This is a genomic window from Curtobacterium sp. VKM Ac-1395, assembly GCF_015350975.1.
In the GTDB taxonomy this organism is placed as follows: Bacteria; Actinomycetota; Actinomycetes; order Actinomycetales; family Microbacteriaceae; genus Curtobacterium.
This window is the reverse complement of sequence record NZ_JADKRX010000004.1, coordinates 110,643-166,851: the sequence shown is the minus strand read 5'-3', so window position 1 is coordinate 166,851 and position 56,209 is coordinate 110,643. Positions and strand designations below refer to the sequence as shown.

General features: G+C 71.6%; 53 protein-coding genes (2 of these 53 only partly in view). 31 read left to right on the top strand and 22 right to left on the bottom strand.

The window, feature by feature from the left end:
• Nucleotides 1–908 carry the 5' portion of a 30S ribosomal protein S6--L-glutamate ligase gene (gene rimK / locus ITJ68_RS12465; RefSeq protein ID WP_194661584.1) on the bottom strand. 283 nt of this gene lie to the left of the window's left edge, so the window shows 908 of its 1,191 coding nt (coding positions 1–908); the start codon lies at nt 906–908; its stop codon lies off the left edge, out of view.
• A gap of 124 nt (nt 909–1,032) precedes the next feature.
• Here rimK and ITJ68_RS12460 point away from each other — a divergent pair, with 124 nt between their 5' ends.
• Nucleotides 1,033–1,515 (top strand): ATP-dependent zinc protease, encoded by a 483-nt coding sequence (locus ITJ68_RS12460; protein WP_194661583.1) that lies wholly within the window; start codon nt 1,033–1,035, stop codon nt 1,513–1,515.
• 3 nt (nt 1,516–1,518) lie between these two features.
• Here the strand turns inward: ITJ68_RS12460 and ITJ68_RS12455 are convergent, their stop codons facing one another.
• From ITJ68_RS12455 to ITJ68_RS19365, 3 genes are all read right to left on the bottom strand, one after another.
• Entirely contained in the window at nt 1,519–2,586 is a 1,068-nt protein-coding gene (locus tag ITJ68_RS12455; RefSeq protein WP_194661582.1) for a fatty acid desaturase family protein, read from the bottom strand.
• A gap of 82 nt (nt 2,587–2,668) precedes the next feature.
• Nucleotides 2,669–3,382: an ANTAR domain-containing protein gene (locus ITJ68_RS12450; RefSeq protein ID WP_194661581.1), complete on the bottom strand. Its 714-nt coding sequence runs from the start codon at nt 3,380–3,382 to the stop codon at nt 2,669–2,671.
• A gap of 135 nt (nt 3,383–3,517) precedes the next feature.
• A complete protein-coding gene (locus tag ITJ68_RS19365) occupies nt 3,518–4,087 on the bottom strand; it encodes a TetR/AcrR family transcriptional regulator (RefSeq protein WP_194661580.1) in 570 nt (189 codons plus the stop codon).
• 109 nt (nt 4,088–4,196) lie between these two features.
• Here ITJ68_RS19365 and ITJ68_RS12440 point away from each other — a divergent pair, with 109 nt between their 5' ends.
• On the top strand, nt 4,197–5,672 hold the full coding sequence (locus tag ITJ68_RS12440; RefSeq protein ID WP_194661579.1) for an MFS transporter: 1,476 nt from the start codon (nt 4,197–4,199) through the stop codon (nt 5,670–5,672).
• Nucleotides 5,673–6,344: 672 nt separating this feature from the next.
• On the opposite strand, the gene ITJ68_RS12435 is transcribed toward ITJ68_RS12440, so the two are convergent.
• Together ITJ68_RS12435 and ITJ68_RS12430 are read right to left on the bottom strand one after the other, a co-directional pair.
• Entirely contained in the window at nt 6,345–6,695 is a 351-nt protein-coding gene (locus ITJ68_RS12435) for a hypothetical protein (protein WP_194661578.1), read from the bottom strand.
• Nucleotides 6,696–6,866: 171 nt separating this feature from the next.
• Entirely contained in the window at nt 6,867–7,586 is a 720-nt protein-coding gene (locus ITJ68_RS12430) for a hypothetical protein (RefSeq protein ID WP_323743312.1), read from the bottom strand.
• A 156-nt stretch (nt 7,587–7,742) separates the two neighbouring features.
• Here ITJ68_RS12430 and ITJ68_RS12425 point away from each other — a divergent pair, with 156 nt between their 5' ends.
• Together ITJ68_RS12425 and ITJ68_RS12420 are read left to right on the top strand one after the other, a co-directional pair.
• On the top strand, nt 7,743–9,032 hold the full coding sequence (locus ITJ68_RS12425; RefSeq protein ID WP_323743311.1) for a HupE/UreJ family protein: 1,290 nt from the start codon (nt 7,743–7,745) through the stop codon (nt 9,030–9,032).
• Between the two features lie 118 nt (nt 9,033–9,150).
• Entirely contained in the window at nt 9,151–11,283 is a 2,133-nt protein-coding gene (locus tag ITJ68_RS12420) for an Ig-like domain repeat protein (protein WP_194661577.1), read from the top strand.
• A 149-nt stretch (nt 11,284–11,432) separates the two neighbouring features.
• Here the strand turns inward: ITJ68_RS12420 and ITJ68_RS12415 are convergent, their stop codons facing one another.
• Genes ITJ68_RS12415 through ITJ68_RS12405 form a run of 3 tightly spaced genes read right to left on the bottom strand, consistent with a single transcriptional unit; the run spans nt 11,433 to nt 13,077 of the window.
• Nucleotides 11,433–12,011: a hypothetical protein gene (locus ITJ68_RS12415; RefSeq protein ID WP_194661576.1), complete on the bottom strand. Its 579-nt coding sequence runs from the start codon at nt 12,009–12,011 to the stop codon at nt 11,433–11,435.
• Nucleotides 12,008–12,730: a hypothetical protein gene (locus ITJ68_RS12410; protein ID WP_194661575.1), complete on the bottom strand. Its 723-nt coding sequence runs from the start codon at nt 12,728–12,730 to the stop codon at nt 12,008–12,010. The genes ITJ68_RS12415 and ITJ68_RS12410 overlap by 4 nt, the downstream gene beginning before the upstream one ends.
• Nucleotides 12,727–13,077, bottom strand: a complete 351-nt coding sequence (locus tag ITJ68_RS12405) for a PadR family transcriptional regulator (RefSeq protein WP_194661574.1) — start codon at nt 13,075–13,077, stop codon at nt 12,727–12,729. The genes ITJ68_RS12410 and ITJ68_RS12405 overlap by 4 nt, the downstream gene beginning before the upstream one ends.
• A gap of 190 nt (nt 13,078–13,267) precedes the next feature.
• Here ITJ68_RS12405 and ITJ68_RS12400 point away from each other — a divergent pair, with 190 nt between their 5' ends.
• The 7 genes from ITJ68_RS12400 to ITJ68_RS12370 all read left to right on the top strand — a co-directional run bounded on the left by ITJ68_RS12400 (nt 13,268) and on the right by ITJ68_RS12370 (nt 23,563).
• Nucleotides 13,268–14,887: an APC family permease gene (locus tag ITJ68_RS12400; RefSeq protein WP_228505463.1), complete on the top strand. Its 1,620-nt coding sequence runs from the start codon at nt 13,268–13,270 to the stop codon at nt 14,885–14,887.
• 116 nt (nt 14,888–15,003) lie between these two features.
• Entirely contained in the window at nt 15,004–15,840 is an 837-nt protein-coding gene (locus ITJ68_RS12395) for an urea amidolyase associated protein UAAP1 (protein WP_194661573.1), read from the top strand.
• 4 nt (nt 15,841–15,844) lie between these two features.
• Nucleotides 15,845–16,537, top strand: coding sequence for an urea amidolyase associated protein UAAP2 (locus ITJ68_RS12390; RefSeq protein ID WP_194661572.1), 693 nt, complete (start codon nt 15,845–15,847; stop codon nt 16,535–16,537).
• The gene (uca, locus tag ITJ68_RS12385; protein WP_194661571.1) at nt 16,534–20,256 is read left to right on the top strand and encodes an urea carboxylase; all 3,723 of its coding nucleotides are present in this window, start codon (nt 16,534–16,536) and stop codon (nt 20,254–20,256) included. Before ITJ68_RS12390 ends, uca begins: the two co-directional genes overlap by 4 nt.
• Nucleotides 20,253–22,004, top strand: coding sequence for an allophanate hydrolase (atzF, locus tag ITJ68_RS12380; RefSeq protein WP_194661570.1), 1,752 nt, complete (start codon nt 20,253–20,255; stop codon nt 22,002–22,004). Before uca ends, atzF begins: the two co-directional genes overlap by 4 nt.
• A 26-nt stretch (nt 22,005–22,030) precedes the next feature.
• A complete protein-coding gene (locus ITJ68_RS12375; RefSeq protein WP_194661569.1) occupies nt 22,031–22,717 on the top strand; it encodes a TetR/AcrR family transcriptional regulator in 687 nt (228 codons plus the stop codon).
• Nucleotides 22,718–23,260: 543 nt separating this feature from the next.
• Entirely contained in the window at nt 23,261–23,563 is a 303-nt protein-coding gene (locus tag ITJ68_RS12370; protein WP_194661568.1) for a putative quinol monooxygenase, read from the top strand.
• A 79-nt stretch (nt 23,564–23,642) separates the two neighbouring features.
• Here the strand turns inward: ITJ68_RS12370 and ITJ68_RS12365 are convergent, their stop codons facing one another.
• Genes ITJ68_RS12365 through ITJ68_RS12350 form a run of 4 tightly spaced genes read right to left on the bottom strand, consistent with a single transcriptional unit; the run spans nt 23,643 to nt 27,809 of the window.
• Nucleotides 23,643–24,467: a carbohydrate ABC transporter permease gene (locus ITJ68_RS12365; RefSeq protein WP_194661567.1), complete on the bottom strand. Its 825-nt coding sequence runs from the start codon at nt 24,465–24,467 to the stop codon at nt 23,643–23,645.
• Nucleotides 24,464–25,396, bottom strand: a complete 933-nt coding sequence (locus ITJ68_RS12360) for a sugar ABC transporter permease (RefSeq protein WP_323743310.1) — start codon at nt 25,394–25,396, stop codon at nt 24,464–24,466. The genes ITJ68_RS12365 and ITJ68_RS12360 overlap by 4 nt, the downstream gene beginning before the upstream one ends.
• Before the next feature lie 10 nt (nt 25,397–25,406).
• Nucleotides 25,407–26,765 carry an extracellular solute-binding protein gene (locus tag ITJ68_RS12355; protein WP_194661566.1) on the bottom strand — a complete coding sequence of 453 codons (1,359 nt, stop codon included), beginning with the start codon at nt 26,763–26,765 and terminating at the stop codon, nt 25,407–25,409.
• A gap of 36 nt (nt 26,766–26,801) precedes the next feature.
• A complete protein-coding gene (locus tag ITJ68_RS12350; RefSeq protein ID WP_194661565.1) occupies nt 26,802–27,809 on the bottom strand; it encodes a carbohydrate kinase family protein in 1,008 nt (335 codons plus the stop codon).
• Nucleotides 27,810–28,008: 199 nt separating this feature from the next.
• Here ITJ68_RS12350 and ITJ68_RS12345 point away from each other — a divergent pair, with 199 nt between their 5' ends.
• The 5 genes from ITJ68_RS12345 (at nt 28,009) to ITJ68_RS12325 (ending at nt 32,672) form a co-directional block, all read left to right on the top strand.
• Nucleotides 28,009–28,791 carry a DeoR/GlpR family DNA-binding transcription regulator gene (locus ITJ68_RS12345; protein WP_194661564.1) on the top strand — a complete coding sequence of 261 codons (783 nt, stop codon included), beginning with the start codon at nt 28,009–28,011 and terminating at the stop codon, nt 28,789–28,791.
• Nucleotides 28,788–30,146 (top strand): 6-phospho-beta-glucosidase, encoded by a 1,359-nt coding sequence (locus tag ITJ68_RS12340; protein ID WP_194661563.1) that lies wholly within the window; start codon nt 28,788–28,790, stop codon nt 30,144–30,146. Before ITJ68_RS12345 ends, ITJ68_RS12340 begins: the two co-directional genes overlap by 4 nt.
• Nucleotides 30,147–30,307: 161 nt before the next feature.
• Entirely contained in the window at nt 30,308–31,135 is an 828-nt protein-coding gene (locus tag ITJ68_RS12335) for a LamB/YcsF family protein (RefSeq protein WP_194661562.1), read from the top strand.
• Complete coding sequence (locus ITJ68_RS12330) at nt 31,132–31,794, top strand: 5-oxoprolinase subunit B family protein (protein WP_194661561.1); 663 nt, start codon at nt 31,132–31,134, stop codon at nt 31,792–31,794. The genes ITJ68_RS12335 and ITJ68_RS12330 overlap by 4 nt, the downstream gene beginning before the upstream one ends.
• A complete protein-coding gene (locus ITJ68_RS12325; RefSeq protein ID WP_323743309.1) occupies nt 31,791–32,672 on the top strand; it encodes a biotin-dependent carboxyltransferase family protein in 882 nt (293 codons plus the stop codon). The genes ITJ68_RS12330 and ITJ68_RS12325 overlap by 4 nt, the downstream gene beginning before the upstream one ends.
• Before the next feature lie 6 nt (nt 32,673–32,678).
• On the opposite strand, the gene ITJ68_RS12320 is transcribed toward ITJ68_RS12325, so the two are convergent.
• The 4 genes from ITJ68_RS12320 to ITJ68_RS12305 all read right to left on the bottom strand — a co-directional run bounded on the left by ITJ68_RS12320 (nt 32,679) and on the right by ITJ68_RS12305 (nt 36,408).
• Nucleotides 32,679–33,437, bottom strand: coding sequence for a glycoside hydrolase family 16 protein (locus tag ITJ68_RS12320; RefSeq protein ID WP_194661560.1), 759 nt, complete (start codon nt 33,435–33,437; stop codon nt 32,679–32,681).
• 148 nt (nt 33,438–33,585) lie between these two features.
• Complete coding sequence (locus ITJ68_RS12315) at nt 33,586–34,626, bottom strand: DUF2891 family protein (RefSeq protein ID WP_194661559.1); 1,041 nt, start codon at nt 34,624–34,626, stop codon at nt 33,586–33,588.
• Nucleotides 34,613–35,704, bottom strand: a complete 1,092-nt coding sequence (locus ITJ68_RS12310) for a DUF979 domain-containing protein (RefSeq protein WP_194661558.1) — start codon at nt 35,702–35,704, stop codon at nt 34,613–34,615. The genes ITJ68_RS12315 and ITJ68_RS12310 overlap by 14 nt, the downstream gene beginning before the upstream one ends.
• Nucleotides 35,701–36,408 carry a DUF969 domain-containing protein gene (locus tag ITJ68_RS12305; RefSeq protein WP_194661557.1) on the bottom strand — a complete coding sequence of 236 codons (708 nt, stop codon included), beginning with the start codon at nt 36,406–36,408 and terminating at the stop codon, nt 35,701–35,703. Before ITJ68_RS12305 ends, ITJ68_RS12310 begins: the two co-directional genes overlap by 4 nt.
• Before the next feature lie 118 nt (nt 36,409–36,526).
• Between ITJ68_RS12305 and ITJ68_RS12300 the strand changes: the two genes are divergently transcribed.
• From ITJ68_RS12300 to ITJ68_RS12285, 4 genes are all read left to right on the top strand, one after another.
• On the top strand, nt 36,527–37,171 hold the full coding sequence (locus ITJ68_RS12300; protein ID WP_194661556.1) for a GntR family transcriptional regulator: 645 nt from the start codon (nt 36,527–36,529) through the stop codon (nt 37,169–37,171).
• 214 nt (nt 37,172–37,385) lie between these two features.
• Nucleotides 37,386–37,592, top strand: a complete 207-nt coding sequence (locus tag ITJ68_RS12295) for a DUF4177 domain-containing protein (RefSeq protein WP_194661555.1) — start codon at nt 37,386–37,388, stop codon at nt 37,590–37,592.
• Nucleotides 37,593–37,744: 152 nt separating this feature from the next.
• The gene (locus ITJ68_RS12290; RefSeq protein ID WP_194661554.1) at nt 37,745–37,993 is read left to right on the top strand and encodes a hypothetical protein; all 249 of its coding nucleotides are present in this window, start codon (nt 37,745–37,747) and stop codon (nt 37,991–37,993) included.
• Complete coding sequence (locus ITJ68_RS12285; RefSeq protein WP_194661553.1) at nt 37,990–38,394, top strand: SdpI family protein; 405 nt, start codon at nt 37,990–37,992, stop codon at nt 38,392–38,394. Before ITJ68_RS12290 ends, ITJ68_RS12285 begins: the two co-directional genes overlap by 4 nt.
• On the opposite strand, the gene ITJ68_RS12280 is transcribed toward ITJ68_RS12285, so the two are convergent.
• Entirely contained in the window at nt 38,357–39,295 is a 939-nt protein-coding gene (locus tag ITJ68_RS12280; protein ID WP_194661552.1) for an NADP-dependent oxidoreductase, read from the bottom strand. The genes ITJ68_RS12285 and ITJ68_RS12280 overlap by 38 nt on opposite strands.
• 91 nt (nt 39,296–39,386) lie before the next feature.
• Here ITJ68_RS12280 and ITJ68_RS12275 point away from each other — a divergent pair, with 91 nt between their 5' ends.
• Both ITJ68_RS12275 and ITJ68_RS12270 read left to right on the top strand, forming a co-directional pair.
• A complete protein-coding gene (locus tag ITJ68_RS12275) occupies nt 39,387–39,887 on the top strand; it encodes a MarR family winged helix-turn-helix transcriptional regulator (RefSeq protein ID WP_194661551.1) in 501 nt (166 codons plus the stop codon).
• A 225-nt stretch (nt 39,888–40,112) separates the two neighbouring features.
• Nucleotides 40,113–41,549, top strand: coding sequence for an MFS transporter (locus ITJ68_RS12270; protein WP_194661550.1), 1,437 nt, complete (start codon nt 40,113–40,115; stop codon nt 41,547–41,549).
• A gap of 55 nt (nt 41,550–41,604) precedes the next feature.
• On the opposite strand, the gene ITJ68_RS12265 is transcribed toward ITJ68_RS12270, so the two are convergent.
• A complete protein-coding gene (locus tag ITJ68_RS12265; protein WP_194661549.1) occupies nt 41,605–42,180 on the bottom strand; it encodes a TetR family transcriptional regulator in 576 nt (191 codons plus the stop codon).
• Between the two features lie 166 nt (nt 42,181–42,346).
• Between ITJ68_RS12265 and ITJ68_RS12260 the strand changes: the two genes are divergently transcribed.
• Nucleotides 42,347–42,844 carry a pyridoxamine 5'-phosphate oxidase family protein gene (locus tag ITJ68_RS12260; protein WP_194661548.1) on the top strand — a complete coding sequence of 166 codons (498 nt, stop codon included), beginning with the start codon at nt 42,347–42,349 and terminating at the stop codon, nt 42,842–42,844.
• Nucleotides 42,845–42,871: 27 nt separating this feature from the next.
• Here the strand turns inward: ITJ68_RS12260 and ITJ68_RS12255 are convergent, their stop codons facing one another.
• The 3 genes from ITJ68_RS12255 to ITJ68_RS12245 all read right to left on the bottom strand — a co-directional run bounded on the left by ITJ68_RS12255 (nt 42,872) and on the right by ITJ68_RS12245 (nt 45,192).
• The gene (locus tag ITJ68_RS12255; protein ID WP_194661547.1) at nt 42,872–43,897 is read right to left on the bottom strand and encodes a zinc-binding dehydrogenase; all 1,026 of its coding nucleotides are present in this window, start codon (nt 43,895–43,897) and stop codon (nt 42,872–42,874) included.
• A 78-nt stretch (nt 43,898–43,975) separates the two neighbouring features.
• Nucleotides 43,976–44,539 carry a TetR/AcrR family transcriptional regulator gene (locus tag ITJ68_RS12250; protein WP_194661546.1) on the bottom strand — a complete coding sequence of 188 codons (564 nt, stop codon included), beginning with the start codon at nt 44,537–44,539 and terminating at the stop codon, nt 43,976–43,978.
• Nucleotides 44,540–44,631: 92 nt separating this feature from the next.
• The gene (locus ITJ68_RS12245; protein WP_194661545.1) at nt 44,632–45,192 is read right to left on the bottom strand and encodes an MOSC domain-containing protein; all 561 of its coding nucleotides are present in this window, start codon (nt 45,190–45,192) and stop codon (nt 44,632–44,634) included.
• A gap of 58 nt (nt 45,193–45,250) precedes the next feature.
• Between ITJ68_RS12245 and ITJ68_RS12240 the strand changes: the two genes are divergently transcribed.
• The 8 genes from ITJ68_RS12240 to ITJ68_RS12205 all read left to right on the top strand — a co-directional run.
• On the top strand, nt 45,251–46,828 hold the full coding sequence (locus ITJ68_RS12240) for a phospholipase D family protein (protein WP_323743308.1): 1,578 nt from the start codon (nt 45,251–45,253) through the stop codon (nt 46,826–46,828).
• Nucleotides 46,829–47,079: 251 nt separating this feature from the next.
• Complete coding sequence (locus ITJ68_RS12235) at nt 47,080–47,928, top strand: aminoglycoside phosphotransferase family protein (RefSeq protein WP_194661544.1); 849 nt, start codon at nt 47,080–47,082, stop codon at nt 47,926–47,928.
• Nucleotides 47,929–48,174: 246 nt separating this feature from the next.
• Nucleotides 48,175–49,035 (top strand): PhzF family phenazine biosynthesis protein, encoded by an 861-nt coding sequence (locus tag ITJ68_RS12230; protein ID WP_194661543.1) that lies wholly within the window; start codon nt 48,175–48,177, stop codon nt 49,033–49,035.
• A gap of 92 nt (nt 49,036–49,127) precedes the next feature.
• Nucleotides 49,128–50,483, top strand: coding sequence for an extracellular solute-binding protein (locus tag ITJ68_RS12225; protein ID WP_194661542.1), 1,356 nt, complete (start codon nt 49,128–49,130; stop codon nt 50,481–50,483).
• A gap of 110 nt (nt 50,484–50,593) precedes the next feature.
• Entirely contained in the window at nt 50,594–51,544 is a 951-nt protein-coding gene (locus ITJ68_RS12220; RefSeq protein ID WP_083393053.1) for a carbohydrate ABC transporter permease, read from the top strand.
• Nucleotides 51,545–51,546: 2 nt separating this feature from the next.
• Entirely contained in the window at nt 51,547–52,449 is a 903-nt protein-coding gene (locus ITJ68_RS12215) for a carbohydrate ABC transporter permease (RefSeq protein WP_416354649.1), read from the top strand.
• A 33-nt stretch (nt 52,450–52,482) separates the two neighbouring features.
• The gene (locus tag ITJ68_RS12210; protein WP_194661541.1) at nt 52,483–55,491 is read left to right on the top strand and encodes an alpha-mannosidase; all 3,009 of its coding nucleotides are present in this window, start codon (nt 52,483–52,485) and stop codon (nt 55,489–55,491) included.
• 275 nt (nt 55,492–55,766) lie between these two features.
• Nucleotides 55,767–56,209, top strand: partial view of a hypothetical protein gene (locus tag ITJ68_RS12205; protein ID WP_194661540.1) — the beginning only. The gene runs 523 nt beyond the window's last position; only the first 443 of its 966 coding nucleotides appear in the window; the start codon lies at nt 55,767–55,769; its stop codon lies beyond the right edge, outside the window.

Sequence of the window (56,209 nt, the reverse complement as noted above, 5' to 3'; positions counted from 1 at the left end):
ACCGACAGGCGCTGGCGGACGTCGATCTCGGGGAAGGCGACCTGGTTCGCGATGAAGTCGATGACCGCGCCGGCGATGTCGAGGCCGGTGGCGCGCTCGATGCCCTCGAGCCCCGGGGACGAGTTGACCTCCATCACCAGGGGGCCGTCGTTGCCCTCGAGCATGTCCACGCCGGCGACGCGGAGCCCCATGATCTGCGCGGAACGGACCGCCGCCTCTTCGTACTCCGGCGTGAGCGTGACCTGCTCCACCGTGCCGCCGCGGTGCACGTTCGACCGGAACTCGTCGCCGCTGGCGCTCCGGCGCATGGCGGCCACGACCCGGTCGCCGACGACGAGCGCGCGGATGTCCTTCCCGCGGCTCTCCGCGATGAAGCGCTGGATGAGCACGTTCTGCTTCGTGGAGTGCAGCGTCTCGACGATCGACTCGGCGACCTTCGCCTCTGGCGCCAGGATCACGCCGATGCCCTGGGTGCCCTCGAGCAGCTTGATGACGACGGGTGCTCCCCCGACCCGCTCGATGGCCCCGCGGACGTCGGCCCGACCGGCGACGAACGTCGTCGCCGGCATGCCGATGTCGTGCCGCGAGAGGATCTGGTTGGCCCGGAGCTTGTCGCGCGAGTTCGTGATGCCGTTCGCGGTGTTCGGCGTGTAGACGTCCATCTGCTCGAACTGCCGGACCACCGCGGTGCCGTAGTACGTGATCGAGTTGCCGATGCGCGGCAGGACGGCGTCGTAGTCGGACAGCAGCTTGCCGCGGTACTGCAGGTCGGGCGCGTCCCCGGTCAGGTCGATGGCGAAGCGCAGGGTGTTGAGCACCTTGACCTCGTGGCCGCGGTCCAGTGCTGCCGCGCGGAGTCGCTGCGTCGAGTACGCCTGCGGGGCGCGCGAGAGGATGGCGAGTTTCATCGGGAGGCTCCGCGGGTTCGGGGGTGGCGACGGCGACGCTCCATGCTGGCAGACGAACCGCCCCGCGGGCATGCCGCAGGCCGCGATCGACGCGCCGCGGGTGCTGCCCTGCCAGGATGGGCGCATGGCCGACGACCCGAAGCCCACACGGCGCACGCCGATCGTCTCGGGCTGGCGCGAGTGGGCCGCGCTGCCGGACCTGGACATCCCGTGGATCAAGGTGAAGCTCGACACGGGCGCACGGACATCGGCACTGCACGCGTTCGACCTCGAGGAGCTGCCGGGTGACCGGGTGCGGTTCTCCGTGCATCCCTGGCAGGACTCGGACGCCGACCAGGCGACCGTCGAGTGCGACGTCCACGACCGCCGCGTCGTCCGGAGCTCGTCGGGTCACGCACAGGAGCGCATCGTCGTCCTGACCGCGATCGAGCTCGCCGGCCGCACGGTGGAGGCCGAGGTCACCCTGAGCAACCGCGACCAGATGGGCTTCCGGATGCTCATCGGCCGCGAGGCGCTGCGGCAGGGCTTCGTCGTCGACCCGGCGCGGTCGTTCCAGGCAGGCCGGGCGCCGAAGGAGATCCGCCGCCGCAACCGCGGGCGCGCCTGAGGCTCAGCGCAGCCGCTCGACCATCGGGCACGCGAACGGGTCCGCCGCCGCCAGCCCGACCTCGTTGAGGTAGCGCACGACGATCGCGTACGACTGCACGAGCGTCGTCTCGGTGAACGGCACGCCCTGCGTCTTGCAGTAGTCGCGCACGATGACCCGCGCGGCCCGCAGGTTCGGTCGGGCCATGTTCGGGAACAGGTGGTGCTCGACCTGGTGGTTGAGGCCGCCCATGAAGTACTCGACCCAGCGCCCGCCGGTGATGTCGCGGGAGGTCAGGACCTGGCGTGAGAAGAAGTCCACGCGGCGACCGGGCTCGATGATCGGCATGCCCTTGTGGTTCGGCGCGAAGGCGATGCCCATGCAGAAACCGAACACGGCGAGCTGCACGCCGAGGAACGCGAACGCCATGCCGAGCGGCAGGAACCAGAAGACGACGCCGAGGTAGAGCGCGAAGCGGACCGCGAACACCGAGGCCTCGGACCAGCGGCCCTTGACCGGACCGCGGCTCGTGTAGGTGCGGATCGACTGCCAGTGCAGGTTGACGCCCTCGATGAGCAGCATCGGGAAGAAGGCCCAGCCCTGCACCCGGACGAGCACGCGCAGGAAGCCGGTGCGGCTGGCGGCGTCCTCGGGGCGGAAGGAGATCGCGTCGAAGGAGATGTCCGGGTCCTTGCCGACCGTGTTCGGGTTGGCGTGGTGCCGGGTGTGCTTGCCGGTCCACCAGGCGTAGCTGATCCCGGTCAGGAGCGTGCCGCCGTAGCGGGCAGCGCGGTCGTTCCACGTGTGCGAGGCGAACACCTGGCGGTGGGCCGCTTCGTGCGCCAGGAAGGCGAACTGCGTGAAGAGCAGGCCGAGCACGCCGGCGATGACGAGCTGCCACCACGAGTCGCCGAGCACGGCGAACGCGGCTCCGGCGAGCGCCAGCAGGGCGACGAGGACGACGATGAGTCCCCAGTACCAGCCGGTGCGGCGGCCGAGCAGGCCTTCGTCCTTGATCCGGGCGAGCAGCGCCGTGTAGCTGGACGTGCCGCTGGTGCCGGGACGTGGTCCGGTCGTGATGATCTCGCTCATTGAGGGTCCTCCGGTCGGGCAGTACCGCAGCCGGGGTCCGGGGCCACTGGTCCCGAGCGTAGTGGAGCGGGAGCCCCGTCTGTCAGGACAGCGTCAAGCGGCGTTCCGTGACCGCGCGGGCGACGTCGACGAGCGGTTCGCGGTTGGCTCGGGCGTGCTGCCGGAGCATCGCGAACGCCGCCTGCATGTCGACGTGGTGCGTGTGCGCGATGAAGCCCTTGGCCTGCTCGATCACGACGCGGCTGTCGAGGGCGCGCTGCAGCTGGGCCTGGGTGACGCTCGCCTGCTCGAGCGTCCGCTGCTGCAGGATGCTGATCGTCGCGACGTCGGTGAGGGCCTGGGCGGCGAGGGCGTCGTCAGGGCTGAGCGCCCCCTCGTCCTCGCGGAACAGGTTGAGCGAGCCGAGCACCGTGTCGCGCAGCCGCATCGGGATCGCGTGCACCGAGGAGAAGCCGGCTTCGGCGGACGCCGCCGCGAACACCGGCCAGCGCCGGCGCATCTCGGCCGGGTCCTCGGCGGACACGGGCTCGCCGGTCGTGAAGCACTCGATGCAGGGGCCGTCGCCGGCGTTGAGCTGGAGCAACCCGACGAAGCTCGACCGTTCGCTGGTCGACGCCAGCACCTCGAGTTCGTGGTCCTGGTTCAGCAGCAGGATCCCCGCCGCCGCCGCGTCGAAGATCTCGACGGCGCGGTCCACGAGGGTCTGCAGCAGGTCGACGACGTCGTAGTCGTCGACGAGGGTGTCCGTCAGGGCGACGAACGTGTCGACGAGGCGGTGCTCGCGGGTGGTTGTCACGAGGCGTGCTCCCTGCCGGTCGGCGTCGGACGGTCCATGCAGGACGGTACTCGGTCCCGGTGGGCCGGACGGACAGCGAGTGCGGTGCTGACCACCGGACGGGAGGCTCGTGTGGGCCCCGCCACGGGCCTCCCGTCAGGCAGTGGGTCCGGTCAGGAGCGCGCGGAGCGCGTCGTCCAGCGGGCCGGCGACGGCGTCCTCCGAGGCGGAGGCGAGGGGCTCGACCCGCGTGGCGGTCCGCAGCATCGTCATGCCGAGCACGACCGACAGCGCGATCTCGGCGCGGATGAGCAGGTCCTCGGTGACCTGGTCGCCGACCGACTGCGCCAGGCGTTCCGCGTAGCGGTGCAGGGTCTCGCGGCGGATCGTGTCGACGCCCTCGTCGCCCGAGGACCGCAGGAGCAGCATGAGCTGCATCGAGTCCTCGTCGGTGGGTGAGCGGAGGACGTGTCCGATGAGTCCGCGGAGGGCTCGGTCGAGGTGCCCGGTGGCGTCCTCCCCCGGGTCGAGGTCGCGCACCGCGCGGTCGAGGCAGGCGCGGAAGAGCCCCTCCTTCGACACGAAGTACCGGTTGATCAGCGCGACGTTGACCCCGGCGTCCGCGGCGATGTCGCGCACGGTCGTGGCGCGGTAGCCGTCGAACGCGAACCGGCGCCGGGCGGCCTGCACGAGGAGCAGCCGGGTGGCCGTGGCGTCCTTGCTCATGGTCGAAGCGTAGCGGTCCGCGACGGCATGTAAGCAGTTGTTGACATCAGCGCCGGACCGCGTACCCTCGTCGAGTCAGCAACTGTTTACATCGACCAGACGGAGCACGATGACCGAGACCATGGCGAGCCCCCGTACCGGCTCCCACCCGACCACGGACGGCCGTCGTCCGAACAGCACGGCGATCATCGTCTACCTGTCGCTCGGCGGCCTGTCGTTCGCGGTCCTGCAGTCCCTCGTCGCTCCGGCGCTGTCGACGATCGGCAGGGACCTCGGCGCGTCGACGAGCGCCACGAGCTGGGTGCTCACCGCCTACCTGCTGTCGGCGTCGGTGCTCACGCCGATCCTCGGTCGCCTCGGGGACATGGTCGGCAAGCGCAAGGTGCTCATCGTGGTGCTCACGATCCTGCTCGTCGGGGCCGTGCTCGCCGCCCTCGCGCCGAACCTCGGCACCCTCATCGTCGCCCGGGCACTGCAGGGCGCAGCCGGAGCCGTGATGCCGCTCTCGATCGGCATCGTCCGCGACGAGCTCCCCAAGGAGAAGGTCAGCGTCACGATCGGCCTGCTCTCCGCGATCTTCGGCATCGGCGCCGGCGTCGGCATCGTCGCCGCCGGGCCGATCGTCGAGCACCTGTCGTGGCACTGGCTGTTCTGGCTGCCCGCCGTGCTCGTCGTGATCGCGCTGCTCGGTGCCGTGTTCGGCATGCCCGAGTCCCCGGTGCGCAAGCCCGGCCGCCTCGACATGCTCGGCACGGGCGTGCTCGCGGTGTCCCTCGTCGCGATCCTGCTCGCCGTCAGCGAGGGCGAGACCTGGGGCTGGGGCGACGCCAAGACCGTCGGGCTGCTGGCTCTCGGTGCCGTGGCGCTCGTCGCGTTCGTGCTCGTCGAGCTCCGCGTCACCGAGCCGCTGATCGACGTCCGGCTCTTCGCCGTGCGCGGGGTGTGGACCGCGCACCTGGTCGCACTGGTGTTCGGCTTCGCGATGTTCGGCACGTTCGTGCTCGTCCCGACCCTGCTGCAGCTGCCGAGCGCGCTGGGCTACGGCTTCGGCAAGGACGTCACCCAGGCCGGGCTCTTCCTGCTGCCGACCGTCGTCATGATGGTCATCGCCGGACCGATCGCCGGCATCCTGGTGCGTCGCATCGGGCCGAAGCCGCCGATGCTGCTCGGTGGCATCTCGATCGTCGTCGCGTTCCTGCTGCCCGCGATCGCCCACGGTGAGCTCTGGCAGGTCGTCGTCTCCGGCGTCTTCACCGGCATCGGCATCGGCCTGGCCCTGGCCGCGTGCTCGAACGCCATCATCGAGAGCGTCCCCGCGAACCAGACCGGCGAGGCCATCAGCGCCAACACCGTCGTCCGGACGATCGGCTCGAGCGTCGGCACCGCCGTCATCGCCGCGCTGATCACCTCGCACAGCACGGCGCAGGGGCTCCCCACCGACGACGCGTTCACGATCGGCTTCTGGGCGTGCACCGGGGTCGCCGTGCTGGCGGTCCTCGCGGCCGTCGCCGCTCCGTCGATGCGTGCACGCCGTGCCGCGGCGGTCGCCGCCGGGGTCGACGACCTCGACGGCGTCACGCGGTAGGCGGCACGCGGGCGCGGTTGCGGGCGCGGTCGCGTCCTGGTGCGAGGTCGGCCACTCCGTGCGCGGTTGATGCGGCGCACGGGGTGATCAGCCTCGCACCAGCCGCAGGACCCCGCACGGTGCGGGGCGCGCGGGAGCGCGCACGAGCGCGTACGACAGCCGGCGACGAGTGGTCACGACACCCCGGCGGGGTTCCGCGAGCGGTCAGGAGCCGTCGGCTCCGCGTGCTCCGAACGACAGCCGGTGACCGCTAGGCGGACGTGAGCGGGGCGTCGTGACCGGTCGGCGACGCGAACCGGAGGCTCATGGCGGGGTCGACCCGCACCTCCCGGTCGGCGACGCGAACCGGAGGCTCGGGGCCGGGGCGACCCGTACCTCCCGTCCGGCGACGCGGACGGGAGGCGCGAGGCCGGGCGCGACCCATGTGTCCCGGTCGGCGACGCGGACAGCAGGCTCGTGGCGGGGGCGACCCATGCCTCCCGTCCGGGGCCGGCCGGACCGACGTTCAATCGGGCCGATGACGGATCCGGTCGGCGGATCTCGGGTCGAGCCGACCAGATCCGTCAGCGCGCGCATCGTGAACCCGTCTGCCGAGCGGAGCCGAGACGGGGCGGGGCGGGGCGGCCGGGACCGAGACCGCGACCGGGACCGGGTTGGTCAGATGAGGTCAGGTCAGGCGCTGCGGCGGTCCCGGCCGAAGACGATCGCGAGCGCCGTCGTCAGCGCGGCGACGAACCCGCCGGGGCCCTGCGGACGGGCCGGACGCGTCGGCGCCTGGAACGCGACGTCGTGCAGGTTGTTGCGCTTGGAGCCGTCCCAGTTCGCGAACAGGTAGGCACCGCCCAGCACGGAGAGGCTGCGGACGGGGGCACGACGCCACTCGCCCGCGCGGACGACGTAGCCGGAGTGCCCCGAGCTGATGTTGTGGATCACGGTGTCCACGTCGATGACGCCGGTCGTGGTGATGACGGCGGTGATGCCCGTTCGGTCACGGGCGACGTACTCGATGATGTGTTCTGTCATGTCGCTCGGGTCAGGAGGTTGCGTCTCGCACCCGGACACGTCGGTTCGGACCGTGCGAGGCTCGGCCGGAATCGTCGTTGCTTCCGTCGTCAGGATACGTCCGGCGCACCGCACCCGGTCCGCGAGTGTCCGCAGAACGGTGGTCGCTGTCCGCACAACGGTGGTCGGGGCTCACGCGACCCAGACGACGGTGCCGTTGTAGCCGTGCAGCACGGCGGCGACGCCCGCGCGGAGTGCCCGTCCGGCGCGCTCCTCGGTGAAGCTCGCGGGGTCGTGGTGGCTCGCGGTGCCGAGTCCCTCGCCGCGGTAGCCCGCGCCGGTCCAGTCGGCGGCGGTGACGTTCGAGGTGGGCTCGGCGATCTCGGCCCCGAGCACCAGGAACTGCTGGTGCAACGCGCTCGGGGACATCGCGGCGATCGGGTCGACCATGTCGTTGCCGACGCTGATGACCAGGTCGGCGTGCTTGCCAACCGCGGTGGCGACGGCGTCGAGCACGTTCTCACTCCCCCGGGGCTGGACCCGGGTCAGGGTGACGCCCTCGGTGTCGGCCCAGGCGTCGACGGCCCCGATCAGCGCCTGCGTCGGTGCGGACGCGGCGGTCTCGCCGTCGCCGTCCGCGTCCACGTCCCCCGCGGACAGCAGGACGACGCGGTAGCCCGACGGCGGGTGCACGCCCTTCCACGACCCGGGTGACGGACTGACGGTGGACTCCGGCGCCGGCGGGCGGCTCGCGTCCCAGAACCCGGCGTCGAGCGTGCCCGCGGTGTTGGTCGCGCGGGGCTCGGCCGTGCCCTCGGACGCGGACGAGCACCCGGCGAGGAGCAGTGCCCCGGCACCGAGCACCGCGACGGCCGCCAGCAGGGACGTCGTGCGGGAGACGAGGCTGGTCACGGAGGGCTCCAAGGGCGGGTCGGCGGGCGGATCGCGACCATGGAACCACGGCCCGGGTGCCGCGTCGTCCGTCATGGGCACCTGTCCGAACTCTGTCCAGCTGCTGGTCACCTGCTGTTTCCCTGCCGGTCGCCAGGGGTGGAGATCGTCTGGCCGGTGATCCCCGGAACCCCCCGCACGGCGTCCCGACGCCGCTCCCCCCGCACCACCGCAGTCCTGGCCCGTGTGGCCGCCACGGTCCTCGGCGCGCTCGTCCTCCTCGGCACCGTCCTGGTCGCGCTCGTGGGCGGTGCCGCACCCGCCTCGGCGCACGGATTCAGCTCGGTCGTCTACGCCCACGTGACCTCGGAGGACTCCGGGGTCGTACGGGCACGGCTGGGCCTGGAGTACGACCTGATGCTCGTCTCCGTCGGCACCAGCGAGCACGCCGACGCGTTCTACCGGCAGGGCCAGGCAGCGTGGGACGACGGGGACTTCCCCGCCATGACCCGGATCGCCGAGCAGCACCGGGACACGATGGCCGACTACGTCCTCGACCGGTTCTCCGTGACCTCCGGGGGCCGCGAGTGCCGGGGCACCCTCCAGCAGCCGATGCACGTCGACATGCAGGACGAGGTGCCGTACGCCGAGGTCGTCGCCGACTTCCGCTGCCCGACGACGTCGGCGCACACGGTCGCCGGGCACGTGGTCACCTCGACACTGTTCCCGGACTCCGAGACGTTCGTGAAGGACACCAAGACGATCGTCACCTACGCCGTGGACGCGCAGGAGGGCTCCGCGACGCTCGACGCCGACCGACCCTCGTTCTCGACCGAGCAGTCCGCCGGTGCCCGGTTCTGGGAGTTCTTCCAGCTCGGCGCCGAGCACCTGCTGACGGGGATCGACCACATCCTGTTCCTCGTCGCGCTCATCGCGGGGTCACGCCGCCTGCGCGAGGTCGTGTTCACCGCGTCGGCGTTCACCATCGCGCACTCGATCACGTTCATCCTGGCGGCGCTCGGGGTCGTGAGCCCACCGTCGATCGTGGTCGAGCCGCTCATCGCCCTGTCGATCGCAGCCGTCGCCGGCTGGTACCTCTGGCGGCTGTTCCGGCGGCGCTCCCACGCGGACGAGCTGATCGTGCCCGACGGTGGTCGGTTCGCCCTGGACCGTGCCGGGTGGACGCGCTTGGCGGTCGTGTTCGCGTTCGGACTCATCCACGGACTCGGGTTCGCCGGGGCGCTCGGGATCCACGAGGCGTTCTCCTGGCAGCTGCTCGTGTCGCTGCTCATCTTCAACGTCGGCATCGAGGCCGTGCAGCTCGCGATCATCGTGATCGTGTTCCCGCCGCTCTCACTGCTGCGTCGGAAGGCCCACCGGGCGTCGCTCTGGGTGACCGGGATCGTGACCGCCGGGGTGTTCGTGATGGGGATGATCTGGTTCGTGGAACGGCTCGCGGCGGGTTGATCGGCTGAACAGCTTCCAACCCGGAACGGATGGACACACAGCGTTCACCAAGGCGTTGCCAGGCGAATGCAGAGTCTTCCGTGCAGCACACATCCCTGTCCACGAGAACGGACCCTCCATGAGTCTCCTGTCTGGCGCCAGCACCCGGCGCAGATCCACCACCCTCCGCGTCGGCGGCGCAGTCCTCGGGGCGGCGCTCCTCGCGGGTGCCTCCTTCATGGGCACCAGCACCGCCACCGCGGCCACGAACACGCCGACCACGAACATCTCCACCGGCGGCCCGATCCACATCCTGCTCGGCGTCGGCGCGACCGAGAGCCAGCGCATCGCGTCCTGGTACTTCCCGACCAACGTCGCCCAGTCGGTCGAGATCCAGAAGACCGACTCGATGACCGGCGGCGTCTTCACCGACGCGAAGAAGACCATCGGTGCATCGGCGACCGCGAACACCGCGGCCGACACCAGCACGACCGACAGCAGCACGAAGACCATCGCGGGCATCACCAACGAGGCCGGCTACGTCAACGCGCACGCGGTCATCGACGGCCTCGAGCCGAACACGACGTACACGTACCACGTCGGTGCCGCGGACGGCTCCGCCTGGTCGACCCCGTACACGTTCACCACGAAGAGCTTCAGCGGCGACTTCGACTTCCTGTTCTTCGGTGACCCGCAGATCGGTTCGTCGGGCTTCGTCGACGACGACGGTGCCGGCTGGGCCGACACCCTGGAGTACGCGACGACCAAGGAGAAGGACGCCGAGCTCCTCGTCTCCGGCGGCGACCAGGTCGAGAACGCGAACAACGAGTACCAGTGGGGCGCGTTCGCCGACAGCAGCGACGTGCTGAAGCGCTACCCGTGGGCCTCCACCATCGGCAACCACGACGTCGGTGGCAAGTCGTACGAGCAGCACAACCAGCTGCCGAACTCGCTCAAGGTGCCGGACTTCTACCCGGGTGGCAACACCACCACGAACTCGGGCGGCGACTACTGGTACATGTACAAGGGCGTCCTGTTCATCGACATCAACTCGAACGCCTACTCGGGCGGCTCGGACGCAGCGCACGTGAACTACGTCCGCGACGTGATCACCCGCCACGGTGACGACGCGAAGTGGACCGCGCTGGTCTACCACCACTCGATCTACTCGCCGGCCGACCACGCGAACGACAAGGACAACCAGCAGCGCCGGTTCGACTTCACGCGTGCGTTCTCCGACATGGGCGTCGACATCGTCCTGCAGGGCCACGACCACTCCTACTCGCGCAGCTACGCGATCAAGAACGGCAAGAAGGCCAACCCGGACGAGCAGCCGGGCGCTGACGAGGTCTTCGCCGGCCCCGGTGGTGTCATCTACCTGACCGCGAACTCTGCGTCGGGCTCGAAGTACTACGACCTGACCACCCCGGACTCCACCCAGGGCAGCTACGGTCCGGACCCGCTCGACCCGACCGGCCAGCGTCACTTCGCCAACTCGGTCGAGAACCAGGAGCACGTCCGCACCTACGTCAAGGTCGGCGTCACGGACGACAACCTCGCCGTCACCACGGTCCGCGCCAGCGACTGCACCACCCTCAACTCGGCCGTGCAGCACGGCAAGGTCGACAGCTGCGGCGTGACCCTGAAGCCGACGGCCTCGGCCGACCCGGCGCCGATCGGCTCCACGGTCGACGCGTTCACGCTCGACGCCAGCACCCCGGCGACGACGACGACCCTGTCGGTCTCCGCCGCCAAGCAGCCCTACGGTGCGGTCAAGCCCGTGCAGGTCACCGCCACCATCGGCGACGGCATCGGCGCCACCTCGGGCCAGGTCGCCTTCACGGACGGCACGACGCCCCTCGGCACCGCGAAGGTGGTCGGCGGCAAGGCCGTCATCACCCTCCCGGCGAAGCTCACCGTCGGCACGCACGCCATCAGTGCGGCCTTCACGAGCGACTCCGACTGGACCGGAGCCGACTCCGCGACGACGACCGCCACCACGGTCACCGTCGTCCGGGCGACCTCGACCACCAAGGTCACCTACAGCAACGGCAAGGCGACCGTCACCGTGACGGCCCCCGGGCTGACGGTGAACGGCACCACGAAGGTCTACGAGGGCTCCAAGACCCTCAAGTCCTTCTCGGTCCACGGTGGGACGGCCACGGCCACGATCCCGCTCGGCAAGGGCACGCACGAGCTGCACGCGGCCTTCGCCCCGACCAAGTGGATCGCGGGCAGCACCAGCCCGACCATCACCACGAAGGTCAAGTGAGCTGACACGCTCACCGGAGGGCCCCGCGACCTCGGTCGCGGGGCCCTCCGCCGTGCGACCCCGGGACCGGACCAGGTGACGGACGGGAGGCTCGGTGCCCGCCCGCACCGTGCCTCCCGTCCGTCACCGCGCCACCCCGGCGACCAGCGCTACCCGTCGGACGGACGCAGGTCGTCGACGGCAGTCGTCGAGACGCGGTGCTCCGCACCGTCCCGCGTCGTGTACCGGACGGTCGCGTCCGTCGGCAGGTCGTCGACGTGGCGGACGGTCCAGACCGCCGCCCACTGGCCGTCCCGCAGCACGGCTGCGGTCCGCTGCCCGTCCGCGTCGACCGTCACCGCGGTCACGTCGGCGCCGGCCTGCCCGACGAGCATCCCGTAGGCGTGGTGGGTGTCCTCGGCCTCGCCGCCCGACACCGATCCCGACGTGAGCACCCGGTCCGCTGCGAGTCCGGCGTGCAGGCGGTCGCCGCCGACGGTCTGCAGCTCGCCCTCGTCGTGGACCTGCGTGACGACCCGTGGCCCGTCGACGGTGAGCTCGAGGTCGATCGGCCCGGCGGCCGCGGTGAGCAGCGCCGGCCCCGTGGGGAGTACGAGCGACGACGGTCTGGCTGGCATCTCGGCGGCGTCGACCGACCCGCTGAGGAAGCCCCCGACCACGCAGACGGCGGCGGTCAGGACGACCGCGCCCGTCCCGATCGCGGTGATGTAGACGATGCGGTTCTTCATGCGACGGAGGCTTCCTGACGAGGCGAGCTGAGGACGAGGAGGGTGCCGACGACGAGCGCCAGCAGTGCGGGGAGGTGGTCCACGAACGGCAGCCACGTGACCGTGATCCGACCGGCGAACTGGTGCGTCACGACGGACAGCAGCGTCGGCAGGACGATCGCTGCCCAGCGGGCACCAGGGCCGGCGGTGCAGAGCAGGAACGCGGCGAGACCCGCGGTCGGCAGGATCCAGTCCCCGGGGACGAGCGTCGGGCCGAGCCACACGGGTGCCGTGCCGACGACGACCGCTGCGAGGACGAGGAGCGCCGTGACCGGGGCCGTGACGGCCGCTCGACGCGTGCCACGGACGACCAGCACCGCCGCGACGGCGAGCGCCGGCAGGACGGACCCGAGCAGGGCGTCGACCGCGATGAACCCGTACCAGCCCCACTGACCGGACCCGAAGTGCCCGCCGAGGCGCATCTCGAACGCGACGGCGACGAGGACGGAGACGACCGCGGCAGCCACGACGATGACCGGGGCGACCGGTCCGTCGCCCGGGCGCCGGGCGGTGCGTCGCACGATCGTGGTGAGCAGCGCGCCGCGGGCGACCTGGCCGGGGCGGAGGCCGAGCTCGTGGGCGTCCCGCACGTCGGCGGCCCACTGCTCGCGGCGGGTGGTGCGCTGGTCTGCCGGTGACCAGGCCACGGCGAGCGCGAGGACGTGCTCGTGGAGGCTCATGCGGTCACCACCGTCCCGACGCGGGTGGCACGAGCGGGGCCGGTGGCACCGGTGGCACGGGACGGCCGCTCGGTGCGGACCCACGACCGGCGGAGGTCCTGGGCTGCCGCACGGCCGTCCGGGGTGAAGGCGTAGAGACGGCGTCGGGGGCCGCGGTGGTCGGGGTCGTCGTCCCACGAGGAATCGACCCACCCCCGTTCCTCGAGGCGTTCCAGGATCGGGTAGACGGTGCCGGTCGGGCGTCCCGTCTCCTTGACGACGAGCAGGCCCCACACGGGGCCGTCGTTCTCGAGCAGGGCCGTGAGGACGTCGACCGTCGGGGCCGTGATGCGTTGCAGGGGTTCCACATCACTGACTCTACGTATGTAGGACAGGCACGTCAAGTCGCCCGTGGAGGCCGCCGACGCGAGAAGTTCACACGCGGGCCGTCCGTGTCACGTGCCCGAAACAGCCGGGCAACGGCGACGACACAGCCCAGCACGACACTTGGTCGCACTACCTGTCACCCGACAGGTACTCCGCGAAAGGTCTGAAGCCATGCGCTCTCCAGAAGCTCCGCTCCACGCACCGCGCGCCACCACGTCGACCGGCTCCGCCGGCCCCGACACCCAGGACACCGCTCGGATCGGCTACGAACAGGAACTGCACCGCGGGGTCGGCTCGTTCTCCTCCTTCGCGGCCGGCTTCTCCTTCGTGTCCATCCTGACCACGGTGTTCCAGCTCTTCGGACTCGGCTTCGGGCTCGGTGGTGCCGCGTTCTTCTGGGCGTGGCCGCTCGTCTTCGGCGGCCAGCTGCTGGTCGCACTGAACTTCGCGCAGCTCGCCGCCCGGTGGCCGATCTCCGGGGCGATCTTCCAGTGGTCGAGCCGCCTGGCCGGGTCCCGGTTCGGCTGGTTCACCGGCTGGACGATGATCATCGGCCAGACCCTCACCGTCGCGGTCGCCGCCATCGCCGTGCAGGCCGTGCTGCCCGCGATCTGGAGCGGCTTCCAGATCGTCGGCGGGGCCGGAGCCGACCCCTCGCTGGCGTCCGCGACGGGTGCCGCGAACGCCGTGGTGCTCGGCCTCGTGATGCTCGTCGTGACCACCGTGGTCAACATCACGAGCGTCCGGCTGATGGCCCGCGTGACGAGCTTCGGCGTGCTCATCGAGATCATCGGCGTCGTCGTGCTCATCGGAGCGCTGTTCCTGCTCCCCCACCGCAGCGCGAGCGTCGTGTTCACCAGCGTCGGGTCCTCGAGCACCGAGCCGTACGTCTTCGCGTTCCTGGCGTCCTCGCTGATGGCCGCGTACGTGATGGTCGGCTTCGACTCCGCGGGCGAACTGGCCGAGGAGACCCACAACCCGCGCCGGACGACCCCGAAGACGATCGTCCGTGCGCTGACGGTGTCCGGGCTCGGCGGCGGGCTGCTCATCATCGGCGCACTCGTCGCAGCCCCGAGCCTGACCGACGGCAAGCTCGCCACGCAGGGGCTGGCGTGGGTGATCACGTCGACGCTCGGCGAGGTGGCCGGTCGACTCCTGCTCTGCACAGTCGCCGTCGCCGTGTTCGCGTGCACCCTGGCCGTGCAGACCGCCGGTGCCCGCATGGTCTTCTCGATGGCCCGCGAGGGAGCGCTGCCGTTCCACCGCACGCTCGCGAAGGTCTCCCCGCGTACCGGCACCCCGATCGCCGCATCGATCGTCGTCGGTGTCGGCGCCGGACTCGCCCTCGCGGTCAACATCGGGCAGTCCGCGATCTTCACCGCCCTGTCGAGCCTGTGCATCGCGATGCTCTACCTGGCCTACCTCGGGGTGACCGGGCCCTTGCTGGTGCAGCGCATCCGGCTGCGGCGCGGAGGCTTCCCGACCGGTGTCGACGAGGACGGCAAGCCGCTCTTCACGCTCGGCCGGTGGGGCATCCCGCTGAACGCCCTGGCCGTCGCGTTCCAGATCGGCATGGCGGTGAACCTCATCTGGCCCCGCCCGGAGATCTACGACCTCACCGGCAACTCCTGGTGGCTGCAGTACAGCGCGCTGCTGTTCATCGGCGGCGTCCTGCTCGTCGGTTGGGCCTGGTCGTCGTGGCGGCACCGGGCACACGGACCGCTCACGCTCGCGCACGTCCCGACCACGGCCGCCGTGCCGACCGCCGTGCCCGCCGCCGCCGAGGCCTGACCTGCCGCGGCGCCCCGGCGCCCCGGCGCCCCGGCGCCCCGGCGCCCCGGCGCCCCGGCGCCCCGGCGCCGCACCGGCACCACCCCGCCCCACCCGCTCCACCACGAAGGACCCCCATGCGTGACCTCCACCAGACCGACAGCGTGACCGCCTCGCGCTCCGACGCCCGCGCGCAGGCCGGGTCGCAGTCGGAGTACATGCCCTGGCTGCCGGCGTCGACGTCCCCGTTCGTCCCCGAGGGCGTCGACCCCGCCGACCTGGTCTGGGCCGAGACGGTGGCTCCCGGCGGGTACACGCACCGGGTCCTCGCCCGCGGCTCCCGCATCCGCCTCGACGACCCGACCGGGGACGCCTGCGCGAACACGGTCGTGTACAACGCGCTCGAGCCGTGGGAACGCCTCAACGTCGCGGACACGCAGAAGATCCCGTGGCAGGCGTACCTCGGCGCCGGGTCGCCGCTGCTGAGCGGGGACGGTCGGGCCCTCGCCACGATCGTGGAGGACACCTCCGGCCGACACGACGCGTTCTGCGGCACCTCGACCGACGCCTGGAACACCGCGAAGTACGGCGACGCCGCCCCCGAGGGGCCGTCCCCGAGCGGCCGGTCGCTGCTGGCGAAGGCCGCCGCCAAGCACGGGCTCACCAAGCGCGACCTGCCGCCGAGCATCTCCTTCTTCCAGGGCGTGCGGGTCGACCCCGAGGGCGCGCTGGAGCCGGTCGGGTCGGCAGGGCCCGGGCGCCACGTCACGCTCGTCGCAGAGCTCCCGCTGCTGGTCCTCATCGCGAACGTCGCGCACCCGCTCGACCCGCGGCCGGACTACGTCGTGGGGCCCCTGCGCGTGCACGCCTGGCGCGGGGAACCGACCACGGCGGCCGACGAGCGCTTCACCGCGACGCCGGAGCTGACCCGCGCCTACCTGAACTCCATCGACCACGCGGAAGCACGAGGCTGAGACGATGACCGACACCATCACCTCCACCGTCCCCGTCGGCGCCGTGCACGCGCCCGACGCCGTCCTCGACTGGAGCGAGTCGCTCGTGCCCGGCACGGTCGTCCGTGACGACCGGGTCGCGCCGCTCGCGCCGTGGTCCGCCGTCGTGCGGGCCGGCGAGGTGCTCACGATCGTCGACGTCGGCGGCAACCAGAGCGCCGACTGCCTGGTCTACGACGCGCACGACCCCGACGAGCGGTACAGCGTCCCCGACACCCTCGTCGCGCAGGGCAACGCCTACGTCCGCACCGGCACGGTCCTGATGTCGAACGAGGGCCGGCCGCTGATGACCGTCGTCGGCAACGAGATCGACCGCCAGGACACCATCGGCGGCGCCTGCTCGAAGGAGTCGAACACGCTCCGCTACGGGCACCACACGGCGTACCAGCACGGCTGCAGGGAGAACTTCCTCGCCGAGGCGGCCCGACACGGCCTCGGCGTCCGCGACCTGGTCTCGAACCTCAACTGGTTCATGAACGTCCCGGTCGAGGCGGACGGCGCCCTCGGCATCGTCGACGGCATGAGCGCCCCCGGCAAGCGCGTGGCGGTCCGGGCGGAGCGTGACGTGCTCGTGATCGTGTCGAACTGCCCGCAGATGAACAACCCCTGCAACGACTTCTCCTGCACGCCCCTCCGGATGATCGTGGTGCAGCCATGACCGCCCTCGACACCGGCGCGACGCCGGCACCGACGCCCGACGGGCGTCCCGCCCTCAGCACCGACACCGTCCTCGTCGCCAACCGCGGGGAGATCGCCCGCCGGGTGATCCGGTCCGCCAAGGCGCTCGGCATGCGCACGGTCGCCGTGTACTCCGACGCCGACCGCGCCGCCGGCCACGTCCGCGAGGCCGACGTCGCCGTCCGCCTCGGCCCGGCCCCCGCCCGCGAGTCGTACCTGCGCATCGACGCGGTCGTCCAGGCAGCACTCGACTCCGGCGCCGGCCTGGTCCACCCCGGCTACGGGTTCCTGTCCGAGAACACCGCGTTCGCGCAGGCCTGCGCCGCGGCCGGCATCCGCTTCGTCGGCCCGACCGCGGACCAGATCGTGGCGTTCGGCGCCAAGCACACCGCCCGCGAGCTCGCCGCCGCGGCCGGGGTCCCGATGCTCGCCGGCACCGGGCTGCTCGCCTCAGCCGAGGACGCCGTCACCGCCGCCGACCGCATCGGCCTGCCCGTCATGCTCAAGGCCACCGGGGGCGGCGGCGGGATCGGCATGCAGGCCTGCGCCACGCTCGACGAGGTGCGCGAGGCCTACGCGAGCGTCGAACGCACCGCAGCAGCCGCCTTCGGCGCCGCCGGCATCTTCCTCGAACGCCTGGTCCGACCGGCCCGCCACGTCGAGGTGCAGCTCTTCGGCGACGGCGAGGGCCGGGTCGCCGTCATCGGCGACCGCGACTGCTCGCTGCAGCGCAGGAACCAGAAGGTCATCGAGGAGGCTCCGGCCCCGGCACTGCCGGACCACGTCCGGGAGGCTCTCCACGAGTCCGCCCGTCGGCTCGCGGCGAGCATCGGGTACCGCAGCGCCGGCACGGTCGAGTTCGTCTACGACCCGGTGCGCGAGGAAGCGTCGTTCCTCGAGGTGAACACCCGCCTGCAGGTCGAGCACCCGGTCACCGAGGAGGTCTACGGCGTCGACCTGGTCGAGCTGATGCTCCGGCTGGCCCGCGACGGCGCTGCCGGCATCCCCGACGACGTGTTCGACCGCCGCTGGACCCCGACCGGGCACGCCGTCGAGGCCCGCGTCTACGCCGAGGACCCGGCCAAGGGCTCGCTGCCGTCGAGCGGCCTGGTCACGCAGGCCGTCTTCCCCGCCACCTCGACCGACGACGGCACCGCGACCGGCATCCGCGTCGACGGCTGGGTCGAGACCGGCTCCGAGGTGTCGGCGTTCTACGACCCGATGCTGGCGAAGGTGATCGCGACCGGGGAGACCCGCGACGACGCCCTCGACCGGCTCCGGGACGCCCTCGCCGAGACCCGCATCGACGGCATCGTCACGAACGCGGGGCTCCTCCGCACGCTCACCGACGACCTCGAGCTCCGCACGGCGACGCACTCGACGTCCACACTCGACACGACCGAGGACCCGGACCCGCGCATCGACGTCGTGGTGCCCGGGACGATGACGACCGTGCAGGACCTGCCCGGTCGGCTCGGCTACTGGCAGGTCGGGGTCCCGCCGAGCGGCCCGTTCGACGCCGCGTCCTTCGCCGAGGCGAACCGGGCGGTCGGCAACCCGGACGGCGCCCCCGCGCTCGAGGTCACCGCGACCGGCCCCACGCTCCGGTTCTCCGCCGCGGCGGTCGTCGCCGTCACCGGGGCACCCGTGCCGCTGACCCTCGACGGCGAGCCCGTCGCGCTGTGGGAGCCGGTCGAGGTCGCCGCCGGACAGACGCTCGCCCTCGGGACTGCTCCCGGCCCGGGACTCCGGAGCTACCTCGCCGTGCGCGGGGGCTTCGACGTGCCGACCTACCTCGGCTCCGCGGCCACGTTCACGCTGGGCGGCTTCGGTGGCCACGCGGGCCGGGCCCTGCTCGCCGGCGACGTGCTCCGTCCCGGCTCCCCCGACTCCGACGCCCCGCACCCGGCCTTCCCCGCCGGCACGCGGCTCGGACTCGTCGGCGGCCCGACCCCGGCCGAGCACCGCACGGCACTGACGGACGCGTGGGAGATCGCGGTCACCGAGGGCCCGCACGCGGCACCGGACTTCTTCACCCGGGCGGACCTCGACGTGTTCTACGCCACCGACTACGGGGTGCACCACAACTCCGCACGGACGGGCGTCCGGCTCATCGGCCCCCGGCCGGGCTGGGCGCGGACGGACGGCGGCGAGGCCGGCCTGCACCCCTCGAACATCCACGACACCCCGTACGCGGTCGGCGCGATCGACTTCACCGGCGACACCCCGATCATCCTCGGACCGGACGGGCCGTCCCTCGGCGGGTTCGTCTGCCCCGCGGTGGTGGCCAGCGGCGACCTGTGGAAGCTGGGCCAACTGCGCCCGGGCGACACCGTCCGCTTCGTCCCCGTCCGCGAGACCGACGCCGCCGCGCTCATCGCGAACCGAGCCTCCAGGACGGTCCCGCGCACCGGACGCGACGGGCGCACCGGCGGTGACGGCGACGACGGGGTGCTGGCGCGCCTGGACGCGACCCCGACCCGACCGAGCGTGGCGTACCGCCGCGACGGCGACGACAACGTCCTGGTCGAGTACGGCGACATGACGCTCGACATCGCGCTGCGGATGCGGGTCCACGCGCTCATGACGAAGCTGCAGGAGCACACGCCGAAGGGCGTCCTCGACATCACGCCGGGCATCCGCTCGCTGCAGGTGCACACCGACGCGTCCGTGCTTAAGGCGCGCGACGTGGCCGGGCTGCTCCGCGAGCTCGAGGACGAGATCCCGCCGACGGACCAGCTCGTCGTGCCGTCGCGCACCGTGAAGCTGCCGCTGTCGTGGGACGACCCCGCGACCCGGCTGGCGATCGAGCGGTACATGAACGGCGTGCGGAACGACGCCCCGTGGACGCCCTGGAACATCGAGTTCATCCGGCGCATCAACGGATTGGACTCCGTGGACGACGTCTTCCGCACGGTGTTCGACGCGAGCTACCTGGTGCTCGGTCTCGGCGACGTGTACCTCGGCGCCCCGGTCGCCACCCCGCTCGACCCCCGCCACCGACTCGTCACCACGAAGTACAACCCGGCGCGCACCTGGACGGCCGAGAACTCCGTCGGCATCGGTGGCGCGTACCTCTGCATCTACGGGATGGAGGGCCCCGGCGGCTACCAGTTCGTCGGCCGCACCGTGCAGATCTGGAACCGCTTCCGCCGCGGCGGGCTGTTCCAGGAGGACCCCTGGGCGCTCCGGTTCTTCGACCGGATCGAGTGGTACCCCGTCGGTGCCGAGGAGCTCCTCGAGCTGCGGGCCGAGACCGACGCCGGCCGCGGGGACTTCGAGACCGTCGACGGCGAGTTCTCGATCGCGTCGTACGACCGGTTCCTCGGGGACAACGCGGACTCGATCGCGGCGTTCCGGGCACAGCAGGCCCGGGCGTTCGGCGAGGAGAAGGACCGGTGGCGGGCCTCGGGCGAGTTCGACGTCCGCGACGAACCGACCGTGGTCGTGCCCGACGCGGTGACCGTGCCCGAGGGGTCGACGGCCGTCACCGCACCGTTCACCTCGACGGTGTGGCAGGTGGACGTCCGACCGGGCGACCGGGTGGACGCAGGACAGAAGCTGTTGGCCGTGGAGGCGATGAAGATGGAGTCGATGGTGCACGCACCCGTGGACGGACACGTCCTGGAGGTCTACGTCACACCGGGCGAGCAGGTCGCGCCGGGCCAGGTCCTCGCCGCGATCGGGGCACCGGCATGAGCGCCGGCAGCGGTGTCGGCGGTGTCGGCGGTGTCAGCGGTGTCAGCGCGAACGCTGCAGGCACCGTGAGCACCTTGAGCACCGCGGCTGACCGCGTCCACGACGCCTTCGACCGGATCGCGGCGGTCGACCGCCCCGAGGTGTGGATCACCCTGCGTGACCGCGCCGACGTGCTCGCCGAGGCCTCCCGCGTCGACCCGTCGCTCCCCCTCGCCGGGCTGCTGTTCGCCGTGAAGGACAACATCGACGTCGCCGGCCTGCCCACGACGGCCGGCGCCAGGTCGTACGCGTACGAGCCCACGGCCGACGCCACCGCGGTCGCCCGACTGCGGGCGGCCGGTGCGGTCGTCGTCGGCAAGACGAACCTCGACCAGTTCGCCACCGGCCTGGTCGGCACCCGCTCCCCCTTCGGCGCCGTCCGGAACGCCTGGGACCCGACCAGGATCTCCGGCGGATCGTCGAGCGGGTCCGCCACGGCCGTCGCGCTCGGGATCGTCGACTTCGCGCTCGGCACCGACACCGCCGGCTCCGGTCGGGTGCCGGCAGCGCTCGGCAACCTCGTCGGGGTCAAGCCGACGAAGGGGCTCGTGCCGAACACCGGCGTCGTGCCGGCCTGCCGGTCGCAGGACTGCGTCACGGTGTTCGCGGCGTCGCTCGGGCTCGCCAGGACCGCCGCCGAGCTGATGACCGGGCCGGACGGCATCGACCCGCTCGCCCGCGAGGACCGCGCCCACGCCGCACTCCCGACGCTCCCGCGCATCGCCGTCCCGCTGCCGTCCCAGCTCGAGGGGCTCGCGGACGGGTGGGCCAGCGCGTTCGCCGCCGCCGTCGACCGCTTCCGCGCACTCGGGCACGAGGTCGTCGAGGTCGACATCGCCCCGCTCCTCGACGCCGCGGCGCTGCTCTACGACGGGGCGTTCGTCGCCGAGCGGCACGCGGCCGTCGGCGCCCACATCGAGGCGCACCGGGACCTCGTCGGCGAGGACCTCGACCCGTCCGTCGCGTCGATCGTGCTCGGCGGGGCCCGACCCAGCGCGTCGGAGCTGTTCGCCGACATGGCCCGGCTCGACGCCCTCGGGGCAGCGGGTCGCGCGGTGCTCGAGGGCACGACCGCGCTCCTGACGCCGACCACCACCTGGCACCCGACCCTCGCCGAGGTCGCCGCGGACCCGATCGGTGCGAACAGCCGGATGGGGCGGTACACGAACTTCGCGAACCTGCTCGACATGGCCTCGCTCGCGGTGCCCGCGGGCTTAGTCGACGGGCTGCCGTTCGGCGTCATGCTGACCGGTCCCGCGTTCACGGACCGCCGGCTCGCGGCGCTCGCCTCCGCGTTCCTCGCCCCCACGGTCGACCTGTTGGTGGTGGGAGCGCACCTCCGCGACCAACCGCTGAACGGCCAGCTGGTCGCGTCGGGCGGATCGTTCGTCCGGGAGGCCCGCACCGCCTCCGACTACCGGCTGTACGCCCTCGACACGGTGCCGCCCAAGCCGGGGCTGGTCCGCGCGGGCCCGGTCGGGTCCGGCAGGGGGCCCGCCACCGGCTCGATCGTCGGTGAGGTCTGGCGCCTGCCCGCCGCCGGCTTCGCGACCTTCGTCGCTGCGCTGCCCTCACCGATGGCGATCGGCACCGTCACGCTCGAGGACGGCTCCGACGTCACGGGCTTCCTCGTCGAGCCCCTGGCGGTCGTCGGCGCCGAGGACATCACCCACCACGGCGGCTGGCGTGCCTACCGGGAGCAGGGCTGACCACGGTGGCCTGGGAGGATGGGGCCATGCCCTCCGACGACCGACCGTCCCGCGTCGGACGTCCCCGCGCCGTGCCGGACACGAGCCCGGAGCTGAGCCCCCGCGACCAGATCCTCGACGCTGCGGCGGCGCTGTTCGTCGAGAACGGGTTCAGCGCGACCTCGACCCGCGCGATCGCCGAGCGCGTCGGGGTCCGGCAGGCGTCGCTGTACTACCACTTCGCGGGCAAGGACGACATGCTCGTCGAGCTGCTGACGACGTCCGTCCGTCCCTCGCTCGACGTCGTCCGTGACCTCGAGCAGCGCGTGCCGGGGTCGACGAGCGCCGCGGGTGCCCTCGCCGCGCTGGTGCTCATCGACGTGGACACGCTCGTGCGCACGCCGCACAACATCGGGACGCTGTACCTGCTGCCCGAGGTGCAGGGCGAGCGGTACGACGGGTTCCGCGTCGAGCGCCAGGAGCTGCAGGACACCTACGGCCGACTCGGCTCCCGCGCCGCCACCCCAGACGTGGCACTCACCCCGACGCAGCTCGGCGCCGTGCTCATCCAGCTCGCCGAGACCGTCATCCAGCTCCGGCGTGCCGGTCGGGTCGAGGACGAGGACCGCGTCGCGATCGTCACGACCTGCCTGCGCGCCTGCGGTCTGGACGCCGCTGCCGTCGCCGCTGCCCGGCACGACGCGGAGTCCCTGCTCGCTGCCGCTGCCGTCTGACGGTTCCGCTCCCGCCGCCTGACGGATCCGGTTCGCGTCCCCCGAGTTCCCCCGACCAGATCCGTCACGGTCCCGACCGAACTCCCCCGTCCCCGTGTCCCCGCGTCCCCGTGTCTCGGTGTCCCCGCCGCACGCAGGTTCCGACACCGCACGAGTCGATCGACGCCCGCCGTGTCGGACCATGCGGACGCATCCCCGCCGCACGCAGGTTCCGACACCGCACGAGTCGATCGACGCCCGCCGCGTCGGACCATGCGCACGCATCCCCGCAGCGCGCACGGGACGACACCGTCGATGTCGTACGACACCGACGGTGTCGCGTCGCGCCCGCACACCGACACCGGCGACCTCGGGCACGACATCGTCGAGGTCGTGCGACAACGACTTCGTCGCTCAGGCCGTCTCCCGCCCGCGACACCGCGACACCGCGCCCCCGACACCGACCGGGACACCCCCCTGGGACGGAACACCGGCGGGACGGGCAGAGTTGGAGGGGAAGCGCGTCCTCCGACGTGCGTCCCAGAACGACAGAAACGGTGCAGCATGACGACGACGGTCCTCCTCGATCTTCAACTCCGGAGCGACGCCTCACCCGAGGAGGTCGAGACGACGGTCCGCGAGACGCTCGCGCAGACCCGCCAGCACCACGGCTGCGAGTCGCTCGAGGTCCTGGTCGACGACGCCGACCCCACGCACCTCGTGGTCGTCGAGCACTGGACCACCACCGCCGACCACGACGCCTACGCCGCCTGGCGTGGCACCCCCGAGGGCGCCTCCCCGCTCGGCCAGGTCCTCGCTGCCCCCGGCGTGAAGCGCATCTACAGCAGCACGATCGAGCTCTCCTAGCGGATCGCGCCCGACGCGACCCGACGACGGACGGGAGGGTCACCACCAGCTGGTGGGGAGCCTCCCGTCCGTTCCGGGGTCACCGGTCGGCGAAGCCGCCGAGCATGCCGGAGATGAACCGCTTCTGCAGGAAGAAGTAGAGGACGACGATCGGCAGGGCGACGATCACCCCGGCGGCGGAGAGCAACGAGTAGTCCGTCAGGTGCGCGCCCTTGAAGAACGCGAGGCCGAGGGGGGCCGTGCGGTGGTCCTCGCTCGTGATGAGCACCAGGGGCAGCAGGAACTCGTTCCACGTCCACATGGTGATGAGCAGGGACATCGTCATGATCGGGGCGATCGCCGCGGGGACCATGACCTGCCAGAGCAGGCGGACGTCACGGGCGCCGTCGAGGCGGGCGGCCTCGATGACCTCGCCGGGGAAGCTGCGGAACTGGCTGCGCATCCAGAAGATGCCGAAGGCCAGGGACTGCGCGGTCTGCGGCAGGACCAGACTGGAGTAGGTGTCCGTGAGGCCGACGGACCGCAGGTTGAAGTAGAGCGGGATGATGAAGGCCTCGGCCGGGAGCATCAGGCCGGCGAGCATCACGAAGAACAGGACGTTGCTGCCGAAGAAGTCGAGCCGGCCGAACGCGAAGCCGGCGAACACGGCGAGGATCGTGGTCAGGACGACCACCGACACGGTGACCAGGACGCTGGAGAACATGTAGGTGGCGAAGTGCCCCTGCGTCCACGCGGCACCGAAGTTCCCGAGGTCGATCTTCGTCGGCAGGCTGAACCCGCCCGAGTTCTGCGCCGACGGGGTGACCGAGGACAGCAGCACCCCGATGAGCGGGATGATCGCGAACAGGGCGAAGAGCGTCAGGATGACGTAGTTGACGGTCTTCTCGCGGACGGAGAGCCTCATGCGACGTCCTTCGGCTGCAGACGACCGATCAGGGCCGTGACGATCATGATGACGACGGTGAGCGAGACGGCGACCGCCGCTGCCGAGCCGACCTGCCCGGTCTGGAACGCCCGGTTGTAGGCCTCGAACGCCGGGACGGACGTCGAGTTGCCGGGTCCGCCGCTGGTGGTGACGTAGACCAGGTCGAAGGTCTTCAGCGCCGAGACGACCGTGAGCGTCAGGGCCGCCGCGATCTGCCCGCGGAGCGACGGCAGGGTGATCGAGAAGAACTCGCGCGCCGCACCGGCACCGTCGATGCGGGCGGCCTCGAACAGGCTCGGGTGGATGTTGCCCACTCCGGAGAGGAACAGCACCAGGCACAGGCCGACGTTCAGCCACGTGCCGACGAAGCCGATCGCGGGCAGGGCTGTGTCGTACCCGCCGAGCCAGACCTGGGCGAACTGCCCGAGGCCGACCAGGCGCAGGCCGTCGTTGAGCAACCCGTCGGCGGAGTAGATCGACACCCAGATCGTCGCGACGACGACCGAGGCGATGACCTGCGGCAGGAACAGCACCGTGCGGAAGAACGACATCCCGCGCAGGCCGTTCGCCCGGGAGATCAGCGCGGTGAGGAACAGCGCCACCACCACGGGGATCGCGGCGTAGAACACCATCAGCACGAGTGCGTGCCCGAACGACGCGCGGAGCTGCGGGTCGGTGACGACGCCGGCGTAGTTGGCGAAGCCCGCCCAGGTCGCCGGCGAGAGCCCGTCCCAGTCGTAGAACGAGTACTGGATGCTCTGCAGGAACGGCACCCCGAGGAACACCGCGAACACGACGAACGCCGGCAGGACGTAGAGGTACGGCACCAGGCTGCGGCGGCGCCGGCGGGGGGCCGGGCGGGCGCTGCTCGGCGCAGCACCCGCCCGGGTCCCGGTCAACTGGGTCACGAGGCGGTCCTCACTTCTTGACGAAGCCGGTGTAGTCGGTCTGCAGCGTCTTCGTGTACTGCTCCGGTGTGGCCTTGCCCGCGACGAGGTCCTGCATGGCCGCGGTGATGGTGTCGTAGAAGGTCGGGGTGGCGTAGTCGAGGTACGGCGTGAGGGCGTTGGCACTGGAGATCGTCTTGTAGTTGCTCGTGATGTCACCGGCGATCGTGCCCTCGGCGGGGGTGTCGGTGTCCGGCACCACGGTCGGCAGGTTGCCCTGGTCGACCAGGGTCGTGGCGGCCTTCGCGTTCGTGACGAAGTCGACGTACGCGGCTGCGGCGTCCGCGTTCTTCGTCTTCGACGTGATGGCCCAGGCGAGGCCCTCGCCGCCCATCGTCACCGGGGTCGAGGCCCCGGTCGGCGTCAGCGCCGTGAACCCGATGTCCTTCGCCTTGCTGGCGGCCTCGAGGGTGGCCTGGTACCAGGTGCCCGTGATGAGGAAGGCCGACTTGCCGGAGCCGAACGCGCTGACGGCGTCGTCACGCGAGACGCCGTTCGCGCCCTCGGTGACGTAGCCGTCCTTCACCCAGCCGCTGATCGTGCTGGCGGCCTCGACCTCGTCGTCGCCGGTCCAGCTGCCGGACTTGCCGGCGACCAGGTCGTTGACGGGCTCGCGCCCGGCGAGGGCGGAGAGCACCAGGCCGTAGAGGTGGATGCCGGGGCTCTTCTCGACGTCGCCGTAGCTGAGCGGCAGGGTGCCCGCGGCCTTGACCTTCTGCATGTCCTCGGTCAGCTCGGCCACGGTGGTGGGCGGGCTGTCGATCCCAGCCGCCTTGAGGACCTCCTTGTTGTAGTACAGGCCCACCAGCTCACCGGTCTGCGAGACGCCGTACAGCTGGTCCCCCTGCCAGGTCGTCCCGTCCGAGGAGAACGAGTTCAGCTTCAGCAGGCTCGACGGGTAGTAGTCGTCCCAGCCGTAGAGCTCGGCGTAGTCGTCGACGGGGCGCAGGAACCCGGCCTTCACGAACGCGCCCATGTCCGGGTAGCCCTGGTTCGCCTGCACGACGTCCGGCGGGTTGTCCCCGGAGAGGGCGAGCTTCAGCGTGGTCTTCAGGTCGGCGAAGGAGCGCGAGACCCGCTTCACCGTGATGTTCGGGTGGGCCTTCTCGAACGCGTCGTTGAGGACCTGCTGCGCGTCGTTGATGCCGGTGTCCGTGTTCTGGTCCCAGACGGTCAGCGTGGTCTTCGCCGAGCCCACGTCCTTCGACACCGGGCCGAGGCTCTGGGAGGCGGCGGGGGCGGCGGACCCGCCGGGCGTGCAGGCGGTGAGGCCGAGGGCGACCGCCGCTGCGACGCCGATGAGCATCGACGCCTTGCTGATGTGCTTCATGGTGGGTCCAGTTCTGCGAAGGGGTGGGTGTTCGGGTCAGTTGTCGGCGCTGGGGACGTCGGCGAGGAAGGACCAGTCGCCCGGGGCGGCGCGCTGGTCGAGGAAGACGCGGAGCTCGTCCGGGTGCGGCGCGCTCGCCGCTCCCCCGAGTCCGGTGACGGCGAAGGCCGCGCTGGCGGCAGCGAACCGCAGCCGCGTCTCGAGGTCCCAGCCGTGGTGCACACCGGCCATGAACGACGCCACGAACACGTCGCCGGCCCCGGTCGGGTCGACGGCGTCGACACGGACCGTGTCGGCAGTGACGACCACGCCGTTGGCGGAGTCGACCGCCACGACGCCGTCGGGCCCACGGGTGACGACCGCGAGCGGCACACGCTCGGCGAGCACCTTCGCCGCGGCGAGCGCCGAGTCCGTCCGGGTGTACCGCATGGCCTCGACGTCGTTCGGCACGAAGACGTCGATCTCGGCCAGACGGTCGAGCACCCCGCCGCTCCACTCGCCGGTGTGGTCCCACCCGACCCCGCCGACGACCGTGGTGCCGGCCGCGCGGAGCCGAGCGACCCAGGCGGGCAGCGGCTTGGCGATGCCGACGTGCGTCGCGGCCACCGGGCCGATGTCGTCCGGCACGACGGTCGGGCCGAGGTGCTCCTCGTAGGTGATGAAGCTGCGGTCGTCGGGCCCGGTCAGTGCCACCGACACGGCGCTCTGGTGACCGTGCACCAGCTCGAGCAGGGAGGTGTCGAGGAACGGCTCGGCGGTCAGCACGTCGTACACGTGGCGGCCGAGGACGTCGTCGCCGAGGCAGCTCGCGAGCATCGTCGGGGCACCGGCTCGGGCAGCGGCGACCGCACGGTTCGCGACGCCGCCCGGGGTGATGGCGAACGCGTCGGCGAACACCTCGGCGCCCTGCTCGGGAGCAGTGACCCCGGAGAAGACGACGTCGCAGTAGACGTCCCCGGCGAACAGGAGGGTGCCGCGAGTGGTCTCGTCGGCCTGCCCGCCGGTGTGTCCGGTGGGTCGTGGCTCGGCATGCGCCTCGGTCACGGCAGTCTCCTCGTCATCGCGGATCAGTGCTGCGCAGGTGTGCTCGACCTGGGACGGATCCGGTGGTGGTGCTCAAGCCTGCGTGCTTCGTGTTGCGAGGACGTTACCCGGTTGCGCCAGATTTGTTAAGTCTGCTTGAGTGCGACTTCCGCTTGCGCGATCTTGCTTGTTTCTGCTCGAACTGCGTTACTGTGACGCCATGATCCTGCGCGACCGGCAGAACCGCATCATCCGGGCACTCCGGGCTGACGGTGCTGCCTCCGTGCAGGAACTCGCAGAGGCCCTCGCGGTCAGCCCGGCGACGATCCGCCGCGACCTCGAGATGCTCGACCGCAACGGCGAGCTCGTCCGCACGTGGGGTGGCGCGGTCCTCCCCCCGCGAGCCACGGCGCAGGACGACACCGACCCGGACGAGGCCGTCGAGACCCCGTTCGAGCAGGCCGGTGACCTCGACCTCAAGCGCCGCATGGCCGAGGCCGCCGCCGCGATGGTCACCGACGGCCAGGTTGTCATCCTCGACATCGGCACGACCACGCCGCAGATCGCCGAGCTGCTCCGCGGCCGGGACATCACCGTCATCACCACGAACCTCGCGGTGTTCGACGTGCTCCGCGACGACGAGGCCGTGCGGCTCGTGCTGCTCGGCGGGGTCGTCCGACGCAACTACCGCACGCTCGTCGGTTCGCTCGCCGAGGCCGCGCTCGAGCAGGTCAGCGCCGACCTGCTGTTCCTGTCCTGCACCGGTGTCCGCGCCAACGGACACGTGGTGGACAACATGGCGGTCGAGGCCCCCATCAAGCAGTCCATGATCGCGGCCGCCGATCGTGTGGTGCTGCTCGCGTCCGAGACCAAGTTCCCGGGGAGCGGGGCCCTGCGGCTCTGCTCCCTCACCGACGTCGACACGCTGATCACGACGACCGGCGCCCCCGACGAAACACTCGCACACAGCCGGAACGCCGGCGGAGAGGTCGTCATCACATGAAGCTCTGCATCCTCGGAGGCGGCGGGTTCCGCACGCCGTACGTCTACCAGGCACTCCTCCGCGACACCGGTTCCCCCCGGGTCGAGGAGGTCGCGCTGTACGACGTCGACGAGGTCCGCCTGCACGCGATGGTGGCGATCCTCACCGAGCTCGCGGCCGACTTCCCCGACGCCCCGGTCCTGAAGCCGACGACCGACCTGCACCGCGCGGTGGAGGGCAGTGACTACGTCTTCGCCGCACTCCGCGTCGGCGGGCTCGAGGGACGACGCTGCGACGAGCACGTCGCGCTCGACCTCGACGTCCTCGGACAGGAGACCACCGGCCCCGGCGGGCTCGCGTACGCCATCCGCACCGTCCCCGTCATGGTCGAGGCCGCGAAGGTCATCCGCGACCTCGCACCCAACGCCTACGTGATGAACTTCACGAACCCCGCCGGCATCATCACCGAGGCCATGCAGACCGTCCTCGGCGACCGCGTGCTCGGCATCTGCGACACCCCGTCCGGCCTCGGGCGCCGGGTCGCCGGCATGCTCGGCCTCGACCACACCCGGGTCCAGATGGACTACGTCGGCCTGAACCACCTCGGGTGGATGCGCCGCGTGATGTACGACGGCCGCGACGTGCTCCCCGAGCTGATGGCGGACGACGGACGTCTCGGTGCCATGGAGGAGGGCCACGTCTTCGGGCTCGACTGGATCCGCAGCCTCGGTGCCATCCCGAACGAGTACCTGTACTACTACTACTTCAACCGCGACGCCGTGCGCTCCATCATCGGCTCCGGCAAGACCCGCGGCGACTTCCTCGCCGAGAGCCAGTCCGCCTTCTACGACCGGGCCACCGCCGCCGGTGACGGCGTGGCCGACCTGTGGCGCGAGACCGTCGCCCGGCGCAGCGCGTCCTACATGGCCGAGGCGAAGGGCGGCACGCAGGACGAGCCGGTCGACGCCAAGGAGCGCGAGACCGACCCGTCGCACCAGGGCTACGCGGGCGTCGCCCTCGGGGTCATGGCCGCGATCAGCCGCAACGAGCGCCAGACGATGATCCTCAACGTCAGGAACAACGGCACGATCGCCGGGCTCCCCCGGGACGCCGTGGTCGAGGTCCCGACGATGGTCGACGCGAACGGCGTCCACCCGATGTCCACCGACCAGCCCGACCTGCACCAGATCGGGCTGATGTCCCAGGTCAAGGCCGTCGAGCGCCACACCATCGCCGCCGCCATGACCGGGTCGAAGGACGAGGCGCTCAAGGCCTTCGCGCTCCACCCCCTCGTGGACAGCGTTACGATCGCCCGCGACCTGGTGCGCGGGTACATCGACCGCATCCCGGAGGTCGCGGCGGTGCTCACGACGTAGCCGCGTCCCGGACGGGAGGCTCGGTGCCAGCTGGCACCGAGCCTCCCGTCCGTCGCGGTGCAGCTCCGGCACGGCGCTGCCGACGCGCACCGCCCCGCACTGGCCTCCCCGCCGTCCCCGGACTAGATTGTTGAACAACCCGGCGACGACAGGGAGCACCCGTGACGACGATCGACCTCAACAGCGACCTCGGCGAGGGCTACGGCGCCTGGAGCATGGGTGACGACGCCGCGATGCTCGACGTCGTCTCGAGCGCGAACATCGCCTGCGGCTTCCACGCCGGCGACCCGACGATCATGCTCGCCACCTGCCGCGCCGCTGCCGAGCGCGGCGTCGCCGTCGGCGCACACGTCGCACACCGCGACCTGGCGGGCTTCGGCCGGCGCCCGATGCACGTCACGCCGGACGAACTCCACGCCGACGTCGTGTACCAACTCGGCGCCATGACCGCCACCGCCCGCGTCGCCGGCACCCGGGTCACGTACGTCAAGCCCCACGGGGCGCTCTACAACACCGCCTGCGCCGACCCGGTCCAGGCCGAGGCCGTCGTCCGCGCGATCGCCGACGTCGACCCGTCCCTCGCCGTGCTCGCCCTGCCCGACTCCGAGCTCCTGCGCGCAGCCGAGCGCCACGGACTCCGCGCCGTCAGCGAGGCCTTCGCCGACCGCGCCTACGAACCCGACGGCTCCCTCGTGTCGCGGAGCACGCCCGGGTCCGTCCTGCACGATCCCGAGCAGGTGGCCCAGCGCGTCCTCCGCATGGTGACCGACGGCGTCGCGACCGCCGTCGACGGGTCCGAGGTCTCCGTCCGCGCGGACTCGGTCTGCGTCCACGGCGACTCCCCCGACGCCGTCGCGATGGCCCGGGCGATCCGCCGGCTGCTGACCGAGCAGGACATCACCATCGCCCCGTTCACCGGAGCCGGAGCCGCAACCGCGCCCGCGCCCGCGCCCGCGCCCGGAGCGGCAACAGACCAGACGCCCGCATGACGCTCGACCTGCGCCCCGCCGGCAGCAGCGCCCTGCTCGCCACCTTCGACACGCTGCAGGACACGGTCGCCTTCCGCGCCGGCCTCGGCCACCGACCCCCCGGAGTCACCGAGGTCGTGTCCGGCGCCCGCACGCTCCTGTTCCGCTACGACCGCACCCGCACGGACGCCGCCCGCCTGCGCGGCGACCTGGCAGGCATCACGCCGTCCGCCACCAGCACCGCAGCACGAGCCGAGACGGCCACAGACGCAGCCGCGGACGCTGACGCAGCCGCAGCCGTCGTGATCCCCGTCACCTACGACGGCGACGACCTCACCGCCGTGGCCGACCTCATCGGCATGACCCCCGCCGACCTCGTCGCCTGGCACACCGGCCAGATCTGGACGAGCGCCTTCTGCGGCTTCGCTCCCGGCTTCAGCTACCTGACCGGAACCGCCCCCTCGCTGGACCTGCCCCGCCGCAGCACCGCACGCACCGCCGTCCCGAGCGGCGCCGTCGCCCTCGCCGGGGAGTTCAGCGCCGTCTACCCGCGCACCTCCCCCGGCGGCTGGCAGCTCATCGGGCGCACCGACGTCCCGATGTGGTCACTCGACCGCGACCCACCGGCGCTCGCACCCGCCGGCACACGCATCCGCTTCGTCGACACGAGTGGCACGTGAACACGCTCACCGTCGAGCGCATCGGCTTCGGCGTCACGACCCAGGACCTCGGCCGCCCGGGCTTCAGCGACATGGGACTCGGCGCGGCCGGCGCAGCCGACCGAGGTTCCGCGGCGCTCGCCAACCGGATGGTCGGCAACCGTCCCGGCGCAGCCGTCCTGGAGGCCCTGCTCGGCTCCGTCTCGCTCCGATCCGACGCGCACGTGGTCGCCGCCGTCACCGGAGCGGCCTGCGCGGTCGAGGTCGAGCGGGCTGACGGCAGCGTTCACGGCGCGGCCGCGAACGAGGTCCTGCTGCTCGGTCCCGGCGACACCGTGCACCTCGGCGTCCCCGACACCGGCCTGCGCTCGTACGTCGCCGTCCGTGGCGGGTTCGTCGTCGAGCCGGTGCTCGGCAGCCGGTCGTGGGACTCGCTCGCGCAGCTCGGTCCCGCTCCGCTGCAGGCCGGCGATGCGCTCCCGATCGGCACCGAGGCCGACGGCTGGCCCGTGGTCGACGCCGTCGCGCCGCCGCTCGAGCCCTGGCCGTGGGAGTCCGTCGTGCTCGACGTCGTCCCGGGTCCGCGTGACGACTGGTTCACGCCTGCGTGGCGCACGACCCTCACGGGGCAGGACCACTGCGTGAGCCCGGACAGCGACCGTGTCGGCGTCCGGACCACCGCGGCGGAGCCCCTCGTCCGCGCAGTCACGCACGAGCTCCCGAGCGAGGGCGTCGAGACCGGATCGCTCCAGGTCCCGCCGGACGGCTTCCCCGTGCTGTTCCTCGCCGACCACCCCGTGACCGGCGGGTACCCGGTCGTCGCCGTCCTCACACCCGCATCGGTCGACCGTGCCGCCCAGCTCCGGCCGGGCGACACGGTCCGCTTCCGGGTCGTGTGACCCAGCTCAGCCGACGTAGGCGTACGTGCTGACCCAGTCGATGTCGAGGTGTCCGTTGCCGCCCCAGTTCCCGACCTGGAACATGTACCGGTGCGGCGTCGTCGGCACGTCCACCGTCACGGTCCGGATGACCCTGCCGTCGACCAGGTAGGTCACGGACTTCCCGGGGATCCACTCGACCGAGTAGGTGTGCCACTGGCGCCAGGACACCCCGGTGCTGATGCTCGTCGAGTGGGCTTCCCATCCCGGCGTCATCGAGTGCTGGAACGCCATCGGCGTGCTCTCGAAGTTGCCCTCCGGGTAGTCGATCTCGCCGTCGGACCAGACGTTCGACGACGGCCACAGCATGAAGGCCGCACCGTTGCCCGTCCCGCCCTCGGCCTTCGCCCGGACCGAGAACTTCCCGCCGACGTGCGACCAGGCACCGTTCGGCGTGCCGAAGGTCCCGGCGGCCCCGCGCGCGCCGTCGAGCTTGACGTCCATGTAGCCGTCGCGGGCGCTGACCTGCGTGCTCGAGGAGTAGATCCCCGAGGTGCCGTCCGGGTAGGGCTGCCAGGAGTTCGCGTAGGTCCTGGCGAACTGACCGTTCGCCGCGGCCGCGGTGCTGAAGTCCTCGCGGAACGTCTGCTTGAAGGGCCCGACGTCACCGACGGGTGCCGGGGTGCCGGCCTCCGCGACGGACGTCGATCCGAGCGGGACGGCGACGAGTGCTGCGCCGAGGACGACAGCGGCGAGTGTCGCTCTGGTGGTGGTTCGTTTCTGCATGGCTGTCACTCCCTGACGTGACGATCGACACCGGATCCCTGCGGTGTCGAGCCGGATCTCGGCTGTCCACAGAACGTAGTTGTTCACGACAACGAGCGCAGGGGCTTGACAGCCGATGTTGTCTCTGCGAACACCAGAGGAACAGCCGTCACCGCAGGGAGTGTTCGCGGGCCTCCATCGCGTCCCAGGCGAAGCTCGCCAACCAGTGCGTCGAGTAGTACTCCTCGCCGACGCTCGCGGCGAGCCCGGACACGAGCAGCCGCTCCGCCGCGTCGTCGAGCAGGTCCGCGAGGTCGTCGGTCGACGTACCCGCAGCACGCAGGGCGTCCGCGACCCGACGGGCAGCGCCGGCACGGGACAGGTCGAGCCCGAACAGGTGCACCTGCTGCGGGTCGTTCTCGTCGCGGACCACCGTCGACTGCAGGATGTCGTCGCCGGCGCGCACCTCGCAGCAGAAGGCTCGGACCCACGGGGCGAACTCCGCCGGAGGCAGGACCGCGCGCATGAGGTCGGCCTCGGCCAGGCCTGCCGAGAGGAAGTCGTGCCCGCTGCGCTCCCACGCGAAGGGCCACGCGGTGTCCGCGCCGAACCAGTCACGCGCAGCGCGCTCGCACGCCGCGGCGAGGTCGTCCCGCCCGAGCGACCGGGCGGCCTCGAGCACGAGCTGCAGCCCGAACGCGGAGTTCGAGTGCACCCCGTGCCGGACGGGGTGGGCGGCACCGTCGACCCAGCGGGTGACGAGGTCCTCGACGGCGTCGACCACGGGCACGAACCCGGGCCCGAGCGCACGGATGGCGGGCACCGGCGACGACGTGACCTCCGCCGCCAGGCGCATGACCCAGGCCCACCCGTAAGGGCGCTCGAAGTGCGACGCGCTGCGGAGGTAGGCCGCCTCGGTCGCCAGGTGGTCCGCGGACAGGTGGGCCTGCAGGATCGTGGTGATCGGGGCCTCCTGGCTGGCTGGCAGGCCGAACGCGACCAAGCGGGCGGCGAGCCAGTGCATGTGCACCGACGAGTGCCAGTCGTAGGAGGTGGCGAAGGCCGGGTGCAGCTCGACGGGCAGGGCTCGGTCGTCCGGGCCGGACGTCGTGTGCTGCGACGCGTAGGGGTACTCGCGGGTGATGTTGTCCGCGGCCACGGCGGCGAAGCCCGCGGCCCAGGCGGCCCGGGTGGGGTCAGAAGGCGACAACGTACATGACTCCCATGTTGACGACGAGCAGGATGGCGGCGGTCGGGATCTGGGCCTTGATCGGGCCGTACTTGTCCCGCATCTCGAGCAGCGCGGCGGGGACGAGGTTGAAGTTCGCCGCCATCGGGGTGACGAGGGTGCCGCAGAAGCCGGCGAGCATGCCGATCGCGAAGATGGCCGCCGGGTTGCCGTCGAAGCCCTGCACCAGGACCGGCCAGCCGATCGCGGCGGTCATGATCGGGAACGCGGCGAACGCGTTGCCCATGATGACGGTGAACAGCGCCATGCCGAGGCAGTAGACGACGACCGCGGCGAGCAGCGAACCGCTCGGCAGGATCGTCTTGATGATGGTGCCGACCGCGTCGCCGACCCCGGCCTGCGTGAACACGATGCCGAGCGTGGAGAGCATCTGCGGGAGCAGCGCTGCCCAGCCGATGGCCTGCAGGAGTCGGCCGCCCTCGCGGATCGGTGTGGCGATCTTCGGCGGACGCAGGACGAACACCGCGACGACCACGGCCAGGACCGATCCGATGCCGAGTCCGGTCAGGGTCGCACTGCCCTCGGCGAGCAACGGCGTGCCGCCGATCGTGACGAGCGGGCCGAGCGTGGCGACCAGGACGGCGACCACCGGGACGACCAGTGCGGGGATGAAGAGCCGGTTGCCGAAGCGCGTCGCGAAGGACGCACGTTCCTCGGGAGAGGTCGTCGCGAGCACGCTCGTGCTGTCGCTCGACTGCCGGGCCATGGCCCCGGTGGGTTCCGCCGGGCCGGTCTCCGCGCCGACGCCCGCACCCGGGATGCTCGCCACGCGGGTGCGGCTCGGCCGGCCGCCCCTGGCCTTGGTGCCGGTGAAGCCGAGGCCGGCCAGCGCCACCATCACCAGGACGGCGATGCCGAGGACCCACGAGGGTGCCGTCTTGGCGGCGACGAAGGTGCCGTAGAAGAAGGAGATGCCGAGGATGCCCCAGAAGGCCGCGTTGCCGAGGCGCTTGGCGTGCTCCCGGTCCGTGACGATGAGCACCGCGACCGCGATGAAGAACGCGCCGATGAGCCAGTAGAGCCATTCGCTGGTGATCACGCTGCCACCCCCGTGGTGGTCGAGGCGCCGCGCATGTCCGCCGCCATCCGGTCGAGCTTGCGGTCGAAGAGCAGCAGCCGGATACCGTGCACCAGCAGTGCGGCGATGCCCGTCGGGATCGCCCAGAGCGCGAGGTCGATGGGCTCGAGCGCCAGGTCATAGGTCGCGTCGACGAAGGTGGTGATGAGGAGGATCGAGCCGACCGCGACGAAGACGTCCTCACCGAAGAACACGCCGACGGTGTCCGAGGACGCGGAGAAGCCCTTGATCTTCTCGCGCATCGGGTCGTCCACGCTGCCGTACTTCTTGATGGCGGCGCCCTCGGCCATCGGGTACACGAGCGGGCGCACCGTCTGCGCCGGGCCGCCGATGCTCGTCAGGCCGACGGCGGCGGTGACCTGCCGGATCGCGAGGTACCCGGCGAGCAGGCGCCCGGTGGTCAGCTTGTCGAGCTTCGCGATGAGTCGCTTGGCCTGATCCTGCAGGCCGTAGCGCTCGATCAGGCCGATGACCGGCAGCACGAGCGCGAAGGTCGTGACGCTGCGACTGGAGGCGAAGCCGTCGCCGAACGCGGTGAGGATGCCGACGGGACCGATCCCGCCGATGGCCGCGGTGACGATCCCCGCGACGGTGACGACGAGCAGCGCGTTGACGCGCAGTGCGAAGCCGACGATGACGACGGCGACGCCGATGAGGACGAACATGCGGGACAGTCTGGACTGCATTGTTCAACAATCACAAGACCCTTCCGCGACTTGTAACACGGCGGTCACACACGCTGCCTGTGGAGGAGTTGCCCCCCGCCCGTGTCAGGATCGGGGCATGAGCCGAACCGTCAGCGGCGCCGAGTCCTCCGCGACCCGGCTGCGCACGATGATCGCGTCCGGCGACTTCGCCCCGGGCGCGCAGCTGTCCGAGGAACGCCTGAGCGACCAGCTCGGGGTCTCCCGGAACACGCTGCGCGAGGCCTTCCGACTCCTCGCCCGCGACCGACTCGTCGAGCACGTCTTCAACCGCGGGGTGTTCGTCCGTCGACTCTCGGCCGCCGACGTCGTCGACCTCTACGCCGCCCGACGCGTGCTCGAATCGGCTGCCGTCTGGGCGTGCACGCCGTCCTCCCCCGCCCTCGCCGACGCCGCGTCCGCCGTGTCCGAGGCGCGCGCCGCTGCGGCCGCCGGCGACTGGCGTGCCGTCGGCACCGCCGACATCCGCTTCCACGCGGCACTCGTCCGAGCTGTCCCGAGCGAACGGATCTGGGGCCTGATGGACGGACTGCTCGCCGAGATGCGGCTCGCGTTCCTCACCACGGACGACCCCGGGTCCTTCCACGCCGGGTTCGTCGAGCGGAACGAGGCGATCGTCGACGCGCTGCGGGCCGACGACCGATCGGCGGCGTCTGCACTGCTGGCCGACTACCTCGACGACGCCGAGCGGACGCTGCGGTCGGCCGCCGACGTAGGACGCTGACGCGGCAGCGGACTGAAGGCTCGGCGCCAGCTCGTGGGGAGCCTCCAGTCCGTCTCGCCCCGCGTCTCGATGCCGGCTCCCGAGACGGACACAGCGCGAGATGTGGTCGCCTGACCCGCCGCAGCGCGAACGGGGGCTACGGCGTGGGTGGCTGCGCGTCAGACACTGGCCGAGGCGACGTCCGGTTCGCCGATGACCTCAGAAGGAGCTCCCCATGCAGTACGTCGTCCTCCAGGTGATCCTCAAGGAGAAGTTCCTCGGGACCGGTTCGGGCAACCTGACGTCCCTCGAGCAGACCATCAACGAGCAGGCGGCGAAGGGCTACCGGCTCCACACGATCACCACGGCGAGCAGCGGGAGCAAGGGCCTCGGTGGCGGCGACCGCATCCAGGCCACGATGGTCTTCGAGAGCCTCAGCTGACGCCGGCGCGGTCCGGGCCGGCACGGCTCAACCGTCAGTCGTGTCGGCCCGCTTCCGATCGTCGCTCCCGGTCCCCCTGAATCGCTGTTGCGTATGTCACACGCTACCGGCAGGATGAGTCTGGCCGGATGGTGATCGAGGAGGGGTGCGGCATGACCAGTCAGCAAGGAACGACCAGGTGCCGCGGACTCCCGGTGGCGCTCATGCTCGCGGGACTCGTGACACTCGTCGTGGCGTTCGTCGTTGCCGGCCCGGGCATCGTCGGACTCGTTGCCCTGGCAGCGCTGTGGATCGCAACCACCGCAGCGCATCTCGCCGGGAACACGCCACCGCCCGACGCGCCAGACGCCCTCGAGACGACGAGCCCGATGTCGTCGCCGGCCCCCCAGCGGCCCCGATGATCGTCGTCGAGATCGCCGCAGCTGTGCTGGTCGCCCTCAGCGTCGTGCTCCCTGCCCGTGGCGTCGTCCCCCGCAACCGCTGGCTCGGCATCCGCACCGCGGCCACCCTCCGAGACCCTGACGCATGGCAGCGAGCGCACCAGGCAGCCCTCGTCCCGATGCTCACGACCGCCGCGGTGATGGCCGTCGCCGGGGTCATCAGATGTCTGCTCGGCCAGTGGGACAGCGAGCCGCTCGTCGTGGCCATCGCGGCAGCGGCGGTGACCGGGTCGGTCTGGAGCACCTGGATCGCCGTGCGCGCCGTCCGCCAGCGCCCCGAGCCGGACCGCCCCGAGACCGATCTGCCCGATCAGGTCCTCTCCGTCACACCGCTTCCGGGAGCACGATCACCTTCCCGCTGACCGGGCCATCGGCAGCCTCGGCGTGCAGTGCCGGCAGCTCGGCCAACGGGATCCGCCGCGAGACCTCCACCCGCAGCTCCCCCGCGTCGACCAACCGCACCAGTTCTGCGAGTTGCGCGACGTCGCTCCGCACGAACACGACGACGGACCGCACCCCGCGTTCAGCATCGTCCGGCGCGGGCATCCACGCGGTGGTGCTGACGACGACTCCACCCGAGCGGACCAGCTCGACCAGGGCGGCGAACTCCGCCGGCTCGATCGGCGCCAGGTTCAGGAGCAGGTCGACCGGCTCGGCCACGGCCTCCCGCAGGGACGACACCGTGTGGTCGACGACCTCGTCCGCACCCGCAGCGCGGACAGCGTCGGCGCTCCGGGGGCTCGCCGTGGCGATGACGTAGGCGCCTGCGCGCTTCGCCAGGCGCACCGCGTACTTGCCGACGACACCGCCCGCACCGACGATGAACACTCGCTGCCCGGCCTGCAGCCCGCCGTCGTCGAACAACGCCTGCTGCGCGGTGAGGGCCACCGACGGCAGCGCCGCCGCATCGGCCAGCGGGATGCTGGTCGGCGCGTGGACCAGCACGTCCGCGGGCGCCACGACGTACTCCGCCGCGCCGCCGTCCTCGCCCATCGGCAGGAACGCGATGACGGCATCGCCAGCCGCGAAGCCCTGGACGCCGTCGCCGAGTGCATCGACGGTGCCGGACACGTCGTAGCCAGGCACGTGCGGGAGCGTCACCGGGATGGGCAGGACGCCCGCTCGCATGCCGGTGTCGGCGGAGCTGAACGCGGACGCCGCGACGCGGATCCGCACCTGGCCGGCGGCCGGCTGGGGCTGCTCGACGTCGACGTACTGCAGGACCTCGGGTCCACCGACCTCGAGGAAACGGACTGCCTTCATGGTGATGCCTCTCATCATGTGCTTCGAGTTCGAAGCAACTGCTGCTCACGGTAGCACTGCTTCGAACTCGAAGCAACGGTAGGATCGGACCATGGTCGAACCCCAGCCCGGACTCTCCCCGACGGAGCTCGCCGCGTACTTCGCCTTCACCGAGGTCAGCGCACTCCTCCGTCCCGCGGTCGAGCAGCAGCTCCGCGACGCCGGCGGCCTGAGCTACGTGCAGTTCCAGCTGCTCGCGCGGCTCGGCGACGACCCAACCGGCAGCCGCAGCATGACCGACCTTGCGGACGGCGTCGTCTACAGCCGCAGCGGCCTGACGTACCAGGCACAGCTGCTCGACCAGCGCGGACTCGTCAGCCGATCGACCGCACCCCAGGACGAACGCCGTGTCGTCGTCACGATCACCGAGGCCGGCCGCGCCGTCCTCGCCACCGTCTTCCCCGGGCACATCGCCGTCGTCCGCGGCCTGCTCTTCGAGTCGCTCACCACGGACGAGGTCGACTCCCTCGCGGCCGTCCTCGGCAAGGTCGGCGACCGCCTCCGCGCGGCCCCGCCGCGATCCGCGAGCCCCCGACGCCGCAAGGCGTCCTGAGGCGTTCCGCGGTCGGCCACCCACCGGACGGGAGGCTCCCCACCGGCCCGGTGGGGAGCCTCCCGTCCGGTGTTCCGCGCCATCGCGGACCCCGCAGCCGTGCTTGCTGCCGGCCCCCGTCGTCATCTACGGTGTGCGCAGAGGGAAAAAGCCCGCGCCACGTGCGCCGGGCGCGCGCACGTGACTCGCTCGAGTCGCCACTTCTTCACCTGAAGGAGTGCGCTCATGTCCGTCCCCACGCTCCGTCGCCTCGCGCCGAGTTCGCTCCGCGAGGCGTGGCTCGCCCTCGCCGGCCTGTCCGCCGTGTTCCTGTTCGAGATGCTCGACAACTCGCTGCTCAACGTGGCGCTGCCGACCATCGGCCGTGAACTCCACGCCACCACCACCGGGCTGCAGTGGGTCACCGGCGCCTACTCCGTCGTCTTCGGCGGGCTGATGCTGCTGTTCGGCGCCGTCGCCGACCGGGTGGGCCGCCGCCGCGTCATGCTGGTCGGGCTCGTGCTGCTCGGGGTGGCGAGCCTCGCGACCGTGGTCGTCACGACCACCCCGGAGCTCATCGCCCTCCGCGCTGTGATGGGCGTCGCCGCCGCGATGACCACCCCGGGGTCGATGGCGCTCGCGTTCCGGCTCTTCGACACCGAGGACCTGCGCGTCCGCGCCCTCACCGTCATCTCGACGGCGGGACTGGTCGGCCTGGCGATCGGCCCGACCATCGGCGGCCTGGTGCTCGCCGTGGCGCCGTGGCAGGTGCTCCTGCTCGCGAACGCCCCCATCGCCCTGGTCGCGTTCGTCGGGATCCGGACCGGCATCGGCCCCGACACCGCAGAGGGACTCCACCGGGCCCCGATCGACCTCGCGGGCGCCGTCCTCGGGACCGCGACCATCGCCGGGGCCCTCGTGACGCCGACGCTCGCGGTCGACCTCGGCTGGTCGTGGCAGACGTGGGCGGTAGCTGCGACGACCGTGGTGGCAGCTGTCGCGTTCGTCCTGCGTGAACGGTCGGCCCGGCACCCGCTGCTCGACCTCGCACTCGTCGCTCGGCCGCTGGTGACGAGCGGACTGGCGTTCAAGGCCGGCGCGGGACTCGCCGTCGCGGGGCTGTCCTACCTCGTGACGCTGCAGCTGCAGTTCAGCTGGGGCTGGTCACCGGCGGCCGCCGCCGTCGGGATGCTGCCGCAGGTCGTGGTGCTGCTCGCCAGCGGCCGGTTCGTCGGGCCGTTCGTGCAGCGGGTCGGGCTCCGTCGGGCGGCAGCGTCCAGCTCGGTGGCCGTCGTCCTCGGGCTCGGGGTGTTCGCCGCCTTCGGGCACCTCGGCTACGGGTGGGTGGCCGCCGCACTCGTGCTCGTCGCCGCCGGCATGCGGGTCGTCGGCGTGGTGGCCGGCAACGACGTCCTCCGCGGGCTGCCCGCCGACCGGACCTCGATGGGCGCCGCGCTCGTGGACACGGCGAGCGAGCTGGCGACAGGGGTCGGGATCGCGGCCTCGGGAGCGGTGCTGGCTGCCATGGTCAGCGGGAGCATCGCGACGACCGTCTGGACGAGCACGCGGCTGGCGCAGTTCGAGTCGGGCGTGCAGGTCGCCGGCGTCGTGCTGACGCTCGTGGCGGCCGCACTCGTGACGGTCGGGATCGTGCGGTCCCGCCATGGCCAGGACGCGAGCTGAGCGGTCCGGACGCAGTCAGCGCCGAAGGACGCGGGCGCGCCGGGCCGGGAGGTGGTCAGCGCCGCACGAGCGCCGCGACCGCGTCCACCACGACCTGCCGACGTCGGGCCGGCATCATCGCGGTGACCAGGGCGTCGAACTCGGGGCTGGTCTCGCTCCAGAACGCCGCCAGGTGCACCACGAGCCCGAGCAGCACGGCCGGACGGAGGGTCCGCGGCAGGACCCCCGCGCGCTGCGCCCGTTCGATCTCGGCGACCGCCTCGGCGTTGCCCGCGACGACGGCCTCCATCGGGGCTGCGTCACCGCGCTCCAGTCGGTACCAGGTCACCAGGCGCTGCGCCCACGGCCGCTGCACCGTGGCGTCGTGCAGCCGCCCGGCGTACTCGGGCAGGTCCCCGGCGTCGAGGGGCACGAGCGCGAGCGTCTCCGCGAGCGTCTGGGCGTAGAGCGCGTCGAACAGGCCCTCCTTGCTGCCGAAGTAGTGGAAGATCTGCGCCTTGTTGCTCGAGGACGACGCGGCGATGCGTTCGATCCGGGCGCCGGTGATGCCGACCGCTGCGAACTCCTCGCGTGCTGCGAGCAGGAGCTTCGCACGCATGGCGTCGGTGGGCGGGGGCGTGAAGGTGGCCATGTCGATCACCGTACCGAGCGGCGGGTCGCCACGGGGCTCCACGCCGCAGCCCGTTCGCGACGACGGTGCGCCGCGGCAAGCCGCGCGACGCACCGACACCGAGCCTCCCGACCGCCCGCGCGTAGCGTCACGAGCACCACCCGGTCTCTCGACGAGGAGCACACCCATGTCCGACACCACCCCCAGCGACCAGCACCACATCGCCGACCTGATGAACGACGCGAAGGTCGCGATGCTCACCACGATGACCACCGACGGCAAGCACGTCAGCCGCCCGATGGCGCTGCAGGAGGCCGAGTTCGACGGCGACCTGTGGTTCTTCGCCTACGACGACTCCGCCAAGGCCGAGCAGATCGGCATCCACCCCGAGGTGAACGTGTCGTTCTCGGACACGAAGGGCCACTCGTGGACGTCGCTGGCCGGCCGCGCGAGCGTCGTCCACGACCGCCAGAAGGCCGAGGAACTGTGGGTGAAGCCCCTGCAGGCCTGGTTCCCGGACGGGCTCGACACGGCGGGTCTGGCACTGATCAAGGTCGAAGCGGACTCCGCCGAGTACTGGGAGGGGCCCAGCAGCACCGTCGCGTACATCGCGAAGACCGCTCGGGCCGCGGTCACGCGGAACCCGGACAAGGACCCGATCGAGAACGGCACCGTCGAGCTCTGACCGACCGGAGTCGCGGCGCGGCCCACGTCAGGGCAGCAGGACCACCTTGCCGTCGAGCATCCGCGACTCCGCGAGCTCCATCGCCTGCACGATCTCGGTCAGCGGGAACCGGGCGGCGATCCTCGGCGTGACGACCCCGTCGCGCACGAGCTCCAGCACCCGCCCGAGGTCCTCCTCGAGGTGCGCGCGGAACCGCTTCGGCGTGCGGCTGTGTCCGCTCCACAGGTCGTAGAACACCGCGCGCTGACCGGGCAGCGCGTTCCAGAACGCGATGCGGCCGACGTGGGACAGGAACGGCGGCCACAGGCTGCCCGTCCCGCTCACCGCGTCGATGATCGCGTACGAGACCAGCACGCCTCCGCGGGCGAGCAGGGACCGAGCGGTCTGCGTCGTGGCACCGCCGATGTTGTCGAAGACGGCGTCGACCCCGGCCGGAGCGAGCGCGCGCACCCGGGCTTCGAGCTCGGGGTCGGCGTAGTCCACGGCGTCGACGCCGTCCCGTCGCAGGGCCTCGTGGTGCCGCGGGGACGCAGCGGCGATCACGCGGACGCCGTGGTGCCGGGCGAGCTGGATGAGCACACCGCCGACGCCGCCGTTCGCCCCGAACACCAGGATCGTCTGCCCCGGACGCACCCGCGCGGCACGGTGGAGCATCTGCCACGCGGTGACGCCGTTCACCGTGACGGCCTCGGCGTCCTCGGACGCGACACCGTCCGGCACGAGGACCGAGTCGCGCTCGGCGACGACCGCGCGTCCGGTCCAGGCGCCCGTCTTCGTCAGGCTCGCCACGCGCCGCCCGGTCATCGCGGGGTCGACGCCCGGGCCGACCGCGGTGACCGTGCCGACGAGGTCGTACCCGGGTGTGAAGGGGAACGCGGGCTGCATGAAGTAGCGGCCGCGTCGCATCGCCCGCTCGGCGTAGGAGATGCCGGTCACCTCGACGGTGACGAGCATCTCCCCCGCTCCAGGCGCCGCGACAGGGGTCTCCTCGACCAGGAGCCCGGCCGGCTCGACGATGCCCGGCAGGACGACGTGGGTGGTGGTGTCGTTCATGGTGATCTCGATTCCTTTGGTTACTGATTGAACAGTCACAACTGCGGACATGAAGAGAAAGGCGAGGAGCGGGGCTGCTCAGCGGTGCCGGATGCCGGCCGTGATCGACTGCGCCCACGACGCACCGACGGCCGACAGGTCCGTCTGCACGATGAGGTGACACAGCTGCCCGTACGCCACGAAGCGCTGGACGTCGGCGGGCGCCGCCCCCGAGGCCCGCTCGACGGCACGGACGACCTCGCCGAGTCCGCTGCGCACGGCGTCGCGGATCTCGGGCACGCTGCTGGCGCTCTGCGCGTGCGCCTGCATCATGATGAGGTCGCGGTCCTCGACGAGCGCGATGTACGCGTTCGTCATGGATGCCAGTCGAGCGGTCGGGTCGGACTCGGCGCTGGACTCGCCGGCCGCGGCGAGCGCCTCGGCGACGCGTTCGTAGGTGTCCTCGACCGCAGCGACGAACACCCCGAGCTTGCCGGGGAAGAGCCGGAAGACGTACGCCGGCGAGACGCCGGCCTCGGTCGCGACGTCCGCGACGGGGGTGGCGTGGTAGCCCTTCTCCGAGAAGACCCGGACGGCCGCCGCGGTGATCCGGGCACGCTGCGCCTCGGCGGTGGAGCGGGGGCTGGTTCCGGTGGCGGGCATGTGACTGATCAAACACTTACAAGCGGCTGCTGTCAAGAGCTGGACGGGAGGCGCGGTGCCAGCTGGCACCGAGCCTCCCGTCCGTCAGGGGGTCACACCGGCTGCAGCGGCGTCTGCTCCCCCTCCGGGAGCTCGACGCGGACCGCGTCGCCGTGCCGGACGACCCCGCCCGACACCACGACGCTCATCACGCCACCCTTGCGCTCGACGACCCCGTCGTCCACCTTGCCCAGCACCTCGCGCAGGAGCCCCGGCTCGAAGCCGTTGATCTGCTGGCACGGGTTGCGCAGGCCCGTGACGCGGACGCAGGCGTCGTCGCCGAGGTGCAGCAGAGTCCCCTCCGGCAGGCCGAGCAGGTCGATGCCGCGCGTCGTGACGTTCTCGCCGAGCTCCCCCGGCGCGACCGCGTAGCCGGCCTCGGCCACCTCGTCGAACAGCTCGGCGTGGATCAGGTGCACCTGACGGAGGTTCGGCTGCGAGGGGTCCCGCGCCACCCGTGAGCGGTGCTGCACGGTGGTGCCGGCGTGGGCGTCGCCCTCGACGCCCCAGCCCTCGACGAGGGTGAGCTCCTGCACGACCGGCTTGCTGAACCGGTGGTCGCCGTCCCTGCTCACCGCGACCACGCGCGGCCTGTCCTCGTGTTCAGCGTTCATGGGGCGATTCTCGCGCACGCCCGGGGTCCTCGGGAAGCGCTGCCCGTAGTGTTCGACCGTGCCCATCGACCCGCGTCACTGGTTCCTGTCCCGCGACGAGCGCGGCAACACCGCCACCGAGGTCCACGCCGGTGCCGGTGACACCCCCGCCTGGTCCGAGGGCAACCTCGTCCGCCCACTGGTGCACGGGGCGCCGTACTTCGAGCGCATCCACGCCGAGCTGACCGCGCTCGAGCCCGGTGACCGCGTGTGGTTCACCGACTGGCGCGGTGACGCCGACGAGCGCCTGCTGCCCGACGGCCCCACGATCGGCGACCTGCTGGCCGACCGGGCACGCGCAGGGGTCGAGGTCCGCGGGCTCATCTGGCGCTCCCACGGCGAGCGCATCTCGGCGTCGCTCAGCTCCCGGGCGAACGAACTGCTGGGGCGGAAGATCAACGACGCCGGCGGCGAGGTCCTCCTCGACCAGCGCGTCCGTGTGTTCGGCTCCCACCACCAGAAGTTCTTCGTCATCCAGCACCGGGACGACCCCGCGCGGGACGTCGCCTACGTCGGTGGCATCGACCTGTGCCACAGCCGCCGCGACGACGCCGCGCACGAGGGCGACCCGCAGCCGGTCTCGATCGACTCCCGCTACGGCAAGCAGCCGGCGTGGCACGACGCCTCGATGGAGCTCCGCGGCCCGGTCGTCGCCGACGTCCTCGCCGTGTTCGCCGAACGGTGGGACGACCCGCACCCGCTCGACCGCAGCCTGCCGTACCGGATGCTCCTGCAGCGCCTCGTCCGGATGCCGCGCCGCCCCGAGCCGCTGCCCGAGCGCACGCCCGCGCCGCCGCCGGCCGGGGACCACGCGGTGCAGCTCCTCCGCACCTACGGCGTGAAGCGCCCGCCGTTCCCGTTCGCGCCACAGGGCGAGCGGAGCATCGCGCGCGCGTACGGCAAGGCCTTCCGCACGGCCCGGGACCTCATCACCATCGAGGACCAGTACCTCTGGTCCCGCGAGGTCGCCACCGGCATCGCCGAGGCGCTCGAGCGGAACCCCGAGCTCCGCGTGGTCATCCTCGTGCCCCGGTACCCGAACTCCGACGGCGTGCTCGGCGGGCCGCCGAGCCGCCTCGGGCAGATCGACGCGATCACGACCCTCCGTCGCTCGGCCCCCGACCGCGTGGGGGTGTTCGACCTGGAGCACGAGTCCGGCCGCCCGATCTACATCCACGCGAAGGTCTGCATCGTCGACGACGCCTGGTTCACGATCGGCTCGGACAACTTCAACCGGCGCTCCTGGACCTCCGACAGCGAGCTCACCTGCGCCGTGGTCGACAGTTCTGCAGGGGACGGGTCGCTCGCGCGGGACCTCCGACACGAGCTCTGGGCAGAACACCTCGCGACCACCCCGGACGACCCGCGGCTGGACGGCTCGGGAGCCGAGCTCCTCGCGCTCTGGCGGTCCCATGCCCGGGCGCTCGACCACTGGTACGAGGACGGCCAACCGGGCCCCCGTCCCCCCGGGCGCATCCGGCAGCACGAGCCGGAGCCGGTGTCCGCGCTGCAGCGCCTGTGGGCCGCCCCGGCGGCGCGGCTCGCGGTGGACCCGGACGGGCGGCCGCGCGCCCTGCGGGGCACCACGCAGTTCTGACACGCCCCCGGACGGACGGGAGGCTCGGGGCCAGCGGCCCCCGAGCCTCCCGTCCTTCTCGGTCTGAGCCCGGAACCCGCCGCCTGGTAGCTGGGCCGAATTTGATTCGCGCCGTGACGGATCTGGTCGGCTCGCCCCGGGATCCGCGAACCGGATCCGTCACGCCGGAGAACGAAAACCGCTGCTCGTCAGACATCGACACACACGCCGACCATGCTCGAGCGAGCACGTATCGTCCGTAGATTCGACACATGCAGTGGAGCGAGAGCGGGCTGACCGACGCGCAGGTCGCCTTCGTCCGACGGGTGCTCCCAGCGGCGTCCGTGGTCTCCGACGACTCATGGGGGCTGCTCGACACCCGGGTGTTCCATGTCCGGAGCGGCAATCGCGAGTACACCGTGAAGGCCTGCGGCCCGCAGAACACGCACTTCGCCCGAGAACTCGCGGCGCACCAGGAGTGGACCGGCGCACTCGTCCGTCGAGGCGACACGTCGCGGATGGTCGCGGCGGACGTCGATGCCCGGGTGTTGGTCCTCGACCGCATCCCTGGGCATCTCGCACTTACGACGCCCGACGAGACCTCGGCTGACCTGCATCGTCAGGCCGGCACGGTCCTGCGGCGGTTGCACGACCAGACGGCCAGGATCGACGAGTACTTCCTGGCCGCCGAACAGGCGAAGGTGCTCGCTGCCCTCGACACCCCGCACCGCATCGCCCCTGACAGCGCGGCACGAGCCCGGTCACTGCTGCAGACGTTCACCCCGGGCCCCGTGACGGTGGTGCCGACGCACGGCGACTGGCACCCGCGCAACTGGATCGTGCACGACGGTCGCCTGCACGCCATCGACTTCGGGCGTTTCGCCTTCCGTCCGCCGGCGTTCGACCTCACGCGGCTCGCGGTCCTGCACTGGCAGAGCGACCCGTCACTCGAGCAGGCCTTCTTCGCGGGCTACGGCGACGATCCTCGCGAGCCGGACACGTGGCGCTGGCTGCAGCTCCGCGAGGCGGTCGGTACCGCTGTGTGGGCCTTCGCCGTCGACGACGAGACGTTCGAAGCGCAGGGGCTCCGCATGGTCCGCGACGCACTCGCCGCGTTCTGACCGCCGCCGGTCCGTCTCGGTCCGGTGCTCAGACCGTCGCTTCGGTCCCCCGTGCCTTGCCGACGACCACGTCGACGATCCCGGCGACCAGCGCCGCGCGGGGCACCACGCAGTTCTGACGCGACCACGGACGGACGGGAGGCTCGGTGCCAGCTGGCACCGAGCCTCCCGTCTGCTCCCTCGATGCGGGCCACGGACCGTGGAGTGGACCGCGAGGGTCCTCGAGCGCTCCGCTAGCGTCGGGACATGGAACCCGACGTGCTCCGGTACACCGCCTTCGCTGCCGGACCGGACGGCGGGAACCCCGCCGGGGTGGTGCTCGACGCCGCGGCGCTCTCGGACGCGGACATGCTCGCGATCGCCGAGCGGGTCGGGTACGCGGAGACCGTGTTCGTCACCGGGGTGACCGACGACCGCGTCCTCGTGCGGTACTTCTCGCCGGCCGCCGAGGTCCCGTTCTGCGGGCACGCGACCGTGGCCCTCGCGGTGGTGCTCGCCGAGCGTGACGGCGTCGGACCGCGGGTGTTCGTGACCGCCGCGGGGGACGTCGCCCTCGACACGGCCCTGGACGAGCACGGCGCCGTGCAGGTCGCGATGACGAGCGTCGAGCCGGACCTGCGCGAGTTCGACCCCGCGCGGCTGCTGGCGCTCCTCGGACTCACCCCGGACGACGTCGCGGACGGGTACCCCGTGCTCGAGTCCTACGCCGGCAACTGGAACCCGGTCGTCGTGCTCGAGGACCGCGAGCTCTTCCACCAGTTCCGCTTCGACCCCGTGGCGCTGGCCGACCTCAAGCGCGAGCGCGGCTGGACCGGGACGGTGACCGTGCTGCACCCGACCCGGCCGGGGGAGTACGAGGCGCGGAACCTGTTCCCCGTCGGCCGCATCACCGAGGACCCGGCGACCGGTTCGGCTGCAGCGTCGACGGGCGCCTACCTGCGGGCGATCGGGCGTGCGCGGGCTGGGGACCGCGTCGTGATCCGGCAGGGGCGGCACGTCGGGCGGCCGAGCATCCTGCTGGTGGACGTCACCGCGAGCGGCGGGATCACGGTCCGCGGTGGGGCGACGCCCATCGCGGGGTGGTCGGACACTGCGCCCGAACCGTGACGCGGCAGGTCTTGACAGGGGTTAAGTCAATACGGTGGACTAACTGCGCAGCGCGGGCACTGTAGCCCGCGAATCCGTGCAAAGGAGCACCGATGAAACGCACCCGCATCATCGCTGGACTCGCAGCCGTGGCAGTCGCCGCAGTGGGTCTCGCAGGCTGCTCGAGCTCGGGGTCCGCCTCGAGTGACACCATCAAGATCGCCTACCAGAAGTTCGGCGCCTTCCAGCAGCTCGACGCCCAGATGAAGGTCGTCAAGAAGCAGTACGAGAAGGCCAACCCGGGCAAGAACGTCACGCTGGTCCCGATCCAGGCCCAGGGCAACGACTACTACACGAAGCTCGCGCTGATGAACAAGGCGCCGGCGACCGCACCCGACGTCATGTACGAGGACACCTTCCTCGTCAAGGCCGACGCCCAGGCCGGGTACCTCCTGCCGCTGGACAAGTACACGGCGAAGTGGAAGGACTGGGACCAGTTCTTCGACAACGCCAAGCAGGCCGGCGAGGGCGTGGACGGCAAGACCTACGGCGTCCCGATGGGCACCGACACCCGGGCCCTCTGGTACAACAAGGACATCTTCAAGAAGGTCGGCCTGCCGGTCCCGTGGCAGCCCAAGACCTGGGACGACGTGCTCGCCGCCGCGAAGACCATCAAGCAGAAGTCCCCGGACACCATCCCGTTCAACGTCTACTCCGGCAAGGCCCAGGGCGAAGCGTCGACCATGCAGGGCTTCGAGATGCTCCTGTACGGCGCGGACGGCTCGGGCAACACGCTGTACAAGGACAAGAAGTGGGTCACCGGCTCGAAGCAGTTCGAGGACTCGCTCCAGTTCATCAAGGACGTGTACCAGGGCGACCTCGGCCCGACCCCGCAGCAGGCGCTCGACACGAACGTCGGCACCACGATCGCCCAGACCTGGCTGCCGAAGGGCAAGCTCGCGATCGACCTCGACGGCTCGTGGCAGTCGGGCACCTGGCTGAAGAGCGGCACCGCCCCGTGGCCGGAGTGGAACGACGTGATGGGTCAGGCAGCGATGCCGACGCAGAACGGCCAGGCTCCGGGCTACAACAGCATGTCGGGCGGTTGGACGCTGGCCGTCGGCAGCAAGTCGAAGAACCCGCAGGCCGCGTTCGACTTCATCACGACGTTCCTCAACAAGGACGGCTCGCTGAAGTACGACACCGAGAACAGCCAGATCGCGGTCCGCAAGGACGTCGCTGAGGACTCCGCCTACACGGACGCCAACCCGACGTTCAAGTTCTTCTCCGGACTGGTGGAACACACCAACTTCCGCCCGGCGACGAGCGACTACTCGCAGATCTCCAACGCCGTCCAGGTCGCCATGGAGTCCGTGATGACCGGGCAGCAGTCACCGAAGCAGGCCGCCGCCGCGTACGACGACGCCGTCGTCCAGACGGTCGGCAAGGACCACACCGTCTCGGGCTGACGCAGCCGGACCATCTGACGGCCTGGAGGCGCGGTGCCGTCCCGCACCGCGCCTCCCGACCGCTCTCTCCCCACCTTCGGAACCCTCTCCGCACCCGGAAGGCAACCAGCGTGTCCACCACCCCCCTCGCGCCGACCCTGTCGGCGCCCGGTGCGCCCAAGCGCACCGATCCGCCGGTCCCGCGCAAGCGGCGACCGCTGCGCAACGCCACCCGAGCCGTGCCCCTGCTGCCGGCCGTCGTCCTCCTCATCGTCTTCCTGCTCGGCCCCGTCATCTCGTCGTTCTACGGGTCGTTCACCAACTCGGCGCTCACCGGCGCCGGCGCTGCCGACCAGCAGTTCGTCGGGTTCAAGAACTACGTCGAGCTGTTCCAGGACCCGGACTTCCCGAAGTCCGTCATCCTGACGATCGTCTTCCTGTTCGCCTCGGCGGTCGTCGGGCAGAACGTCCTCGGGCTCGGCCTCGCGCTGCTCATGCGTTCGGCCAACAAGGTCGTCCGGTCGATCGTCGGCACCTTCGTCGTCGCGGCCTGGGTCCTGCCGGAGATCGTCGCCTCGTTCGCGGCCTACGCCTTCTTCAACGACGAGGGCACGCTGAACTCGTTCCTGTCGGTGTTCGGGATCAGCGGCGCGAACTGGCTCTACACGTACCCGATGCTGGCGATCATCCTCGCCAACATCTGGCGTGGGACGGCCTTCTCGATGCTCGTCTACTCGGCCGCCGTGCAGGAGGTCCCCGAGGAGATCACCGAGTCGGCCGAGGTCGACGGCGCGACCGGCTGGCAGCGACTCGTCTACATCACGCTGCCGGTGATCCGCCGGAGCATCTCCACCAACCTGATGCTGACGACGCTGCAGACCCTGTCGGTGTTCACGCTCATCTACGTGATGACCGGTGGCGGACCGGGGACGAACTCATCGACCCTGCCGATCCTCGCCTACCAAGAGGCGTTCAAGTTCTCGCAGCTCGGCTTCGGGACGGCGATCGCGACCATCCTGCTCGTGGTGGGAGCGGTCTTCTCGATCATCTACATCAAGGCCCTGAAGCCGGAGGTGGACTGACCATGGCTATCACCGCTCCTGACCGTCCCGTGTCCAACGTCACCCGCTCGGTGACCGCCCCGGGCGCGCTGCACATGACGTCGCCGCGCGGTCGCACCATGCGGTGGACGGCGAACGTCGTCCTGCTCGTCATCGCCGCGTGCTTCGCGGTCCCGCTGCTCTGGCTGGTGTTCGCTTCGCTCGACGCCCAGGCATCGCTGTCCGTGAAGATCCCGTCGCAGTTCACGCTCGACAACTTCGCCAAGGTGCTGACGCCCGAGCTGTCGTTCATCCCGCTCGCCAACAGCCTGCTGCTGTCCGGGGGCACCGCCGTCGTCACCGTGGTCGTCGCGCTCCTGGCGGCGTACCCGCTGTCCCGGTACAAGATGCGCGTGAACAAGCCGTTCCTGTACAGCATCCTGTTCGGGACCGGCCTGCCGATCACCGCGATGATGGTGCCCGTCTACGCGCTGTTCGTGTCGCTCAACCTCATCGACAACATCTACGGCTGCATCTTCTTCCTCGCCGCGACCAGCCTGCCGATGGCGATCTGGATGGCGAAGAACTTCATGGACTCGGTCCCGATCTCGCTCGAGGAAGCGGCCTGGACCGACGGTGCGTCCATGTTCACCACGCTGACGCGGATCGTCATCCCGCTGATGCGCCCGGGCATCGCCGTCGTGTTCATCTTCGTGTTCATCCAGGCGTGGGGGAACTTCTTCGTCCCGTTCGTCCTGCTGCTCTCGCCCGACAAGGTGCCCGCCGCGGTGAGCATCTTCAACTTCTTCGGGCAGAACGGCGCCGTCGCCTACGGGCAGCTCGCCGCGTTCTCCATCGTCTACTCCGTACCGGTCATCGCGCTCTACGTGGTCGTGTCCCGCGGCCTCGGCGGGGGCAACGCCCTCGCCGGCGGCATCAAGGGCTGACCGGACTCCACCGCTGGGAAGGAACCCATCTCCATGCACCATGACGAACCGCTCGTCCACGCCCGCATCGCCCGTCTCGTCCGGGACCGGGTCGACCCCGCGGTCCACCGGCGCTCGGCCCCGGTCACCATCGAGGCCTGGGAGGTCCCGGGCGAACCGGTGCCGTTCGACTCGGCGGTGACGCAGTCGTTCACCCCGTTCACGGTCGGCTCCCCGTGGGGTGGTCGGCCGTGGGGCACGACGTGGTTCCGAGTGACCGGGACCGTGCCGGACGACTTCGGGACCGCCGAGGGCACCGTGGCGGAGCTGTTCGTCGACCTCGGCTTCACGAAGCGGCACCCGGGCTTCCAGGCCGAGGGGCTCGCGTACCGCCCCGACGGCACGACGATCAAGGCCATCGAGCCGCGGAACAACGCCGTCCCGCTCGAGGTGGGTCCGGGGGAGTCGTTCGAGCTCTACGTCGAGGCCGGCGCGAACCCGGACATCGGCGGCGACGACTTCCAGGGGGCGACGCCACTCGGGTCGCGCTCGACCGCCGGGGACGAGCCGATCTACCGGTTGGCGGCGCTGGAGGTCGTCGAGCGTGACGACACCGTGTGGGAGCTGCAGCAGGACCTCTGGGTCCTCCGCGGCCTGATGGCGGAGCTGCCCACCGACGGCACCCGGGGCGCGGACATCCTCCGCGCGCTCGAGCGGGCGGCCGACGCGCTCGACCCCGACGACGTCGCCGGTTCGGCCGCGGCGGCACGGTCGGTGCTCGAACCCGTGCTGGCCGTGCCCGCCTCGGCAGCCGCGCACCACGCGATCGCCGTCGGACACGCGCACATCGACTCCGCCTGGCTGTGGCCCGTGCGCGAGACGAAGCGCAAGTGCGCCAGGACGTTCTCGAACGTGCTCGACCTGATGGACCGCGACCCCGACTTCACGTTCGCGTGCTCGTCGGCACAGCAGTACGCCTGGATCCGCGACGAGTACCCCTCCGTCTTCGCCCGGATCAAGGAGCGCGTCGCCGAGGGCCGGTGGATCCCGGTCGGCGGCATGTGGGTCGAGTCGGACACCAACCTGCCCGGAGGGGAGGCCCTGGCGCGGCAGTTCGTCGCCGGCAAGCGCTTCTTCCTCGAGGAGTTCGGCATCGACACCCCCGAGGCATGGCTCCCCGACTCGTTCGGGTACACCGGCGCCCTGCCGCAGATCATCCGCGCCAGCGGGTCGAAGTGGTTCGTCACGCAGAAGCCGTCGTGGAACGAGACGAACGTCATCCCGCACACGTCCTTCCACTGGGAGGGCATCGACGGCTCCCGCGTCCTGACCCACCTGCCCCCGGCGGACACGTACAACTCCGACGTCTCGCCCGCCGACCTGCACCGCGGGGAGCGCCAGAACAAGGAGCGCGGCACCGCGAACACGTCGATGCTGCTCTACGGCTTCGGCGACGGCGGTGGTGGACCCACCCGCGAGATGGTCGGCGCCGCCCACCGGCAGCACGACCTCGACGGCTCACCCCGCGTGACGCTCGGCACGCCCGCCCAGGTGTTCGAACAGCTCGAGCAGGAGCTCCCGACGCCCGGTGTCTGGTCGGGGGAGATGTACCTCGAGTTCCACCGCGGCACCTACACGTCGCAGATCCGCACGAAGCAGGGCAACCGCCGCTCGGAGCACCTGCTCCGCGAGGCCGAGCTCTGGGCTGCCACGGCTGCGGTCCGACTCGGCGCCGACTACCCGTACGACGAGCTCGAGGAGGCCTGGCACACGGTGCTGCTCCAGCAGTTCCACGACATCCTGCCGGGGTCCTCGATCGCCTGGGTCTACGAGAACGCCGAGGAGCAGTACGCCCGCGTGGCCACGGTGCTCAACGGCCTGATCGGGACCGCGACGACGGCGCTCGCCGGCGGCGACGACGGCGGATCCGTCGTCCAGTTCAACGCCGCGCCCGTCACGGCCGGCGACGTGACCGCGCTGGGAGGTTCCGTCGGCGTGCCAGCGCGAGCGGTGCCTCCCGTCCGGTCCGGTGACGGCTTCGTCTTCGACACCGGCGTGGTCCTGGCGACCATCGACGGCGCCGGCCACGTGGTGTCGTTCGTCGAGCGCGCGTCCGGGCGTGACGCGATCGCCCCCGGATCAGCCGCTGCCGAGTACACGGTCTTCCGGGACACCCCGAACCAGTGGGAGGCGTGGGACATCGACCGCGCCTACCAGCGCAACGGGAAGCCCCTGGCCGCGACCTCCGTGACGATCGACGGAGACGCCCTCGTGGTGGTCCGTCCGACCGGAGGATCCACCGTCACCACGCGGTACTCCGCCGTCGAGGGCGAGCCGGAGCTCGTCGTGGAGACCGAGGTGGACTGGCACGAGCAGCAGAAGCTCCTGAAGCTGGCGTTCCCGCTCGACCTCAAGGCCGACCAGGCCTCGAGCGAGATCCAGTTCGGCCACATCGACCGGCCGACCCACCAGAACACCTCGTGGGACTTCGCCCGCTTCGAGACCTCGGCGCACCGCTGGGTGCACGTCGCGGAGCCCGGCTTCGGCGTCGCCGTGGCGAACGACTCCACCTACGGGCACGACATCACGAGAGCGACCCGGCCGGACGGCGGCACGACGACGCTCGTGCGCGAGTCGCTGCTGCGTGGCCCGACGTTCCCGGACCCGCACGCCGACCAGGGGCACCACGTGTTCCGCACGGTGCTGCGCGTGGGTGTGTCGGTGCTCGACGCCGCGGACTCCGGCTACCGGCTGAACCTGCCGGTGCGGTCGGCTCCCGGGACGGCTGTGGTGGAGCCCCTCGTCGTGGTGTCCTCGCCGCAGGTGTTCGTCGAGGCCGTCAAGCTCGCGGAGGACCGATCGGGGGACGTCATCGTCCGGTTGTACGAGGCGCTCGGCGGTCGGGCGACCGGCGTCGGCGTGGACTTCGGGTTCGCCGTCGGCTCGGTGACCCAGGTGGACCTGCTCGAGCGGCCGCTCGGGGCGACGTGGGACGCGGGCTCGCCGGTGTCGCTGACGCTCCGCCCGTTCGAGATCGTCACGCTGCGGGTGCAGCGGGCGTAGGGCCGCGACGCCGGACGGGCTCGGGTGCGTCCGTCCGGCGTCGTGTGGGGGTGGGGAGTGAGGTCGTTTCGCGCGTGGGGGGTTGTTTCGCGTGTGGGGGGTCGAAACGCGCGTAGGAGGTCGTTCGTTCCGACCCCCTGTGCGCGTTCTCGCTGTGCATCGCGGGTGGTCTGGGAAGGAAGGGGATCTCCTCCACAGGGGGGCGGACGGGAGGCTCGTCCCCAGACCCGCCGTCGGCCCGCCTGGTGCTGGTGGGAGTGGGCATCGTGGTCGTCATGGACAGACCACTCCCCATCCACCGCGCCACACCGACACGAGAAGCCGGGCGGACCGGTTCGGCGATGCGCCGCCGGACAGCCCGCGAGGGGCCGGACCGACTCGTCCGCGTCGGCCCGAACGCCTTCGTCCGAGCCGCCGAATGGGACGCCGCCGGGCCTCGCACCCGTCACGTCACCCGCGTCCACGCGCGTCTGGCACGGCTCGGGGAACCGGCGACCGCCTCCCACCTGTCAGCGGCCGCCCTCCTCGGGCTCCCCTCGCTGCACGGGTGGCCCGACGAGGTCCACGTGACCGTACCCAGGTCCCGCTACCGCAGCCGAACCACGGGCCTCGTCCTGCACACGCGGTCCCTCCACCCGACCGAGTCCTTCCGGAGCGGATCCGCCCTCGTCACGACCGTCCCGCGCACGGTCGTCGACGTCGCCCTGACCGGGGACGT

Excerpts from the sequence above, each read along its gene's own strand:
- ITJ68_RS12345 (WP_194661564.1), top strand. The coding sequence starts at position 28,009 with ATGATCCTGCGCGACCGGCAGAACCGCATCATCCGGGCACTCCGGGCT.
- ITJ68_RS12440 (WP_194661579.1), top strand. The coding sequence starts at position 4,197 with ATGACCGAGACCATGGCGAGCCCCCGTACCGGCTCCCACCCGACCACG.
- ITJ68_RS12255 (WP_194661547.1), bottom strand. The coding sequence starts at position 43,897 with ATGAACGACACCACCACCCACGTCGTCCTGCCGGGCATCGTCGAGCCG.
- ITJ68_RS12330 (WP_194661561.1), top strand. The coding sequence starts at position 31,132 with ATGACGCTCGACCTGCGCCCCGCCGGCAGCAGCGCCCTGCTCGCCACC.
- ITJ68_RS12230 (WP_194661543.1), top strand. The coding sequence starts at position 48,175 with ATGGAACCCGACGTGCTCCGGTACACCGCCTTCGCTGCCGGACCGGAC.
- ITJ68_RS12260 (WP_194661548.1), top strand. The coding sequence starts at position 42,347 with ATGTCCGACACCACCCCCAGCGACCAGCACCACATCGCCGACCTGATG.
- ITJ68_RS12455 (WP_194661582.1), bottom strand. The coding sequence starts at position 2,586 with ATGAGCGAGATCATCACGACCGGACCACGTCCCGGCACCAGCGGCACG.
- ITJ68_RS12375 (WP_194661569.1), top strand. The coding sequence starts at position 22,031 with ATGCCCTCCGACGACCGACCGTCCCGCGTCGGACGTCCCCGCGCCGTG.
- ITJ68_RS12265 (WP_194661549.1), bottom strand. The coding sequence starts at position 42,180 with ATGGCCACCTTCACGCCCCCGCCCACCGACGCCATGCGTGCGAAGCTC.
- ITJ68_RS12340 (WP_194661563.1), top strand. The coding sequence starts at position 28,788 with ATGAAGCTCTGCATCCTCGGAGGCGGCGGGTTCCGCACGCCGTACGTC.
- ITJ68_RS12235 (WP_194661544.1), top strand. The coding sequence starts at position 47,080 with ATGCAGTGGAGCGAGAGCGGGCTGACCGACGCGCAGGTCGCCTTCGTC.
- ITJ68_RS12290 (WP_194661554.1), top strand. The coding sequence starts at position 37,745 with ATGACCAGTCAGCAAGGAACGACCAGGTGCCGCGGACTCCCGGTGGCG.
- ITJ68_RS12320 (WP_194661560.1), bottom strand. The coding sequence starts at position 33,437 with ATGCAGAAACGAACCACCACCAGAGCGACACTCGCCGCTGTCGTCCTC.
- ITJ68_RS12280 (WP_194661552.1), bottom strand. The coding sequence starts at position 39,295 with ATGAAGGCAGTCCGTTTCCTCGAGGTCGGTGGACCCGAGGTCCTGCAG.
- ITJ68_RS12270 (WP_194661550.1), top strand. The coding sequence starts at position 40,113 with ATGTCCGTCCCCACGCTCCGTCGCCTCGCGCCGAGTTCGCTCCGCGAG.
- ITJ68_RS12460 (WP_194661583.1), top strand. The coding sequence starts at position 1,033 with ATGGCCGACGACCCGAAGCCCACACGGCGCACGCCGATCGTCTCGGGC.
- ITJ68_RS12275 (WP_194661551.1), top strand. The coding sequence starts at position 39,387 with ATGGTCGAACCCCAGCCCGGACTCTCCCCGACGGAGCTCGCCGCGTAC.
- ITJ68_RS12215 (WP_416354649.1), top strand. The coding sequence starts at position 51,547 with ATGGCTATCACCGCTCCTGACCGTCCCGTGTCCAACGTCACCCGCTCG.
- ITJ68_RS12245 (WP_194661545.1), bottom strand. The coding sequence starts at position 45,192 with ATGAACGCTGAACACGAGGACAGGCCGCGCGTGGTCGCGGTGAGCAGG.
- ITJ68_RS12210 (WP_194661541.1), top strand. The coding sequence starts at position 52,483 with ATGCACCATGACGAACCGCTCGTCCACGCCCGCATCGCCCGTCTCGTC.
- ITJ68_RS12300 (WP_194661556.1), top strand. The coding sequence starts at position 36,527 with ATGAGCCGAACCGTCAGCGGCGCCGAGTCCTCCGCGACCCGGCTGCGC.
- ITJ68_RS12305 (WP_194661557.1), bottom strand. The coding sequence starts at position 36,408 with ATGTTCGTCCTCATCGGCGTCGCCGTCGTCATCGTCGGCTTCGCACTG.
- ITJ68_RS12395 (WP_194661573.1), top strand. The coding sequence starts at position 15,004 with ATGCGTGACCTCCACCAGACCGACAGCGTGACCGCCTCGCGCTCCGAC.
- ITJ68_RS12370 (WP_194661568.1), top strand. The coding sequence starts at position 23,261 with ATGACGACGACGGTCCTCCTCGATCTTCAACTCCGGAGCGACGCCTCA.
- ITJ68_RS12355 (WP_194661566.1), bottom strand. The coding sequence starts at position 26,765 with ATGAAGCACATCAGCAAGGCGTCGATGCTCATCGGCGTCGCAGCGGCG.
- ITJ68_RS12400 (WP_228505463.1), top strand. The coding sequence starts at position 13,268 with ATGCGCTCTCCAGAAGCTCCGCTCCACGCACCGCGCGCCACCACGTCG.
- ITJ68_RS12415 (WP_194661576.1), bottom strand. The coding sequence starts at position 12,011 with ATGAAGAACCGCATCGTCTACATCACCGCGATCGGGACGGGCGCGGTC.
- uca (WP_194661571.1), top strand. The coding sequence starts at position 16,534 with ATGACCGCCCTCGACACCGGCGCGACGCCGGCACCGACGCCCGACGGG.
- ITJ68_RS12225 (WP_194661542.1), top strand. The coding sequence starts at position 49,128 with ATGAAACGCACCCGCATCATCGCTGGACTCGCAGCCGTGGCAGTCGCC.
- ITJ68_RS12435 (WP_194661578.1), bottom strand. The coding sequence starts at position 6,695 with ATGACAGAACACATCATCGAGTACGTCGCCCGTGACCGAACGGGCATC.
- ITJ68_RS12295 (WP_194661555.1), top strand. The coding sequence starts at position 37,386 with ATGCAGTACGTCGTCCTCCAGGTGATCCTCAAGGAGAAGTTCCTCGGG.
- ITJ68_RS12365 (WP_194661567.1), bottom strand. The coding sequence starts at position 24,467 with ATGAGGCTCTCCGTCCGCGAGAAGACCGTCAACTACGTCATCCTGACG.
- ITJ68_RS12285 (WP_194661553.1), top strand. The coding sequence starts at position 37,990 with ATGATCGTCGTCGAGATCGCCGCAGCTGTGCTGGTCGCCCTCAGCGTC.
- ITJ68_RS19365 (WP_194661580.1), bottom strand. The coding sequence starts at position 4,087 with ATGAGCAAGGACGCCACGGCCACCCGGCTGCTCCTCGTGCAGGCCGCC.
- ITJ68_RS12420 (WP_194661577.1), top strand. The coding sequence starts at position 9,151 with ATGAGTCTCCTGTCTGGCGCCAGCACCCGGCGCAGATCCACCACCCTC.
- ITJ68_RS12390 (WP_194661572.1), top strand. The coding sequence starts at position 15,845 with ATGACCGACACCATCACCTCCACCGTCCCCGTCGGCGCCGTGCACGCG.
- ITJ68_RS12250 (WP_194661546.1), bottom strand. The coding sequence starts at position 44,539 with ATGCCCGCCACCGGAACCAGCCCCCGCTCCACCGCCGAGGCGCAGCGT.
- ITJ68_RS12410 (WP_194661575.1), bottom strand. The coding sequence starts at position 12,730 with ATGAGCCTCCACGAGCACGTCCTCGCGCTCGCCGTGGCCTGGTCACCG.
- atzF (WP_194661570.1), top strand. The coding sequence starts at position 20,253 with ATGAGCGCCGGCAGCGGTGTCGGCGGTGTCGGCGGTGTCAGCGGTGTC.